The sequence below is a fragment of the Nostoc sp. FACHB-280 genome, assembly GCF_014697615.1.
In the GTDB taxonomy this organism is placed as follows: Bacteria; Cyanobacteriota; Cyanobacteriia; order Cyanobacteriales; family Nostocaceae; genus Nostoc_B.
Map to the genome: position 1 here is coordinate 1 of NZ_JACJSD010000006.1, position 57,671 is coordinate 57,671.

The 57,671-nt window shown below is 39.8% G+C and carries 36 protein-coding genes and 1 pseudogene (1 of these 37 running past the window's edge); 25 read left to right on the top strand and 12 right to left on the bottom strand.

From position 1 onward, the window contains the following. Positions 1-227 precede the first annotated feature (227 nt). Positions 228-4,319, top strand: coding sequence for a PAS domain S-box protein (locus H6G75_RS05975; RefSeq protein ID WP_190979043.1), 4,092 nt, complete (start codon positions 228-230; stop codon positions 4,317-4,319). Between the two features lie 97 nt (positions 4,320-4,416). Here the strand turns inward: H6G75_RS05975 and cysW are convergent, their stop codons facing one another. The 3 genes from cysW to H6G75_RS05990 all read right to left on the bottom strand — a co-directional run bounded on the left by cysW (position 4,417) and on the right by H6G75_RS05990 (position 7,409). Continuing rightward, a complete protein-coding gene (gene cysW / locus H6G75_RS05980) occupies positions 4,417-5,292 on the bottom strand; it encodes a sulfate ABC transporter permease subunit CysW (protein ID WP_190979044.1) in 876 nt (291 codons plus the stop codon). Then, on the bottom strand, positions 5,279-6,157 hold the full coding sequence (gene cysT, locus H6G75_RS05985; RefSeq protein WP_190979045.1) for a sulfate ABC transporter permease subunit CysT: 879 nt from the start codon (positions 6,155-6,157) through the stop codon (positions 5,279-5,281). Before cysT ends, cysW begins: the two co-directional genes overlap by 14 nt. 112 nt (positions 6,158-6,269) lie before the next feature. Next, on the bottom strand, positions 6,270-7,409 hold the full coding sequence (locus tag H6G75_RS05990) for a sulfate ABC transporter substrate-binding protein (protein ID WP_190979046.1): 1,140 nt from the start codon (positions 7,407-7,409) through the stop codon (positions 6,270-6,272). A 575-nt stretch (positions 7,410-7,984) separates the two neighbouring features. On the opposite strand from H6G75_RS05990, the gene H6G75_RS05995 reads away from it, so the two are divergent. Both H6G75_RS05995 and H6G75_RS06000 read left to right on the top strand, forming a co-directional pair. Next, on the top strand, positions 7,985-8,845 hold the full coding sequence (locus H6G75_RS05995; RefSeq protein ID WP_190979047.1) for an N-acetylmuramoyl-L-alanine amidase: 861 nt from the start codon (positions 7,985-7,987) through the stop codon (positions 8,843-8,845). Between the two features lie 854 nt (positions 8,846-9,699). Beyond that, complete coding sequence (locus H6G75_RS06000; protein ID WP_190979048.1) at positions 9,700-10,092, top strand: hypothetical protein; 393 nt, start codon at positions 9,700-9,702, stop codon at positions 10,090-10,092. A 263-nt stretch (positions 10,093-10,355) separates the two neighbouring features. Here H6G75_RS06000 and H6G75_RS06005 read toward each other — a convergent pair whose 3' ends face one another. Next, complete coding sequence (locus H6G75_RS06005) at positions 10,356-11,063, bottom strand: ROK family protein (protein WP_190979049.1); 708 nt, start codon at positions 11,061-11,063, stop codon at positions 10,356-10,358. Between the two features lie 118 nt (positions 11,064-11,181). Here H6G75_RS06005 and H6G75_RS06010 point away from each other — a divergent pair, with 118 nt between their 5' ends. The 7 genes from H6G75_RS06010 (at position 11,182) to rlmN (ending at position 20,959) form a co-directional block, all read left to right on the top strand. Further along, positions 11,182-12,003, top strand: a complete 822-nt coding sequence (locus H6G75_RS06010; protein WP_190979050.1) for a creatininase family protein — start codon at positions 11,182-11,184, stop codon at positions 12,001-12,003. Between the two features lie 222 nt (positions 12,004-12,225). Beyond that, the gene (locus H6G75_RS06015) at positions 12,226-12,753 is read left to right on the top strand and encodes a 2TM domain-containing protein (protein ID WP_190979051.1); all 528 of its coding nucleotides are present in this window, start codon (positions 12,226-12,228) and stop codon (positions 12,751-12,753) included. A 115-nt stretch (positions 12,754-12,868) separates the two neighbouring features. Next, complete coding sequence (locus H6G75_RS06020; RefSeq protein ID WP_190979052.1) at positions 12,869-13,165, top strand: hypothetical protein; 297 nt, start codon at positions 12,869-12,871, stop codon at positions 13,163-13,165. A gap of 292 nt (positions 13,166-13,457) precedes the next feature. Next, positions 13,458-13,811: a phenylpyruvate tautomerase MIF-related protein gene (locus tag H6G75_RS06025; protein WP_190979053.1), complete on the top strand. Its 354-nt coding sequence runs from the start codon at positions 13,458-13,460 to the stop codon at positions 13,809-13,811. 97 nt (positions 13,812-13,908) lie between these two features. Next, positions 13,909-19,278 (top strand): ATP-binding sensor histidine kinase, encoded by a 5,370-nt coding sequence (locus tag H6G75_RS06030; protein WP_190979054.1) that lies wholly within the window; start codon positions 13,909-13,911, stop codon positions 19,276-19,278. Between the two features lie 94 nt (positions 19,279-19,372). After that, complete coding sequence (locus H6G75_RS06035) at positions 19,373-19,819, top strand: hypothetical protein (protein ID WP_190979055.1); 447 nt, start codon at positions 19,373-19,375, stop codon at positions 19,817-19,819. Between the two features lie 72 nt (positions 19,820-19,891). After that, positions 19,892-20,959 carry a 23S rRNA (adenine(2503)-C(2))-methyltransferase RlmN gene (gene rlmN, locus H6G75_RS06040; protein WP_190979056.1) on the top strand — a complete coding sequence of 356 codons (1,068 nt, stop codon included), beginning with the start codon at positions 19,892-19,894 and terminating at the stop codon, positions 20,957-20,959. Positions 20,960-21,034: 75 nt separating this feature from the next. On the opposite strand, the gene H6G75_RS32885 is transcribed toward rlmN, so the two are convergent. Together H6G75_RS32885 and H6G75_RS06045 are read right to left on the bottom strand one after the other, a co-directional pair. Next, entirely contained in the window at positions 21,035-21,217 is a 183-nt protein-coding gene (locus H6G75_RS32885) for a replication restart DNA helicase PriA (protein ID WP_242051467.1), read from the bottom strand. 484 nt (positions 21,218-21,701) lie between these two features. Then, complete coding sequence (locus H6G75_RS06045; RefSeq protein WP_190979057.1) at positions 21,702-23,633, bottom strand: ATP-binding protein; 1,932 nt, start codon at positions 23,631-23,633, stop codon at positions 21,702-21,704. Positions 23,634-24,604: 971 nt separating this feature from the next. Between H6G75_RS06045 and H6G75_RS06050 the strand changes: the two genes are divergently transcribed. Next, the gene (locus H6G75_RS06050) at positions 24,605-25,012 is read left to right on the top strand and encodes a response regulator (RefSeq protein WP_190979058.1); all 408 of its coding nucleotides are present in this window, start codon (positions 24,605-24,607) and stop codon (positions 25,010-25,012) included. A gap of 119 nt (positions 25,013-25,131) precedes the next feature. Here H6G75_RS06050 and H6G75_RS06055 read toward each other — a convergent pair whose 3' ends face one another. Both H6G75_RS06055 and H6G75_RS06060 read right to left on the bottom strand, forming a co-directional pair. Further along, positions 25,132-26,022, bottom strand: coding sequence for a cation diffusion facilitator family transporter (locus H6G75_RS06055; RefSeq protein WP_190979059.1), 891 nt, complete (start codon positions 26,020-26,022; stop codon positions 25,132-25,134). 239 nt (positions 26,023-26,261) lie between these two features. Continuing rightward, positions 26,262-27,011, bottom strand: coding sequence for an ATP-grasp domain-containing protein (locus H6G75_RS06060; protein WP_190979060.1), 750 nt, complete (start codon positions 27,009-27,011; stop codon positions 26,262-26,264). An 83-nt stretch (positions 27,012-27,094) separates the two neighbouring features. Here H6G75_RS06060 and H6G75_RS06065 point away from each other — a divergent pair, with 83 nt between their 5' ends. Then, positions 27,095-27,445, top strand: a complete 351-nt coding sequence (locus H6G75_RS06065) for a hypothetical protein (protein ID WP_190979061.1) — start codon at positions 27,095-27,097, stop codon at positions 27,443-27,445. A gap of 97 nt (positions 27,446-27,542) precedes the next feature. Here the strand turns inward: H6G75_RS06065 and H6G75_RS06070 are convergent, their stop codons facing one another. Then, positions 27,543-28,541, bottom strand: a complete 999-nt coding sequence (locus H6G75_RS06070) for an RNA polymerase sigma factor, RpoD/SigA family (RefSeq protein WP_190979062.1) — start codon at positions 28,539-28,541, stop codon at positions 27,543-27,545. Between the two features lie 415 nt (positions 28,542-28,956). Here H6G75_RS06070 and H6G75_RS06075 point away from each other — a divergent pair, with 415 nt between their 5' ends. The 13 genes and pseudogenes from H6G75_RS06075 to H6G75_RS06135 all read left to right on the top strand — a co-directional run bounded on the left by H6G75_RS06075 (position 28,957) and on the right by H6G75_RS06135 (position 55,608). After that, positions 28,957-30,447, top strand: coding sequence for an AMP-binding protein (locus H6G75_RS06075; protein ID WP_190979063.1), 1,491 nt, complete (start codon positions 28,957-28,959; stop codon positions 30,445-30,447). Positions 30,448-30,487: 40 nt separating this feature from the next. After that, positions 30,488-30,919, top strand: a pseudogene (locus H6G75_RS06080) (filamentous hemagglutinin); the annotation flags it as partial. 60 nt (positions 30,920-30,979) lie between these two features. After that, positions 30,980-33,466, top strand: a complete 2,487-nt coding sequence (locus H6G75_RS06085; RefSeq protein ID WP_190979064.1) for an S-layer family protein — start codon at positions 30,980-30,982, stop codon at positions 33,464-33,466. A 91-nt stretch (positions 33,467-33,557) separates the two neighbouring features. Further along, positions 33,558-36,035 (top strand): S-layer family protein, encoded by a 2,478-nt coding sequence (locus tag H6G75_RS06090; protein WP_190979065.1) that lies wholly within the window; start codon positions 33,558-33,560, stop codon positions 36,033-36,035. A gap of 60 nt (positions 36,036-36,095) precedes the next feature. Beyond that, complete coding sequence (locus H6G75_RS06095; RefSeq protein ID WP_190979066.1) at positions 36,096-38,540, top strand: S-layer family protein; 2,445 nt, start codon at positions 36,096-36,098, stop codon at positions 38,538-38,540. Positions 38,541-38,582: 42 nt separating this feature from the next. Continuing rightward, on the top strand, positions 38,583-41,024 hold the full coding sequence (locus H6G75_RS06100; RefSeq protein WP_190979067.1) for a hypothetical protein: 2,442 nt from the start codon (positions 38,583-38,585) through the stop codon (positions 41,022-41,024). Between the two features lie 88 nt (positions 41,025-41,112). Continuing rightward, on the top strand, positions 41,113-43,782 hold the full coding sequence (locus H6G75_RS06105) for an S-layer family protein (protein ID WP_190979068.1): 2,670 nt from the start codon (positions 41,113-41,115) through the stop codon (positions 43,780-43,782). A 645-nt stretch (positions 43,783-44,427) separates the two neighbouring features. Next, entirely contained in the window at positions 44,428-46,809 is a 2,382-nt protein-coding gene (locus H6G75_RS06110; protein ID WP_190979069.1) for a type IV pilin-like G/H family protein, read from the top strand. Positions 46,810-47,000: 191 nt separating this feature from the next. Further along, entirely contained in the window at positions 47,001-47,414 is a 414-nt protein-coding gene (locus tag H6G75_RS06115; protein WP_206757369.1) for a hypothetical protein, read from the top strand. A 34-nt stretch (positions 47,415-47,448) separates the two neighbouring features. Next, entirely contained in the window at positions 47,449-50,010 is a 2,562-nt protein-coding gene (locus H6G75_RS06120) for a CHAT domain-containing protein (protein WP_190979071.1), read from the top strand. Between the two features lie 187 nt (positions 50,011-50,197). Next, a complete protein-coding gene (locus tag H6G75_RS06125) occupies positions 50,198-51,187 on the top strand; it encodes a DUF928 domain-containing protein (protein ID WP_190979072.1) in 990 nt (329 codons plus the stop codon). A gap of 330 nt (positions 51,188-51,517) precedes the next feature. Beyond that, a complete protein-coding gene (locus tag H6G75_RS06130; RefSeq protein ID WP_190979212.1) occupies positions 51,518-54,313 on the top strand; it encodes a CHASE2 domain-containing protein in 2,796 nt (931 codons plus the stop codon). Continuing rightward, positions 54,310-55,608 carry a response regulator gene (locus tag H6G75_RS06135; protein ID WP_190979073.1) on the top strand — a complete coding sequence of 433 codons (1,299 nt, stop codon included), beginning with the start codon at positions 54,310-54,312 and terminating at the stop codon, positions 55,606-55,608. The genes H6G75_RS06130 and H6G75_RS06135 overlap by 4 nt, the downstream gene beginning before the upstream one ends. A gap of 332 nt (positions 55,609-55,940) precedes the next feature. Here the strand turns inward: H6G75_RS06135 and H6G75_RS06140 are convergent, their stop codons facing one another. From H6G75_RS06140 to H6G75_RS06150, 3 genes are all read right to left on the bottom strand, one after another. Further along, on the bottom strand, positions 55,941-56,414 hold the full coding sequence (locus H6G75_RS06140; RefSeq protein WP_190979074.1) for a hypothetical protein: 474 nt from the start codon (positions 56,412-56,414) through the stop codon (positions 55,941-55,943). A 296-nt stretch (positions 56,415-56,710) separates the two neighbouring features. Continuing rightward, positions 56,711-57,034, bottom strand: a complete 324-nt coding sequence (locus H6G75_RS06145; RefSeq protein ID WP_190979075.1) for a helix-turn-helix transcriptional regulator — start codon at positions 57,032-57,034, stop codon at positions 56,711-56,713. A gap of 127 nt (positions 57,035-57,161) precedes the next feature. Then, positions 57,162-57,671, bottom strand: the 3' portion of a protein-coding gene (locus H6G75_RS06150; protein ID WP_190979076.1) for a PAP/fibrillin family protein. Its footprint extends 243 nt past the window's final position; only the last 510 of its 753 coding nucleotides appear in the window; its start codon lies beyond the right edge, outside the window; it ends in the stop codon at positions 57,162-57,164.

Genomic DNA, 57,671 nt, shown 5'->3' on the forward strand with positions numbered 1-57,671 from the left:
TTGGTAGAATTTAGGTAACATTATCATTTGATAGGTCTTGTTGACAATACCTGACCTATCTTTTTTTACCCCAAAACGGTCACAATCTTTTATTTCCTCGGCTTCAGCCGCTTTGTCACCCCTTCAGCTCTAATCCCTAATCAAAACCTCAATCTCCAGGTAGATACTAATCAGGAGTCACTTCGGATTGAATAGAAGAACCGTGTACGCATACGGAACAATCTAGAATGAAGCGCGACTCAACGGGTAAATTTGTTAGCAACTGGGACTCAGAAAACAAACAACGAGTTAGTATATCTTTAACCAGTACAGCATGGCGATCGCTTGATGAAGAAGCGCACAAGCAAGGAATTTCGCGTTCAGAATTGATTGAATATTTTGCCCGCAGCTTGGGAAATGATTCACATCCTGACTTTCAGGAAATACGGAAAAATGCTGAATATGCTTTATTACAAGAACGAATAGCCACCTTAGAGCGTGAGAAACAAGAGTTAGAAGCTTTACTAGAAAATGCCCCAGATGCAAAATTCATCACCAGCCAAGCATCTGAACGTAAGGTAATCACTATCTTAGAAAGCATTACAGATGCCTTCGTGGCTTTTGATTGTGATTGGCGCTACACATATATCAATCAGGCAGCAGCGCAAATTTTACACAAAACACCAGCAGAACTTATTGGTAAAAATGTTTGGCAAGAGGTGTTTCCAGAACTTGTTGGTGGTATAGCCTATCAATCTATGTATCAGGCTGTAACGGAACAAGTAGCTGTTGCGTGGGAAGAATATGGGGAGCCTATTGGTTGTTGGTTAGAAGTCAAAGCTTATCCCTCGGCTGGGGGTTTGGCAGTGTATTTTCATGATATTACAGCTCGCAAACAAGTTGAAGCAGAAAAAGAATGCTTGTTGCAAGCACTGGAAATAGAACATACCCGCTTTACTGCTGTTTTACAGCAGTTACCAGCCGGTGTATTAATTGCCGATGCGGCAACGGGTAAATTAGTGCTGGCTAATGAACAAGCTAAACAAATTATTGGTTACGACTATGAACAGTCTTTGGAATTAGAAGAATACGTACCAATTACCCCCTTTGTCGCCTTTCGGACTGATGGACAAATGTATGAACCTTATGATTATCCATTAGCGCGATCGCTGCAAACAGGTGAAGTTATCTCTAACGAAGAATTGCGGCTAGAAAGTGATGGTCGCCAAACTTTTATTAGTGTCAATTCTGCACCAATACTCAATAGCCAAAATCAAATTGTGGCAGCGGTAGTTGTCCTGCAAGATATAACTGAGCGCAAACAACTGTGGGAACAGGTGCAACATAAAGACAGACAACAGAAATTTTTAATTCAATTAAATGATGCGATTCGCCCAATTCCAGACTCGAAAGAAATTATGTGGCACGCACTACTTGCCACAGGTCAGTATTTTCAAGTGAGTAGGTGTACTTATGGGGAAATTGATCCTACCCAAGAATATGTAATTGTTGAGCGTGATTATTGCAATGGTGTGAGTAGTGTGGTTGGGACTCATCACATGAATTCTTTTGGCCGGGAAATCATTGCTGAACTCAAGCAGGGCAGAACAATTATTGTGGATGATGTGGATGCTGATCCTCGGACTACAGGAACAGGCGCAACTGCTTTTGATGTGATCCAAACTAAGTCTTTGTTATGTGTGCCGTTGGTGAAACAAGGAAAGTTTATAGCGTTACTTGTGTTACACCATATTGCGCCGCGCCACTGGCAACAGGAAGAAGTGACACTGATAGAGCAAATTGCCGAACAAACTTGGTTAGCTGTAGAGCGATCGCGTGCGGAAGCGGAATTACGAGAAAGTGAGGCACACTTGCAACTGGCGCTGAATGTTGGACGAATGGGATCATGGGATTGGGATGTCCAAACTGGCACATTACATTGGTCAGAAGGACACTTCACAGTGTTAGGTCTGCAACCATATCAATGTCAACCCAGTTATGAAGTTTGGCAGAGTCGGGTGCATCCAAATGATTTAGCACAAGCTGAAGCAAAATTTCAGGAAGCTATGCAGGCCAAGCAAGAGTATCATCATGAATATCGCCTGCGTTGGTTAGATGGCTCAATTCATTGGGTAGAAGCCAGAGGAAAGTTTACTTACGATTTGAAGGGAAATCCGAAAAACTCGATTGGCGTTGTCATTGATATTACAGAACGCAAGCAAATAGAACAAGAACGAGAAAGATTACTAGAACGTGAGTGCATTGCTCGAATGCGAGCAGAAACCGCACAACGCCAACTGGCAACTATATTTGAAACTTCACCAGTGGGAATTGCTCTATTAGATCGCCAACAGCGATATATTGCGATTAACGAAGCATTAGCCAAAATCAACGGATTAACTCGTGAACAACATTTAGGACATTCAATTAAGGAACTTTTTGGTCAAGTTGATCCGGGCATAGTTGCCATCTTTGATGAAATTTACAATACCGGAGATCAATTTATTTCCCTTAGCTTGGCGATCAATCCTCCTGGTCGGAGCGATCGCTGTCCTGGATACTACAATGTTTACTATCTGCCCACCACTAACTCTAACCATCAAATAGAAGAGGTTTTAGCCTATGTGGTCGATGTAACTGAACAAGTCAGGTTAGAGCGGAACCAACGCTTTCTGGCAGAGGCGAGCGCAGTTTTAGCATCTTCTCTCGATTACCAAACTACCCTAGAACGAGTTGCCCAACTGGCAGTACCGGAGTTAGCAGATTGGTGTACAGTCCACATCGTCAAAGAAGATGGTGTTATTGAACAGATTGCTGTAGCTCATCTTGACCCAGCTAAACAGCAATGGGCTGACCAAACGCGACAGAAATATCCTCTCAATCCAGATGATCCCAGAGGCGCTGCCTGGACATTACGCACAGGTAAATCCGATTTCTTACCCGATATCTCTGATGAATTGATAGTCCAAGCCGCCCAAAACCCAGAACATTTAGAAATTTTGCGTTCTGTTGGTTTTAAATCTGTGATGACAGTGCCATTAAAAACTCAAGATAAAATTTTGGGGGTCATGTCTTTTGTTTCAGCGGAGTCGGGAAAACGCTATGACCAAAGCAATTTACAATTAGCCGAGGAACTAGCTCGCCGTGCTTCTTTAGCCATTGATAACGCCCAATTGTACCGCCTTGCCCAACGCGATCGCGCCAAAGCCGAAGCCGCTAATAGAATTAAAGATGAATTTCTTGCCGTACTGTCTCACGAATTGCGATCGCCCCTAAATCCGATTTTAGGTTGGTCAAGGCTGCTGCGGAGTCAACGGCTAGACCCTAAAAAAGCTGACCAAGCATTAGAAACCATTGAACGTAATGCCAAGTTACAAGCGCAATTAATCGAAGATTTATTAGATGTCTCGCGCATTCTCCAAGGCAAAATGTCGTTAAACGTTGCACCTGTGAATTTGGCTGCAACCATCGAAGCCGCCTTAGAAACAGTCCGACTCGCAGCAGAAGCCAAAAATATTCAAATCCAAACTACTCTTAACTCGCTTTCTGGTACAGTTTCCGGTGATACCAACCGCTTACAACAAGTTATCTGGAACCTGATTTCTAACGCTGTCAAATTTACCCCCTCTGGAGGACGAATAGAAGTGCAGCTAGAGCAAATGGGAATGTATGCTCAAATTAAAGTTCAAGATAACGGAATTGGCATTACTCCAGAGTTTTTACCATTCGTATTTGAATATTTCCGTCAGCAAGATGGCGCAACAACAAGAAAATTTGGTGGATTGGGCTTAGGGCTGGCGATTGTCCGTCATTTAACCGAACTGCATGGTGGTACAGTGCAAGCCGATAGTCCAGGACAGAATTTAGGTGCAATCTTCACTGTGAGATTGCCATTAAACATTGTTGACCAAGCATTATCCTTAGCTCGTAGCAATTTGGCAGATAGAGTTGATCTCACGGGTATGCAGATATTAATTGTAGATGATGATGCAGATATGCGTAACTTAGCAGAATTTATCCTCACCCAAGTTGGCGCAAAAGTTACTACAGCTGATTCAGCTTTACAAGCATTGACTTACTTCAATCAATCTATGCCGGATTTACTAATTTCTGATATTGGGATGCCTGAATTGGATGGCTATTCCTTGATTCGGAACATTAGACAATGCCCACCCGAACAAGGCGGAACTATACCTGCGATCGCACTTTCGGCTTATGCAGGCGAAATCAACCAACAACAAGCACTACAAGCCGGATTTCAACAGCATATAGCAAAACCTATCGAACCAGAAGAGTTAGTTAGAACAATTGCAATATTGATGGGGAGTAGAAGGAGCTAGTTACGTGGTCAGGACTTATATCATGTCCGGTTAAATCATTTATGCTCCCTCTGCTCCCTCTGCGGTCTTAATGATAAGTATTTAGTCGGACACGATATCATTCAACATCTTTGATGCGCGTTTTCCGTTCTAAAATTTCCTTCAGTACTAATGTGACAACTGCTAACAGGGCTAATAGCACAGCAGCAGAAAAGGCGGCTTCGGTTTCATACTGTTTGTAAGCATCTTCCACAAACAATGGTAAACTTTGTGTTTTGTCAGCAATATTACCCGAAACTACCGAAACAGCACCGAATTCGCCCATTGCTCTAGCATTGGTTAAAATTAAGCCGTAAAGTAATCCCCAACGAATGCTGGGTAAGGTGACGCGCCAAAATATGTCCCAATCTTTTGCACCCAAAGTTTTAGCGGCTTCTTCTTGGTCGCTACCAAATTCCTCTAACACAGGAATGACTTCTCTGGCGACAAAGGGCATACTGACAAATGCTGTCGCCAATACCATCCCCGGAAAGGCAAAGATAATTTTAATATCGTGGGCTTGCAGAAAAGGGCCAAACCAGCCATTTCTGCCATAGAGTAAGACAATCATCAACCCGGCAACTACGGGAGAGATGGAAAAGGGTAGGTCGATGATACTTAAAACTATGGCACGACCGGGAAATTTATGTCGCGCGATCGCCCAAGCTGCACACAAGCCAAATACGGTATTTAATGGCACCGCAATTAAAGCCAATATTAACGTTAGCCAAGCTGCATGAAGAAAGGCTGGGTGGTTTAAGTTGGCAAAAAACGGGGTGATTCCTTTTTTAAAGGCTTGGACAAAAACGTTAATTGCTGGGATATATTGAATTAAAGCTAAATAACCAATTGCGATCGCAATTAAAATTGTCGGCACCCAACTTTTTTTCTGTTGAGTCCTGCCTGTGCTGATATTAGACTCAGATGAGTGAAATTTTGGCTCATTTACTGTCATATCTTCTAGCCCACGCTTGTAAGAAATTAATTGCCAACAGCAGTATTAACGAAATTGTCAACAAAACCACACCAATCACAGTCGCGCCAGAATAGTCATACTGCTCTAATCTCTGGAAAATCAACACCGGCGCAATTAAATCTTGAAAGGGTGTATTAGAAGAAATAATTACTGTTGAGCCATATTCACCAACTGCACGGGAAAAACCCAAAGCAATACCCGTCAAAATTGTCGGAAATAAAGGCGGTAAAATGACTTTCCAAAAGGTTTGCCATTGGGAAGCACCCAAACACCAAGCCGCTTCCTCAATATCATGTTCCATTTCTTGCAATACAGGTTGCACAGTCCTCACCACAAAAGGTAAGGAAATAAATATCATAGCTACGCCTACACCTAAGCGAGTGAATGATACTTTAATTCCCAGGGGTGCTAACAGTGAACCAATCCAGCCATTATCGCTGTAAACTGTTGCCAATGTTAAACCTGCTACAGAAGTTGGCAGGGCAAAGGGTAAATCTACTGTGGCATCAACTATCCTTTTTAAAGGAAAGTCGTAACGCACTAAAACCCAAGCAATTAAAGTCCCAAATACACCATTGAGTAAGGCTGCCCCTATAGATGTCACAAAAGTTACGTTGTAAGTTGCCAAAGCAACATCGCTAGTGGCAATTTCCCAAAACCTAGCAGGTGGTTCGGTACTGGCTTTTAAGAACATAGCTGCTATTGGCAAAAACAACATTACTGTTAGGTATGCCAATGTAATGCGCCATGTCCAAGGCAAATTAATCAACTGATGCAGAAATTTCTTCCAGACAGGAGTTTCGGCAACAATATTTTGAGGTGAGGATGGGGAAGATACAGCCATAAAAAATATCAATTTATCCTGTGTGATTGGTCATTGGTCATTTGTCGTTGAAAAATAAAGCCTTGATGTTGGTTTATTGTTCATTGACTCTTGACCATTGACTCTTGACTAGTTACTTTTTCTTTTGGGCTTGAATCTTGTCAAAAACACCGCCCTCAGCAAAGAATTTCTTGTCAATTTCACTCCAACCACCGTAATCTTTGACTGTGCCTAATGTTTTAACGCTGGGGAATTTGTCTTTGACTTCTTTTGTTTGGGCTACAGTTTCATCAACTGGACGGAATCCCAATTTGGCAAACTCTTGTTGTGCTTCTGGAGTGTAGAGATATTTCACAAAAGCTTCTGCTACTTCGCGGGTACCATGTTTATCAACGTTTTTATCTACCACAGCAACTGGGTTATCGATAGAAATATTGACATCAGGAACGATGTAATTGACTTTCTCGCCCTTTTGTTGTGCTAACACAATTTCATTTTCGTAGTTGATTAAGGCATCACCTTGACCTTGTTTAAAAAATGCGTCAGTTGCTTCGCGGGCATCTTTAGTCAAAAGTGGTACGTTATTATACACTTTTGTGATAAATTCTGTGGCTTTAGCCTCATCTCCGCCAGTTTTAATGACTGCGTTCCACAGTGCTAGGAAGTTCCATTTGGCTACACCAGATGTTTTTGGGTCGGCGGTAATTAATTTTACGCCTTCTTTTGATAAATCTGTCCAAGTTTTGATGTTTTTCGGATTACCTTCACGAGTAACGATCGCCGCAACAGACTTCGATACAATACCGTTATTGGGAACTTCAGTTTCCCATCCTGCCTCAATTAGTCCCGCTTTCTGAATCTTTTCTGTATCTCCAGCTAATGCTAGGTGAACTACATCTGCTTCTAAACCATCGATGACGGCGCGAGTTTGAGAACCAGAACCACCATAACTTTGCTTGAAGGTGACAGTTTGGTTATGCTCTTGTTTCCACTTCTCTACAAACTTGGGAATAATTGCTTCGTGAGCAGCTTTAGTCACCGCAAAGGAAACTAAGGTGATTTCTACATTGGATTTATTAGCTGCAACAGGACTAGCAGCTGGTGTACTACCATCACCAGAATTACTGCTGCTATTTCCACCAGAGCAGGCGGCCAGCGCCACACTCAAAATAGCCCCTACCAAGGTGAGTGATACAAAACCTTTGAGCGAATTGAGTCTGAACCGATATGGTCTATTCTGAATTTGCTTCAGGGGATGCTGCCAAAATTTCATTCCGTGTTTCCTCTCAATCTACGGTAAACTGATGTATATATAGTTATATACGATTTATGGTACTGGATGATTGCACGTATTAGTAATGTTTAATTGCAAACTCAACAAAAAATTCATATTCTCTATCGGCAATAGGGAGATTGTAGCAGTTTTGTTGGCAATTAAAAATAACTAGGTAGTTTGGAGGGGGCAAAGGGAGACAAGGGGGACAAGGAAGACAAGGGAGACAAGGAGATAAGAAAAGATATAAGTGTGACGAAGAGAATTGAGGGCGATAAAAGCAAAGTCCGCACTTCGCAAACGAGAGTGTTCACCTAAGCAGAATTACGCAAAATCAAGGTTTCATAACACCGGAAGCTTGTTTCCTATTTACGGGTAATTCACAAAATAAATTATCTAATTTGTCCACTCAACAAGACCTCTATCTCCCTTGTCCTCCTTGTCTCCCTCATCCCCCTTGTCTCCCTTTCTGTCAGTACTCCCTGAAACAAGTTGCATTGAGGCTGTCTGGCAGATGAATTGGTATTGTTGTTTCGATTAAGATGTTTCTAGCTGTATTCTGAAAATCTGCCAACATGAGTTTTAGAGAATGGGCAACCAGGGTGCTATTAATTTCTCTAGTGTTTACTGCTTTGAGTGTGGCACTGTTGATTGGCAAAATTAACCAAGCAAAAATTCCTCAAACCACCTCATCAAATCAAGAGATGACGACAGCTTGGAGTGAATATCCTCAAGTAAAGTTGCAATCTTCTAAAAATCAATCAGCCAAGTCTCCAGTCATTCCCAGGCAAAATGTTGGCAGATATCGAACTACAGAGGCTTTTGCTAAATATCAACCAAGATATGAGATTGCGAGAGTAGACCCTAGTAATTATGGCGATCGCTACACTCAAGACATTTACGGTGTCACACTCACCAATCCAGCTATTATCGTACTCCATGAAACTGGTTATTCTGCCGACAGTGCGGTTAATTTTTTTCAAACACCCCACGAAGATGAAAGTGTGCAAGCAAGTTATCATTCCCTGATTAAATTAGATGGCACAGTTGTTTATTTAGTCCCGCCAGAAAAACGCGCTTTTGGGGCGGCTAACTCAGTGTTTGAAAGCTTTAATGGTGTTGAAACTGTCCAGACTAATCCTAATTTAGCACCATCTGTAAATAATTTTGCTTATCATGTTTCTTTAGAAACACCACCCGATGGCCGGGGAGATAATTATATTAAAGCTCATAGCGGCTATACCGAAGCCCAATATCATTCTTTAGCTTGGTTAATTGCCCAAAGTCAGGTTCCTGAAGACCGCATTACTACCCATCAACAAGTTGACCGTTCTGGCCAGAAAGTTGATCCAGTAAGTTTTGATTTTGATAAATTCTTGGTTTTACTCAATACTTATCGTCAAATTAGCCCAGTGTATCGAGCGCAGAGTAATTAATACCAATTAAATGTGAAGTTGCACATATCTTGATCCCCCTAAATCCCCCTTAAAAAAGGGGGACTTAAAGAAAAATTCCCCCCTTTTTAAGGGGGGTTAGGGGGGATCGAAATGCTACTATACAACCTGAGTAAGACTTGTGTGTACACCGTAGCTTTCCAAGGGGAGGGTTAGGGTGGGGTAAAACCTTGTTAATCAGCTATTTTAGATTTGTGTGTACACCATAGCTTTAGCAAGAGGTGGGCTTCTTTGGGTTAAATAAATAATCAAGTGGACAAGCTTATTCGTTCACAACACAAGTCTATTCGTTCAGAATACAAGTCTATTTATTCAAAACACAAGTCTATTCATTCACAACACAAGTCTATTTATTCAAAACACAAGTCTATTCGTTCACAACACAAGTCTATTTATTCACAACATAAGTCTATTCGTTCACAACACAAGTCTGTTCTCAACAATTTCAGGACTTATACCAATTCTTTATAAGGCTGCATAGAATTCGATCCCCCCTAACCCCCCTTGAAAAAAGGGGGAAACCAGAAAAAATCTATCAAAGTCCCCCTTTTTAAGGGGGATTTAGGGGGATCAAGATATGTGCAACTTCATATCGATTTGGTATTACGCAAAAATTCCCAAAAAGCTTAATTTATCGAACCGCCAAGTCGCCAAGAACGCCAAGAAATCCTAGAGTCTGCGTCAGTCCTAAATTTATTATCTTTTGTCGTAAAATTACTGAAATAGTTATCAAACCTTATTACAAAAAACATCTGATTTTGTAAGTTTTACTGAGCCAATAAATTGCCCTATTGAGACACTCTAGAAAGATGAAGTTTCGTAAAGGGTATTCATTGATGCCACGCAAACAAAAAGGCTCTCCGGTGCTAGAAAAAACAGAACAGAGGTTAATTGGATTTAAATCAATTGATTCCAGCTTGGACTTTGGTGATTCTATCAGTTTAAATCATTTAAGTGAGTTAACAGAGCAACTCCGCCAGGAGCTTGACCAGTATAATATGATGCTAACTGCCCTTGACACAGCCAAAGCAAACATACAAACCCTTGAAAAAACCATTCGTGAAACTTCGGAACGCTTGGTTAGTGGTGTAGTGTTGAAGTATGGCAAAGACAGCCGAGAATACGAAATGACAGGCGGAGTCCGTAAAAGCGATCGCATTCGTAAAGCCACCATTACCCGGTTAAAATCGACCGCAGACTCAAAATTAGCTTCTATACAGACGGCGTAACGAGCAACAAATAGGCATTATTCATACTAAAAGATGCCCATTGCTTTGCGATCGGCATCAATAAAAAATCTAAAAAAACTGCTAAAAATGGGGTGCTGCATATAGCAATCTTACATGAGATGTAAAAATTGAGAGGCTCAGATCCCCGACTTCTTTGAGAAGTCGGGGATCTTGTTCTTCACAAATGATTTAGGACTGCTATATTTGTGGGATGAATTATGTGGTGAGTCTAAATCCTCCACTAATTAATTTCAGACTTTAGACTAATCGCGCCACAAGGCAATTCCGCCTAACAAACCCGTAACATTAGGTATGAGTTTAACATTTAAAGGTAGTTGTAAATTTACTTTTACAGCTTCACCACCACCGATATAAAGACAATCATAATTAAATAAATGCTGCAAAGAAGCGATCGCTTTTTCTAAGCGCCTGTTCCATTTCTTCTCGCCATACTTTTGTAACGCTGCACGTCCTAATTGTTCTTCGTAAGTCTGGCCTTTGCGAAACTGATGGTGTCCCATTTCCATATTAGGCACAAGTTTACCATCGACAAATAAAGCCGAACCAAAGCCAGTCCCCAAGGTAATTACTAACTCTACACCTTTGCCTGCGATCGCGCCTAAACCTTGCATGTCTGCATCATTAATTACTCGGACTGGCTTATTCAAACGTTGGGATAATGCTGTACCAAAATCAAACCCAATCCAATCAGAATGTAAATTAACTGCTGTTTCTGTAACTCCGCAGCGCACTACACCCGGAAAACCCACCGAAACCCGATGAAAATCACCTTGAGAATCGGCTAAAAGTGCGATCGCATTAATTACAACATCTGGTTTAGCTGGGGATGGTGTATCTACCCGCGCCCTTTCTGTAACGGGAGTTCCGGTAATATCCAAAACTATTGCCTTCACACCGCTACCACCAATATCAACTGATAAAGTGCGAATTGAGCCATTGTCATCAACCATTGATTCTTCCTTGTTACTACTTGTTCTTTGGCTATTATGCTTCTTTAGTTCTGGTAATATCCTGATGTGTTGGGACTCTTCACAACGCCTAAAATTAAAATGACGCGATCGCAGTGATATGCACAGCTTTATTCCCCCAGAACGCTTTTTTCCTTACCTAACTTGGACTGATATCCAAGATATGCCCAATAAAGAAAATGTGGTAATTATTCAACCAGTAGGGGCAATTGAACAACATGGCCCCCATCTACCATTGATTGTAGATGCGGCGATTGGTGTTGGTGTTTTGGGAAAAGCCTTGAGTAAGTTAGATGCAAATCTTCCCGCGTATGCCTTGCCAACTCTGTATTATGGGAAATCTAACGAACACTGGCACTTTCCTGGCACAATTACCCTAAGTTCCGAAACCCTGACAGCCACAATTATGGAAGTGGGGGAAAGTCTTTACCGCGCTGGGTTTAGAAAATTGGTGTTGATGAACTCCCACGGTGGACAACCCCAAATTATGCAAATGGCGGCGCGAGATTTACACGTTAAGTATGATGACTTTTTAATATTTCCGTTGTTTACTTGGCGTGCGCCCAATATTACCAAAGAATTGCTCACACCCAAAGAAGCCAAACTTGGTATGCACGCTGGTGATGCGGAAACTAGCATTATGTTGGCAATATTACCAGAACAGGTGAAACTTGAAAAAGCTGTAGCTGAATACCCACCAGAACAGCCAAACAGTACTTTAATTAGTTGGGAAGGACAGTTACCAGTATCTTGGACAACAAAAGATATCAGTAAAAGTGGCGTGATTGGTGATCCAACAACCGCAACTAAAGAAAAAGGCGATCGCATCTTGGAATCTGTCTCTGACGGTTGGGTGCAAGTCATCCAAGATATTTATGCTTTTAGGCTACCAAAAAACGGGAACCATAGCTTTGATATGTGAGCAAAAGAGACAAGGTGGACAAGGTAGACAAGGTAGACAAGGTAGAGATGTTGGTAATTCATTTAGGACTGCTATATGTGAGGAAATTTAAAAAGCACAAATACCACGCCTAGTAAAACTTTCACCTCCTGCCTTCTGCCTCCTGCCTCCTGCCTTCTGCTCTAGATTTGCTAGTCTAGAAATAGTAACCCCACGTTAAAAAATATATTAATAGTCAAGACTATGGCAGGATTTGAAAGTAATAGCCATCATTCTTATAGTCAAGAAGATGTACAGCGTATTCTTCAGTTAGCGATCGCGCGTCAAGCTGATAACCAAGAAAAAGAGTTTTCTTATGACTTACTCGTAGAAATTGCGAGTGAGTTAGACATATCACCAGATTCTTTACAATTAGCAGAACAAGACTGGCGATCGCAACAAAATGAAATTCAACAGCGTCAAGCTTTTGATGCTTACCGTCTTGCAAAATTTAAAAAACGGTTAGGAAATTTTGCAATTGTCAATAGTTTTTTAATATTAGCTAATTATTTGATTATTTTGCCGAATATTCATTGGTCACTGGGTATTTTGCTATTCTGGGGTTTAACAGTTGGGCTAGATTTTTGGAATAACTTTTACGCCAGAGGTGAAGCCTATGAAATCGCCTTTCAGAAATGGTATCGCCAGCATCAGCTAAAACAAAATTTCAATACAGTCATGAAAACTGCCAATACATTAGTAAATAAATGGCTGAAGTCATTGCAGACTTAAAGCATAGTTATAGCAGTAGCCAAGTTGGTTAGGACATCGATAAATAATAAAACTTGTCTGCAATAAGAGTCAGCTTACAAATTGTTGAAGCTCTAATAGCTTAGGAGTTGCACCCATGAGGTCTGCCAATAATCTCAGAAGCTTCGAGTTCAAACGCCGAATTGACGATACCGTATATCGCTTTCATCCTTGTGAACCACTCCACGGTCAGTCAGCTTGGAAGCGCGAAGACCTCGACGTGTGGATAACTTTAGTGAATGGGCATGGTTGGGTATGTGTGAATGCGGAGTTTGAAATTCTTGGAGTTCCCTGGGCAGTTGCCTTGGCAACACAGGGTTCCATGCCACCTGCTGGTATATGGGTCAGCCGAAAGGGAGACAAATCGTATGTTTATGAATTAGTCTACCTGTAGCTCCGCGAGGGGGCGATCGCAGGCAAACGTTGTCCTAAGCCCTAGCCCACATCACAGAATCAAGTATTCTCCCTTCTCTCTGCGTTCTCCCGAAGTTTGCTCAACGCGGGGAACCCGCGCACGCAACTTCTCTCTGCGCCTCTGTGGTTCGTTCATAAAAATTAGGTGGAGAAACGACCAAACATTATCAAGACTCTAAGACGACATTATAAAAAGCACGAATGCCAAGCTCCTAGCTCCTGCCATACCCGTCTACGATAAACTGAACAATGTAAATCTCTAGTTCAGTGCTATGCCATTAATCAAAGTACAAACTTCTGTATCTGCACCTGCAAAACCTGAAGTTGAGACAATGCTCAAGAGTTTATCAGGGAAGTTAGCCAAGCATTTAGGTAAACCAGAATCTTATGTAATGACGGCTTTTGAAGCAGATGTCCCCATGACTTTTGCGGGGACTACAGACCCGGTTTGTTACATTGAGATTAAAAGTATTGGTTCTATGAAGTCAGACCAAACCCAAGCGATGAGTCAGGATTTTTGCCAGCAAATTAATCAAGCTTTAGGTGTACCCCAAAATCGCATTTATATAGAGTTTGCAGATGCTAAAGGTGCGATGTGGGGTTGGAATAGTACAACTTTTGGCTAGTTTTTAAGAAATTTATATAGCTGTAGTTACTTACGGATGTGAGATTACAGATGCCCACGGGAATACTACTTATAATGTATCTCCTGTGGTTGTCTTTATGGTAAGTACTTTGATTCCTGGCTATGAGATTTTTGAAAAAATTCATGACAGTCCTAGAACCAGGGTTTACCGTGCTGAACAGAAAGAAACCCACACCCCGGTTGCTATTAAAGTTCTCAGTACTGAATATCCCCAATTTCAAGATTTAATTTTATTTAGAAATCAGTATTCAATTACTCGTCATCTCGAACATCCAAATATCGTTAAATGCTATAGCTTAGAAACTTATGGCAATAGTTATGCACTGATTTTAGAAGACTTTGGGGGGATTTCTCTAAGTCAATATACTCAAGGTCACATTTTAAGTTTAGATGAGTTTTTTCAAGTTGCGATCGCAGTTACCCAAGCACTAGAATTTTTATATCAAAATCGCATTATTCATAAAGATATTAATCCCAATAATATTTTAATTAACCCCGCAACTAAAGAAGTTAAAATTATAGACTTTAGTATTTCTTCTTTATTACCCAAAGAAAACTCCGAAATTAAAAGCCCGAATATTTTAGAAGGAACCCTGGCTTATATCTCTCCAGAACAAACAGGGAGAATGAATCGCGGAATTGATTATCGCACTGATTTTTATTCTTTGGGTGTGACTTTTTACCAATTACTCACAGGTAAATTACCTTTTAATAGTCAAAATCCTTTAGAACTCATACATTGTCATCTAGCTAAGGAAGCAATTAACCCAAAAAATATCAATTCTGAATTACCATCTTCCCTGGCTGAGATGATTATGAAATTAATAGCAAAGACGGCAGAGGAACGTTATCAAACTGCCAGAGGTATTCGCCATGATTTAGAAGTTTGTCAAGATTATTTACGCAATCAAGGTGAAATTATACCATTTCAATTAGGACAGCGAGATAGGAGCGATCGCTTTCTAATTCCCGAAAAACTTTATGGCAGAGAAACAGAAGTTACAACTTTATTAGATGCTTTTGAGAGAGTTAGCCTTGGCAACATTGAATTAATGTTAGTTGCAGGTTTTTCTGGTATTGGTAAAACTGCTGTAGTTAATGAAGTTCATAAACCCATTGTCCGCCAACAAGGTTATTTCATCGCTGGTAAATTTGACCAATTTCAGCGAGATATTCCTTTTTCGGCATTAGTCCAAGCTTTCCGCAGTTTGATGCGGCAATTACTCACAGAAACTAAAGCTCAATTACAAACATGGAAAAGCAAAATATTATTAGCCTTGGGAACCCAAGGACAAGTAATTATTGATGTCATTCCCGAATTAGAAAAAATTATCGGTCAACAACCACAAGTCACTGAATTAAGTGGTAATGCTTGTCAAAATCGCTTTAATTTACTTTTTAGTAACTTCATTCAAGTTTTAGCCACACAAGAACACCCCCTAGTAATTTTTTTAGATGATTTACAATGGGCAGATGCAGCATCATTAAAATTAATTCAACTACTATTAAGTGGTACAGAGACAAAATACTTATTAGTCATTGCAGCATATCGAGATAACGAAGTCTATCCCGGACATCCATTTATGATGGTTTTAGATGATATTTATCAGGCTAAAGCCATTGTTCATCAAATTCATCTCAAACCTCTAGACGAAACACAACTTAACTACTTAATTGCTGATGCCCTTAATTGTTTAGAAACACAAGCTATACAATTGACCCAATTAGTATTAGCTAAAACCAAAGGTAATCCATTTTTTACAACTCAATTACTCAAATCATTACATGAAGATAAAGTAATTACATTTAACTTTCATACTGCTAATTGGCAATATGATATTACTGAAGCTCAAGCTTTATACTTGCAGGATGATGTGGTTGAATTTGTTGCAAAACAGTTGTGTAAGCTACCCCAAGCTACGCAAGAAATCATGAAAATAGCAGCTTGTATTGGCAATAAATTTGATTTAGCTACTTTATCTATAGTTTCGCAAAAATCCTTAGTTGAGGCCTCTGCTGATTTGTGGAAAGCACTAAAAGAAGGATTGATTTTACCAACTAATGAAATTTATAAATTGTTTACTGATGATGAATTAACGGCAGACCAAACACCAGCAATTATTAATCAAGATAATATCAATGTTACCTATAAATTTCTCCATGATAGAGTACAGCAAGCAGCTTATTATTTAATTCCAGAAGCTGATAAAAAGATAACGCATGTAAGCATTGGTAAACTACTTCTCAAGAACACGGAACTTGAAAAATTAGAAGCAAATATCTTTGAGATAGTTAATCAATTAAATGTCGGTATTGATTTAATTCATCCCCAAGTGGAAAAAGATGAACTAGCGCAACTAAATTTACTTGCAGTTCGGAAAGCAAAATCAGCCACAGCTTACGAAGCGGCTAAAAAGTATTTAGCTGTTGGCTTAGGATTGCTATCTTTAGACAGTTGGCAAACGCAGTATCAATTAACACTGAATTTGTATACAGAAGCTGTAGAAATCGAATATTTAAATATCAATTTTGACCAAGTAGAATTTTACGCCAACATAGTTCGTCAGCAAGCTGCTAATTTACTCGACCAAGTGAAGGTATATGAAATTCTCATGCAGATGTATACCTCCAAAGTCCAGATGCAGTTAGCCATAGATACAGGCTTGCAGTTATTAGATTTGTTAGGAATTAGTTTAGAGTCAGCACCACCACAAAATTTAGATGTGACTCACTTAATTAATTTACCATTGATGACTGCTCCCGATAAACTTGCCGCTATGCGAATTTTAACTAATATGATTTCTGCGGCTTATTTCACAAATCCTGGATTATTACCAGCAATTATATTTACAATTATTACTCTTGCTGTCAACTATGGAAATTCTATGTTTGCTGCTTATGGGTATGTTTTATATGGCTTGTTAATCAGTGCATTATATCTAGAAATTGAAGCAGGTTATCGCTATGGCGAAGCTGCATTAAATTTACTCGATCAAGTCGATTCGAGAGAAATTAAATGTCGAGTTTTATTGATGTACAATAGCAACATAAAATTCTGGAAATCTCATTTACAAGAAACAATTACTCCCCTAGAAGAATGTTTACAACTGGGTATGGAAGTAGGAGATATAGAATATGCACTTTATTCTGCTTCTAATAATTACTCACATTTAATTTATGTCGGTGAAGAACTACCAACTGTATTTAACCAGTTAGAAAAATATTATTTATGGATGTGTCAGTTTGAGCAGTACGGAGCAGTAATTATGCTGCGAGGCTGGCAACAATTTGCATTAAACTTAATGGATATGAATGCTAGTAGAGAACAATTAGATGGTAGTTTATTTAATCACGCTGAAAATTTAGCTTATTGTCTCGATAAAAAAACAGAAACTTCTTTATTTAATATATTTTTAATTAAAACCTTACTATTTTATCTATTTAAACAGCCACACAATGCTGTAGAAAATGCTGTAATTGGTCTGCAATATATCCAAGCTGCTGTCGGACAATATGGTACTGCTAAACATAATCTTTACTATTCTTTGGCTTTGTTAGCAGATTATCATAATCAGCCTGATAGCAAAAAAGCAGAATATATGCAGCATGTGTTAGCTAATCAGCAAAAAATGAAAGTTTGGGCTGAAAATGCACCAATGAATTTTCAACATCAGTATGATTTAGTTGCGGCAGAAATAGCTAGAATTTTAGGCAATAATTGGCAAGCTGTAGAGCTTTATGAAAGTGCAGTTCAAGGGGCTAAAATTAATGGATATGTCCAAGAAGAAGCCATAGCAAATGAATTAGCTGCGGAATTTTATCTGGCTTGTGGTAAAGAAAAAATTGCTCAACCTTACTTAGTTGATGCTTACTACTGTTATACTCGTTGGGGTGCTAAAGTCAAAGTTGCTGACTTAGAAAAACGCCATCATCAGCTACTAGCTAAGGTGATTAACAATCAAATCAAAAATACACAAATTAACTCTTTTACCAGCCCAATCACGGTTGATGCTAATACCACAAATGTCTCAGATGTTTTAGATTTAGAAACTGTCACTCAAGCATCTCTAGCAATTGCTTCAGAAATTCATTTAGACAAGCTATTGCAGAAATTAATGCAGGTAATTATCGAAAATGTTGGTGCAGATAAATCTGCATTAATGTTGCAAGAGGATGATGAATTGAGAATTGTGGTGCAATGTCACAATCATCTATCATGCGAGATAAAATCAACATTAGCAACAGAAAGTAAAAATATTCCCTTGAGTTTGATTAATTATGTTTTACATACCAGAGAAAATGTATTAATCAACGATGCGAGTACTGACAGACATTTTGCGGCTGATTCATATATCTTGCAAAATAAACCAAAGTCCATATTGTGTACGCCTATCTTGAATCAAGGTCAACTCATTGGTATTATTTATTTAGAAAATACTTTAACTGTAGGTGTATTCACCCCCGATAGACTGCAAATCTTAAAGCTGTTAGTTTCTCAGGCTGCGATTTCTTTAGAAATTGCCCAACTATATGCAAAATTAGAAGAAAAAGTCGCCGCTAGGACTCAAGATTTAAATGAAAAAAATCTGCGCTTAGAACAAACTTTGTATGAACTAAAATGTACTCAATCGCAACTAATCCAAACAGAAAAGATGTCGGGTTTAGGGCAGATGGTAGCTGGTGTCGCCCATGAAATTAATAATCCGGTGAATTTTATTTATGCGAATATTGAACCGGCTAGTGATTATGTTGATTTGTTACTGCAATTAATTGAGGCTTATCAGCAAGAATATCCTAATGTGACACCGAATCTAGAACAAATTATTGCTGAGGTTGATTTAGACTTCTTAATTGAAGATTTGCAAAAAATTCTCTCTTCAATGAAGGTAGGTGCAGACCGGATTCGGAAGATTGTACTGGGTTTAAGAAATTTCTCGCGCTTGGATGAGGCTGATATGAAGCCTGTAGATATTCATGAGGGAATTGATAATAGTTTAATGTTGCTGCAACCCAGGTTTAAGGGTAAGACTGAAACTAATGTAATTCAAGTTATTAAAAATTATGGTCAGTTGCCTTTAGTTAACTGCTATGCTTCACAAATAAATCAAGTATTTATGAATATTCTCAGTAATGCGATTGATGCGTTACATGAGATGATGAAGGAGCGATCGCAACTTCCAACTGCACCTCAAATTACCATTACCACTCAAGCTATCAATCACGATTGGGTGCGAATCTCTATTTATGATAATGGCATAGGTATCAGCGAAGCAGTTAAACCACGGATATTTGATCCATTCTTCACTACTAAACCTGTCGGTGGAGGTACTGGTATTGGCTTAACTACCAGCTATCAAATTGTTGTGGAACAGCATAAAGGTAAAATCGAGTGTATTTCGGAATTAGGAAAGGGTGCAGAGTTCATCCTAGAAATTCCTGTGGGATAAGAATTTATGTAAATTTCAGTGTTTTTTCTCTGAAAAATCCGAAAAACTATCAGTTAGATTTGAAGCGAATAGTAATCAAACTTCAGGACTGATTATGAACAGCTTTTATCAAGTACAAAATAAGTCTTTTGCTTTCATTTTAGCCACAGCTTCACTACTGTCTGGAATCGTTGGTATATCTTCATCTGCGAGTGCTGCACAATTAGAATCTACTCCAGTTTCAGCAGTTAATAATCAGACGATTGCCCAAGCATCTAATTGTCCTAGTTCTACAGGTGGTGGTAGATTAGAAGCTTATTTTGAAACTAAGAATTTTCATATCTATATTTGTAAGAGAAGAGGCAACCTGTTTTACACTGGAATTGCTAAATCAACTGGTAAAGCTATCCGTTCCCTACCTACTTATTCCGAAGAAGGTGTAGGATATGTAGCTCGGAATAATAACTATGAATATGCAGTTAATGGTGCATCCCTGGAGATTCTCAAAAATAATCGGGTGATTCAATCAGAACGAGTTATTAGATATGTAAGCGGATACTAAAAGTTAATATGCAAATTCCTGGCGTGACAGCTTAGGATAGAGATCCAAGTTTAAACTCGTAAGTCTCTTCCTATGTCTGTTACGCCATCCGTTTCTCAAGTTGACTCACCCACCACGGAAAAATTAGCAATTCCTCCCTTACTCGGTGCTTCGGTTAGCGAGTTAACTGCTTGGGTACAGCAGCAGGGACAGCCGGCTTACCGAGGTAAACAGTTACATGATTGGATTTATCATCAGCAAGTGCGATCGCTTGCTGATATTTCCGTTTTTCCGAAACAATGGCGTACAGAAATTGCAGATATCCCTATTGGTCGTTCTACCATCCATTACCGTAAAGTTGCACCAGATGGTACAGTCAAATATCTGCTGCAACTAGCTGATGGACAAATTATCGAAACTGTAGGTATTCCCGCCGATAAGCGATTAACTGTCTGTGTTTCTACCCAAGTGGGTTGTCCGATGGCTTGTGATTTTTGTGCGACTGGTAAAGGCGGCTATAAACGCAACCTCGCCCGTCACGAAATTGTTGATCAGGTGTTAACTGTCCAAGAGGATTTTCAAGAACGAGTTAGCAATGTGGTGTTCATGGGTATGGGTGAACCGTTGCTAAATACAGATAATGTCTTAGCCGCCCTGACATCCTTAAATCAAGATGTGGGTATTGGACAGCGAATGCTAACTGTTTCGACAGTGGGAATCCGCGATCGCATTCGTCAATTCGCCCAACATCATTTGCAAGTTACCTTAGCGGTAAGTCTCCACGCCCCTAACCAAGCCCTCAGAGAACAACTCATTCCCAGCGCCCGCCCCTATCCTTTAGCAGATTTATTGGCGGAATGTCGGGAATATGTCGCCATTACAGGCCGCCGTGTGACTTTTGAATATATCTTGCTGGCTGGTGTCAACGATTTACCAGAACAGGCCTTAGAACTAGCACAACGTCTGCGGGGCTTCCAAAGTCATGTTAACTTGATTCCCTACAACCCAATTCAAGAAGTGGATTATCAACGCCCTAGCCGCGATCGCATTCAAGCTTTTGTTAACGTTCTTCAACAACAAAAAATTGCTGTGAGTGTACGGTATTCTCGTGGTTTAGAAGCCGATGCTGCTTGTGGACAGTTGAGAATGAGTAAAAAGTAAATTGCAGTGTGAAGTTATGAATTTTGAAGTATGAAATTAACTTACTCATACTTCATTTTTTTGCCTTTTTACTTTTTATCTTTTACTTAGTTGAATTCCAGGGGCGTACGCTTCAATGACTTTACCTGTACGGGTACAACTAATCATCAAGTAATCACAACTTGAGCATTGTGTCCGTGTTAATTCACTATCTAAAATATAATAACGCTCCGCTTTACTGCCACAATTTGGGCAGTAAATATGGTGTACTGTCTGCATTTTTTAACCCCTGGAGATAACTATTTTTTGTTTTAGAACTGTTAGTTTAAACTTCGGTCTTAGTTTTAACCAACCTAACAAACAGTCATAAGTTTGACTGATAATCTTAAGAAAAATTTTAGCTAGGAAACTTTTGCAGTGGCTCTATTTATTATCTTAATATTTAGGTGCTTTTACCATCTCACTTTAGATATATAAATTTACTGTTAAGTGGTTTGTACTTAGAAATGAAATGATCCCTATGATTAAAACTTTGAGAGAGCCTTATTTTTACTCATTCCAAATTTATTACAAAGTTATTTATGTATTCAAAAGTTAATCACCAAGGATTACTGTATATTTGGTAACAAAATCCCGATTTTAAACTTTACTTAATTTTTATGAATACGATAGATGCCGGAATAATATGGAATTTTTCAACTTGTAGGGGCAAATGGCCGTTCATCCCTACTGATGCTGATATTTTTGATTTTGACTAAAAAATTTACTGCAAAGGTAGTCTAATACTGAAAGTAGAACCTTGTCCTTCTCCCAGACTGACAGCTTGGATGGTACCACCATGAAGTTCTATTAAATGACGAGCGATCGCTAAACCCAAGCCTAAACCACCTTGTTTGTGAGTGCGATCATCTTGGCGGTAGCGTTCAAATACATAAGGCAAAAATTCTGGGCTAATGCCAATACCTGTATCAGTGACAGTTATTTCAGCATCAGATTCTTGACGCAATAGTTTTACATTTATCCGTCCGCCGTTTGGGGTGAATTTAATAGCGTTGGAGAGTAAATTACCTAAAACTTGCAGCAAGCGATCGCCATCTCCAGTTATGGTTGCTATAGAATGATCAATCACAGATTCTAGATGAATGTTTTTCGCCTGGGCGCTGGGGTAAGCAGCCTGAACAGCTTGACTGACAATCGCCCCTAAATAAACTTGTCTCAATTCTAGTTGTAACTTACCTTGCAGAATCCGAGACATATTCAGCAAGTCTTCTAAAAGTTTTGCTTGCGATTGGGCATTACGTTCAATTGTTTCGAGGGCTTGGTTGATATTTTCGGGACTCAACTCCCTAGTCCGGAGTAATTGTGTCCAACCTAAAATGGCATTTAAAGGCGATCGTAAATCATGAGATACCATCGCCACAAACTCATCTTTAGCGCGGTTAGCAGCTTCCGCTTCCGCACGGGCAGCTTGTTCTAATTGCAATAACCTCTGGCGTTCTGCTTCTACAAGTTTGCGTTGGGTGAGATCCAGCACAAAGCAAGCACTATCACCTCTGTAATCTGTATCATCAATTCGCGCAATTCCAATCAGCACCGGCACACGCTTACCATCTTTGCGAAAATATTCCTTCTCAAAAGGATTACAAACTCCAGAAGTCTTCAATTCTTCAACTTTTTGCTGATCAAGCAAATAATATTCTGGTGGAGTTAAAGTATCCCAACGCAGATTTCCTGTTTTTAATTCTGCACGACTGTAGCCTAACAATTCTAAAAAAGCATCATTAGCTTCATAGATCAGACCGCTAAAATCACCAAAATAAATGCCAATCACATTCGATTCGACAATTCTGCGAAATTTGGTTTCACTTTCCCGCAGTGCCACTTCATGATGTTTGCGAGTAGTAATATCATAAGCTGTACCAACAATTTGACGTGGCGAACCATCTTCATTTCTGGTAAATACAGTGTCTCGACTGTAAAACCAACACCATTGGCCATTAGCATGGCGCATCCGGTATTCAAATTCCAAAATCTCGTTATCTTGAATTACAGCGACTTTTTGCAGATGTAGAAAAAACAAAGGCAAATCTTCGGGATACATTAACTGTATCAAGAATTCCTTCCCCAAATCTTGAACCTGCTGGGAAGTATAACCAAGCAATCTATTAACTTGACCATTAAGATACAGATTGCGTTGTTCTAGCAAATCATAAACATACAAAATTCCTGGTGTTGTTTCAGCAATGCGTTCGATAAACTGCTGACTTTCACGTAAGCGTGCTTCACTTTGCTGTAATTCTTGCCGCAATTTGACTTGTGCTACTGCTGAGTGAATAGTTGAATGCAAACGCCCCGCTGTTGTTTGCCCTTTAACCAAATAATCATGAACACCACTTTTCATCGCTTGAACAGCAATGGCTTCATTACCATACCCAGTTAACATTACTACGGCTGGAACTGGTTTTGCTAGTTTCAGCAATTCTGCCAAAAATTCTAGCCCATCCATATCTGGTAATAAAAAATCTAATAAAATACAGTCTGTTGGAAATTGGCGATATAGTTCTAAGGCTTTCTCTCCTGATGCTGATTCGAGAATAGTGTAATTATATTCCTGGTCTTGCAGCAGATAGCGACGATAAGCCTCACGGTCTTCAGGGGAATCATCAATAATTAAAACGGTCAGCAATTGCACCATGACTAGTTGCTTGCAGCATCAGGGAAAATTAAAATATCTAACCAACGAGTTATAAAAATTTCAAATCTTTATACCTATTGGTGGATATCAATTGGCAAAAAATATAGTTATTCACACAATATCGATAGCATATTTTATCTCTTTTGGATAAGAAACAACAGTCAAGATAATTTAGACCTTACGCACAAAAGCTGTCTGTGGAGATTGGCTGTAGGAGTTTTGGATACATACACCCCTATATCTCTATACCCCTCCTCTTCTATAATTGTTGCATCGGTATTATTTTGAGAATTTTAATTAATTTAAGCGAATTATAGCAGTAAAAAGTATTATTTTTTACATAAGTCTAAGTCTTATTGGAAGATCAGTGATAAGTCATAACATAAAAATTTAAAATCATTTGTTTCATTGAATGTGTGAAAAAATTGTCTACTCCCTCCCTTTATAGATAATTTCAAAAATTAACTCAGTTTACTATTCTCCACCAAATTGGTTTTGACAGGTTGCGGGTGTTCAAATCCCCGAATTTTTGCACAAGTTGGGGATTTATGACCTATCATAATTTTCGTGCCAGAATACGATAGTAGTCCTCAATTAATTAAAAACCAATCTGCTCCCTATTCTCTGTCTACAAAAGTAGAGTCAGAAATCAAATCTGATTTCTATATATCTTAAGAGATAAGACTTAAGTTAGAGGATGAGTCAGCTTAATCATCTGTTATATTAAACAGAATATTAATTAGAGTATTATTTATTTTGTCTGTAAATAATTATTTACAAAAATTAATTGATATAGTAAATGGAAGTGCCAGCAAGTAAAAAGTATTAAATACAAATTACCCTGGATAAAACAATATTTTTTATGTAAAATTTGCTGTAAAAGCATTAAAATTATTAATAGTATGATAGCTGAGGAAAAACAAAAATTTCACTTGGAAAAATCAGCATTTTTCAATCTTAACGGAGATTGTATGGAAGCTCCTCTACCGCTTGCTGGCTTAAATGTTTTGGTAGTTGATGATGATGATGATAGCCGCTTTTACGTCACTACAGTGTTAGAAACTGATGGAGCCAATGTTGTTGCAGTAGCATCAGCCGCAGCTGCACTAGAAGCATTAATGACGTTACAGCCAGAAGTTTTGGTATGTGATATTGCTATGCCAGAGGAAGATGGTTATACACTGATCCGTAAAGTCCGATCGCTCAAACCAGATCAAGGAGGAGGAATCCCAGCGATCGCTTTAACCGCCTATGGTGATACAGAAGATCGTATCCGCGCCTTAGAAGCCGGTTTTCAAACTCATGTTGCCAAGCCAGTTGACCCAAATGAACTAGTAGCGATCGTCGTTAAGTCGGTAACTAAGTGTGAAAATTATTAGGTTACAGGTTACAGGTTACAGGTGATAGGTGATAGGTGATAGGTAATATATCTCTCCCTTGTCCCCCTTGTCTACCACGTCTCCCTTGTCCCCATATCTCCCACATCCCCCACATCTCCCTAACTAAAACTAATCTGTTCAGATTTATACTCTGGTGGTTCAACGTGAATTAATATCCTCACAGGGTGAAAGCGTTCTTCTAAACGTCTTTCCACATTTTCGGTGACGCGGTGTGCAGTTGCTACATCTGGTGCATCTACAATCAAGTGCATTTCGATGAAAACTTGCCTACCTAAAACGCCTCTTGAAGCAATATCGTGACAGTTTAGTACTCCCGGTACAGAAGTTGCAATTTCATGGATTGCTTCTGGTGCGATCGCCATTTGATCTACCAGCCAAGGTAAATTAGCTTGTAAAACTGACCAGCCACTCCAAAACACCAGCAAAGCTACAGGAAACGCCAACACTATATCTAACCATTGAAAACCTAGCCAAACCCCGATTAAACCAAAAATTACCGAAATCGTCACCCAAATATCACTCATCGTGTGCATCGCATCGGCAATTAAAATTGGGCTACCTACACGCTGACCAACTCTCCGTTCGTAAAACGCCACAAAAATATTTACACCCAAAACTATTAGTAATAACCACAACTCAGGCGGTGCAATTCTCACAGGTTCACCACCTTTTATCATCCTCTCAATTGCTCCTTGAAGAATTTCAAAGCAAGCTATCCCTAAAAATGCTGCAATTCCTAAAGCTCCCACCGCTTCAAATTTTTGGTGTCCGTAAGGATGTTCCCGGTCAGGATGTGGCGAAGAAAATTTACTAGCAAATAATCCTAAAACATTATTGGCACTGTCTGTCACACTATGCAAAGCATCAGCTAACAAGCTTAAAGAACCAGTCCAATAACCCACCACTGCCTTTAACCCCATCACCAATAAATTCAGCAGCAGGGTGATTATTAAAACCTTTCTAACAGTCCCCCGATTATCGTAAGTCATAGATATTTTTTAACAGCAAGTTCTATGACTTATAAGTGTAAAACTCAAAATGTTAATTAGGTATAATGACTTTTTGCTTATTTATAATAATTGTCTATATAGACTCTAATGTTTTGTTGAATCTGTTGCAATTTATTTTAATTAATTTCAGACATAAGCTTAGTATTATTCATGCCTCCAGTTTTATCATCAGCGACTTATTATCATTAATTTCTGCAAAAAAATCATTAATTTTCTTTTTAAATGAGTAATCCAGTCAATTCACACCATCGGGTCAAAATTAAATCTGTATACAAAGACTTATCCAAACCATAGCTACCTAAAGAAAAACCATCGTTCCACTCAATCAGCGCAGTTACACCATCTGACAAAACACCAAAATCAACTCCGTAAGCCGCAGTTCCTTCACCAGAAACGTTTAACAACTGGACTGCTTCTGTAATTACGCTGAAATCAACTGCTACAGATGAATTCCCCCAGTAATGTTTAATTCCCACAATCTCACCGCGAATCACAAAGACTCGATACTCTGACAGCCACTCAACAACCTCAGAACAATAAACAGGTGTACGGTGAGATGTTCCTTGCAAATACATTAAATCGCTGGGCGAGGCAAATACATGACCTGTAAATTGCTTTTTGCGATTTTGAGGTTTAGCAAATATGGGTGCATGATCATCATAAATTCGCTGAATAATCTGCCCAACTGTACTTTGCCAAATTTGCCGATGTAGAAATGCTTGCAAACACTGGGGATAGTCAGTGAGATTTGGCAAGTCTACACCTAGCTGTCGCAATGCGCCCAACACTACTGGGATATAACCAGCAACTAATGTGTCAGTAGCCAATGGTAGCTGTCGCCTGTGTAGACGTTTTTCGGTAAAAGTTTCAACCGGAACTCCTCGGTGATTTAACTCCGCCAATAAATCAGCCATTTCCGGTTCCATTCGTCCATTACCCTTTTCTTGGATAAATGCTTTCTGAATCATCTTGACCTTTGGTAGAGATGCCCCAGTCTAGACGAACTCTTCCGGTAACATTAGGTAAGTATCAAACAAATTTAATCAAGCTTATGTCTTCAACTCCTTTAACATTAAACTTAGTTGAAGGTTCTGTATCCTTCAGTTTTTCACCCCAAGCCGCAAGAGAGTTAAAGGCGGCGATTGATCAATTAATGGAACGGCTGAAAGCTGTTGCGGCTAAACCTGCGGCTGGTGGTAAAGTCACACCCCAACCGCCTTTGGAATATCGTTACACTGGTGAGGTATTTTTAGAAATTTTCTGTAATCCTAATATCTGGCCGACTCCCTTTGCTGCTAAAGTTTTGTTGACAGTGCGAGATGTCACTATCCGCTTAACTACGGAAGCTGAACTCACTCGCCTCATTGAAGACATTAACCAATATTTAGAACAAGTTGGGTAAACGAGTAATGAATTGAAAGTGCTGAGTGCTGAGTAAACATACTAATGACCAGCAGAATGGGTGCATCAACTCAAATCAAACATTTTTGCGGGAGGTATCAACTAGCTAAGTAGCCGCTAATTTTATCTTTGTGTCGGCGAAGAGTGCTTAAAGCTTGCAGTTCTATTTGTCGTACTCGTTCTCGACTAATACCCAGTTGTTCGCCAATTTCAGATAAAGATAAGGTATTTCCGCCTGTCAAGCCAAATCTTAAGGTTAATATTTCGCGTTGCTGAGGAGTTAATTTTAATAATAAATCTTGGATATTTTGTTTGAGAAAACTTTGGTCGGCGTATGATTCAGGAGAGATGCCTTCATCTTCTAGCATACTAGATAATTCTGTATCTCTTTCGGGGCCGACTCGTAATTCTAAAGACAAAGGTTGGCGTGCTAACAGTAGATAATCTCTAACTTGTTGCGGTTCTAGAGATAATTCTTGCGCGATGTCAACGGTGGAAGGAGTACGACCTAATTTTTGTGCTAGTTCCCGTTGAGTGCGTTTAATTTTATTGAGTTTTTCCGTAATATGAATAGGTAGACGGATAGTGCGTGCTTGTTCTGCGATCGCTCTTGTGATTGCCTGACGAATCCACCAATAAGCGTAAGTGGAGAATTTGTATCCCCTTTGAGGTTCAAACTTCTCAACACCTCTTTCTAAACCTAAGCTTCCCTCTTGAATTAAGTCCAAAAAATCTAAATTGCGTTTTTGATATTTCTTAGCGATCGAAACAACCAGCCGCAGATTAGCCCTAATCATTTCTTCCTTGGCTTGATAACCTTGCTGTAGTTGTTGCAATAGTTCTGCTTCACTAAGCTGGACATATTCTGCCCATTCTGATTGTGTTGGTTGCTGTTGTAACTGCACAGTTAGTTTTTCTTTGGCAGCCAGTAAATTCATCATTTGTTGGACTTGCTGCCCAAGCTTGATTTCTTGTTCATGACTTAATAAAGGGATGCGCCCAATTTCATGCAGATAACTACGCACTAAATCAGCCTGAGATAATGATTTTCTGGTTGTGTTGCTGACTTCAATCGATTTATCAGATAGGTATTTCATTTTTTTATCATCCCGATAATAATTTCTGGATTGAGCAGAAAATGATTAGCGTTCTAAATATCTAAGGTTAAGTATTCGCTAAAATTTAGCCCGCGATAACTAGATACACTTTTATATTTGAGAATTAACTTTTCTTAATGTAAGAGCTTGATATGACAGAGACTTGTCGAAGATTTGAAAAAATTATGTCTATGGGAAAATGATATCAGGTTTATTTGAGATATGAATAAAAGAGACAAGGGGGACAAGGGAGACAAGGGGGACAAGGTAGAGAGATGTTTATAAATTATTTAGGATTACTACTTAACTAAAAAATAATCAGTATAAATGAAGTTTAAAAAGTTCAGAAAAGTATTTAAAAGTGCTATATGCTTTCAGTAATTAGACTGAATTAAGTATAAATTGGTAAACGAAAGTGAATCTCCCTTTAATTACTCGTGCTGAAGCACATAACAAGAAAACAGCGATTATTGCAGATACAGGCTTATTTACATATCAGGATTTGCTGCAAGCTTCGGGTCAAATAGCGGCAAATTTATTACAAAATACAGTAGATTTACAAGAACAGCGAGTAGCTTTTTTGATTCCGCCTGGGTTTGAGTATGTAGCGACACAGTGGGGAATTTGGCGGGCTGGTGGGATAGCTGTACCACTGTGTATTTCGCATCCAAAACCAGAATTAGAATACGTAATTATCCATTCAGGCGCATCGATTATTATTGCCCATCCGCAGTATGAGGATATCATGCGATCGCTCGCAACAGAACACAATCTCAGATTTATCCTGACTTCGGACACACCACCACATAATATTGTTAATCTGCCAGAAATAGATATTACTCGACGTGCGTTAATTCTCTACACCAGTGGTACAACAGGCAAACCAAAGGGTGTGGTGACAACTCATGAAAATATTCAAGCGCAAGTTACCAGTTTAATTACAGCTTGGGAATGGACATCAAGCGATCGCATTTTACACGTACTCCCATTACATCATATTCATGGCATTATCAACGTCCTCACCTGTGCTTTGTGGGCTGGGGCGGAATGCTATATGTTAAGCAAATTCGATGCAGAAGCTGTCTGGAATCACATTTGTCAGGGTGACTTAACTTTATTTATGGCAGTCCCAACAATTTATGTAAAATTAATCGCCGCTTGGGAAAGCACCACAGTTGAACGCCAACAAAGTATGACCGCAGAATGTAAAAAGATGCGTCTGATGGTTTCTGGTTCCGCCGCTTTACCAGTGCAAGTTTTAGAAAAATGGCAAAATATTAGCAGTCATTTTCTTCTAGAACGCTATGGAATGACCGAAATTGGGATGGCGTTGTCAAATTCTTTACACGGTCAACGTCACGCAGGTTATGTTGGTCAGCCTTTACCGCAAGTAGAAGTAAGATTAGTTGATGAAAGTGGAGAAATAGTACCACCAGAAACACCAGGCGAAATTCAAGTTAAAAGTCCTGGCGTATTTTTAGAATACTGGCAAAATCCCCAAGCAACCGCCAAAACCTTTAAAGACGGCTGGTTCTGCACAGGAGATTTAGCAGTAGTGGAGAACGGAAATTACCGTATTCTCGGTAGAATGAGTGTAGATATCATCAAAACTGGTGGCTATAAAGTATCTGCGTTAGAAATTGAAGAAGTATTAAGAACTCATCCAGATATCCAAGAATGTGCCGTCGTGGGAGTTGCTGATTCTGAGTGGGGTGAGAGAGTATGTGCAGCGTTAGTACTGCATCCCCAATGCCAGTTAACATTAGAATCGTTTCGGAATTGGGCAAAAGAGCAATTAGCAGTTTATAAAGTCCCAACCAAAATACTCACAGTTGCAGAGTTACCCCGCAACGCAATGGGGAAAGTAACTAAGCCAGCAGTTGTTGAGTTATTTCGTGCAGATTAATTAGACATCTCCAAAATATACTATTTTGGAGATGTCTAAATTAACACCAGAAAATTGTATTACTGTCAGTTCGCAGTTTGGGGTGGATGGGACAGTGCAAGTCAATAACGTTGGTGTTGACCCCAATTCCGGTTTAGTCAAACTACCAGAAAATGTCACTGATCCATCGCAGCAAATAGCGAGTGGTTGTGCTGATAATACAGGTAGTAGTTTTGTCGCCACAGGACGGGGTGGTGTACCGCAAAATCCCACGCAGGAAATTAGGAGCGATCGCACTTGGTCAGACACTCGTGATATCTCTGCATTCCACACTACACAACCAGCACCAGCCCAAATACCAAAATCTCCAGAAACAATTTTGCAAGCTACCTCTTGGCGACGTAACGCCCAAGGCAAAATTGAATTAATTGCAAATCAATCTTCTAGTCAGGCACAACAAGCATTAACCTGTTCTGCGTTATCCAAAAAATAATGTTATAAAAAATACTGATTTGGGAATTATGAATACGGAAGAAAAATCAGAAATCCGTTCATGAAATTAACTTTTACTGGGTTTGGCTTTCTTGGTGCAATCTGCATCTGGGCTGTTTGTAACAATAGTGTTCACGCACAAGTAACTCCTGATAGCACTCTCGGTACAGATGTGGATGTTAGTAGTAATAGTTACACAATTAAAAATGGCACTCGTGTTGGCAACAATTTATTTCATAGCTTTAGTCACTTTTCCATCTCTACAGGTGGTTCTGCTTTATTCAACAATGCCACTAGCGTCGAAAACATCTTCGCCCGTGTCACAGGTGGTAGTTTATCAGATATAGATGGCACAATCAGCGCCCAAGGTAGCGCCAATTTATTTCTACTGAATCCTGCCGGGATTTTGTTTAAGGCTAACGCTAAATTGAACATTGGTGGTTCGTTTGTCGGCACAACCGCAGATAGCATTATATTTGCCGATGGGTTAAAGTTTAGCGCCACCAACACCACATCACCAGCCTTATTAACTATGAATGTCCCCGTTGGTTTGCAACTTGGCAGCAATCCAGAGGCAATTACTATTCAAGGAGCCGGACACAATGGCCGTGTGAGTACAATCTTTCAAGTATCGGGACTCAACAGAGGATTAGAGCTACAATCTGGCAAAACCTTAGCATTAGTGGGTGGAAATATTGCCTTGGATGGCGGTTTACTCTCTGCACCAGGAGGGCAAATAGAATTGGGTAGCATCAATAATGCTAATGTTATGCTCAATTCCACTTCCAAAGGGTTTACCCTGAGTTATCCCAACACTGGGAATTTTGGTAATATTACCCTGAGCAAATTAGCTTTAGTATCTACAGACGATATCAATTTAGTAAATCAAGGAAATAGCGGAGCAATCAAAATTCAAGGAAAGCAAGTCAGTATCCGTGATGGTTCTTTGATATTAGTCCAAAATCGGAGTAACCAAGCTGCTGGTGATATTGTTGTTAATGCTACAGAATCATTGAATATTATTGGTAAATCACCTGATTTTAAAAGTTCTAGCAGTTTAGTCAATGACACAGTATCTTCTGCGGCAGCAGGAGATATCATCGTTAATACCCCGAAGTTAAATATTGCTCAAGCTGGTTACATCATCAACCGCACATTTAGCGACGCTTCTGGGGGCAACATTATTATTAATAGCGACACAATAAATGTCAGTGGGTTTGCACTCAATGTCAATGAGTTTGCACCAAACGATTTTGCTCGTTTTGGATCTGTTAGTCAGATAACAGCTAGTTCTTTTAGCGCAGGACAGGGCGGAAATATTTCCATTACTACGCAAGATTTATCTGTTTCAGCCGGAGGCAACATAACAACTAGACTTCATTCTTCAGGTAAAGGCGGCAATGTTAATATCAAAGCAGATACAATTCAGGTATTAGGTGCAGATGCGCCAAGAGGTCTGTACCATAGCGTAATTTCGGCTTCCTCATTCGGGACTGGGGATGCTGGCATTTTGAATATTGACACCCGTACACTGTCTGTTCAAGGCGGTGGTAGAGTATCAACTTCTAGCTTAGTTTTAGGTAATGCAGGTTCATTAACTATCAATGCCTCAGAATCGATTAATGTGAGTGGTATGAAACCTGGAGATTCTGCCAGCTTCATTGGTAGTGCGGTTATTCCTCTGGCTCCGTATGAAAAGATTTCCCGTGCTAATGCAGGGAACACTATAATTAACGCACCCATTGTGAACGTTTCTGATGGGGCGATGATTCTTGTCAAAAATACGGGTTCTGGCACAGCTGGTAATCTGCTCATTAATGCCAATGCCCTCACACTCAAAAATGGTGGAAACATTTTAGCCTCCACAAAAGCAGGTGAAGGCGGTAACATCAACCTGCAACTGCGAGATTTATTACTTATGCGTTATGGTGGCTTTATTAGTGCAGAAGCAGGTGGTACTGGCAATGGTGGCAATATTAGTATTAATGCTCCAGTTATAGTTGGACTAGAAAATAGTGACATTATTGCCAATGCCGTAGAAGGAAAGGGTGGGAATATTAGCATTACAACTCAAGGCATTATTGGTTTAAAATTCCGCGATACCCTGACACCCAGAAAAGACTTAACCAACGATATTACAGCCAGTTCCGCATTTAATGTCAATGGTACAGTAGCGATTAACAATGTTGGTGTTGACCCCAATTCAGGTTTAGTCGAATTACCTGCCAATGTCAGTGATCCATCGCAGCAAATAGCAAGTGGTTGTGCTGCGAATACAGGTAGTAGTTTTGTGGCCATTGGTCGGGGTGGTGTACCACAAAATCCGACGCAGGAAATTAGGAGCGATCGCACTTGGGCAGACATTCGTGATATCTCTGCGTTCCACACCACAAAACCAGCACAAACCCAAATCTCTAAATCACCAGAAACACTTGTGCAAGCAACTAGCTGGCGACGTAACGACCAAGGCAAAATTGAATTAATTGCCGATAAATCTTCTGTAAATTTAGCACCATCATTAACTTGTGCTGCTGTTCATAAAAGCTGAAAAAAACTCACCATAACATTACACAGATACCTTAATAGCAAAATTTACCTTGGGAAAAATAGACACCAAGTAGATAATTTCAAATAAGTTGATGAAAGTAACTTTTGCTAACTTAAGCTTAATTGGTGCAGTCTATATCTTGGCTATTGGTAACAGCCATGTTCAGGCAGAAGTCAAACCTGATGGTACTCTCGGCACTGCTGTGGCTCCTGGGTCTGTAAGTAATAGTTACAACATCACTGGCGGTACTGCTGTTGGCAATAATTTATTTCACAGCTTTAGCCAATTCTCTATTCCTGCTGGTGGTTCTGCCACCTTCAGCAGTAATTCTAGTATCCAAAACATTTTTAGTCGGGTGACTGGTGGTGATGTTTCCGACATTAACGGTTCCATCACAACTAATAGTGGTGTGAATTTGTTTTTGCTCAACCCGGCGGGGATTATTTTTGGGAAACATGCAAGCTTAAACGTTGGTGGTTCTTTTGTGGGAACAACAGCAAATAGCATCAAATTTGCTGATGGCAAAGAGTTCAGCACCAACATAACTCAATCCCCATTGTTAAGTATGAATGTGCCTGTAGGGTTACAACTTGGGGGCAATCCGGGAACTATTTCCGTGCAAGGAATGGGAAATAATAGTAAATTAGACCCCACATCTCCTGTTTCTGGATTAACTAGTACAAATGGCTTACAGGTTAAACCTGGAAAAACACTAGCTTTAATAGGTGGTAATCTCGTTCTCGATAGTAGCTTTCTTTCTGCACCGAGTGGACGAATTGAACTAGGCAGCATAACTCAAGGCAGTGCAAATATTAATCTTACGCCACAAGCATTAACATTTAGCTATCCCAGTAATGGTTCTAGCTTTGGGAATATCCAAATGAGTCAACGTGCTGTTGTATCTGTACGCGGAACAAATCCAGGTTCGATTCAACTTCAAGGTAAACAGATCGATCTTCGGGATGGTTCTTTGCTGGTGGTTCAAAATTTAGGCAACAGTCAAGCAGGAGATATTACTGTTAATGCTACAGAGTCGCTACAGGTAATTGGTAGATCCTCAGATTTTCGCAGTTCCAGTGGCATAGTCAATGAAGCTCTAGTATCAGGAACCGCAGGAAATATTGTGATTACAACTCCAACATTAACAATTGATCGTGGGGCAATTGTTATGAGCCGTAGCTACCGTTCGGCCCGTGGTGGTAACATCACAGTCAATGCTAATGCAGTTTCTGTGGGAGGGGTTGATCCGCAAGATCCATCTACCGTGCCGATATTTGGTGTGCTTGTTGCTGCTGCTTTTGGAAATAAGCCAGGTGGAGATTTATCGATTTCTACTAATAGCCTTTCAATTTTGGGCGGTGCTAATGTTGGTACGAGGAGCTTTTCTAGCGGGAAGGGAGGCAATGTTCAAGTTACTGCTGATACGGTGAATGTCTCAAGTTTGGGTTCTCCTCCTGGATCACTCTTTATCAGTTTGCTATCAGCGAATACTTTTGGCCCTGGAGATGCAGGCGACTTACATTTAGATACTCGGAAATTGTCAATAGAAAATGGGGGTTTAGTCTCAGTTTCGAGTGTAAGTAGAGGGGATGCTGGCAATCTCACCATTAATGCCACTGAGTCAGTTGATGTGAGCGGGATGAAAGACGCAGCAAATCCTAGTTATATTGGAGCGATCGCTCGTTTATTCATCCTGAGAACTCCTACAACAATTATTAGTGACAATACTACCGCTAAAGCAAATGCAGGTAGTGTCACAATTAATACTCCTAAGTTAAGCATTCGTGATGGGGCAAGAGTGTTTGTTGAAAATGAAGTTCAAGGTGATGCAGGTACTTTAAACGTTAATGCCAATACCTTATATCTCAACAATGGTAGTAGTCTTTCTGCATCCACAAAAGTTGGTCAAGGGGGCAATATCAATCTCCAACTCCGCGATTATTTACTCATGCGTAATGGTAGCCTCATTAATGCTGAAGCTGGTGCTGCTGGCAATGGTGGTAACATTACCATTAATTCACCTGTCATTCTCGGCTTAGAAAACAGCGATATTATTGCCAATGCTTTCCAAGGTAAAGGCGGAAATATTGACATTACAACTCAGGGGATTTTTGGGTTAGAATATCGTCCGCAACTGACACCAGAAAACGATATTACTGCTAGTTCGCAATTTGGGGTGAATGGTACAGTCGAAGTGAATAATGTTGGTGTTGATCCCAATTCAGGTTTAGTAGAACTACCAGCAAATGTTACTGATCAATCACAGCAAATAGCAAGTGGTTGTTCTAATACCAATGGCAGTAGTTTTGTGGCCACAGGACGAGGTGGCATACCGCAAAATCCCACACAGGACATGAGGAGCGATCGCACCTGGTCTGATGTGCGCGATATCTCTGCATTCCATAAAACACAATCAGTACAAGCCCAAATACCAAAATCACCAGAAATACTGGTGCAAGCAACTGGCTGGCGACGTAACGCAAGCGGAAAAATAGAGTTAATTGCAGAGAAATCCGTTGTGCGATCGCAACAGTTATTAACCTGTACGGCTAAACCCAAAATTGAATAACGTTATAAAAGCTACCAAAATGGGAATGCTATATACGTAATCAAAACCAGAACTGGACTAATGAAATTTGCTTTTGTTGGGTTTGTTGTGCTGAGTGCAATTTGTTTATCTGCTGTTGACAATAATGGTGTTTATGCACAAGTAACTGCCGACAACACCCTGAATACAGATGTGAGTAGTAGTAACAGCATTACAAAAGGCACTCGCGTTGGCAACAATTTATTTCATAGCTTTAGTCAATTCTCTATTCCTCAAAGTGGTGAAGCATCATTTGAAAATGCTACTGATATTCAAAATATTTTTAGCCGAGTAACTGGTGGTCAAGTTTCTGATATTAATGGCAAAATCAGTGCCAAGGGTGATGCCAACTTATTTTTAATCAACCCAGCCGGGATTATTTTTGGTAAAAATGCCAGGTTAAATATTGGTGGTTCCTTTATCGGTACAACTGCCAACAGTATAAAATTTGCCGATGGTACAGAATTTAGTGCAACCAACCTCAATCAGTCGCCATTGTTAAAGATGAGTGTACCGATAGGCTTACAGTTTGGTCAAAACTCAGGAAAAATTGCCTTACAAGGAACTGGACATCATCTCACCTCTAAAAATCCACTGATTACACCCTATGTTCCTACAATATTGGAGGCTAATTTGGCTGTGAAATCGGGACATACATTAGCACTTTTGGGTTCTTCGATTGACCTAAATGGTGGGATTTTGCTTGCTCCCCAGGGACGAGTTGAACTCGGTAGTGTAGCTGAAGGTGAAGTTAAACTCAATAGATTCAGTCAAGGGTTTAACCTGGATTATCAAAAGATTTCTAAATTTGGTGATATTAATCTTGCAGGGCGATCGCTTGTGAATGTTAATGGTATAAATGCGGGTTCTATTCAAGTACAAGGTCGCACAGTTAGCCTCACAGATGGCTCTGTATTATGGGTGCAGAACCGAGGAATTCAAAAGGCTGGAGATATTTATGTTTTCGCCTCTGATACTCTGAAATTGTCTGGTGCGACTACTGACCTGAAAATTCGTACCAGTATAATCAACGAAACTGTAAGCAGTGGTAGGAGTGGTAGTATTAGCGTTGTCACACCAAATTTAAGCGTTAACAACGGTGCAATAGTTGCGAACCGTAATTATAAATCTGCCGATAGTGGTTATATCAACATTACAACCTCTAATTTGAATGTTAATGGTTACATTTCGACCGACCCTTCAGCCTATGCAGCAATTGGAACACTCACATTCTCTACAGGAAAAGCTGGTGATGTGAAAGTCACAACACAGAATTTATCTGTGTTAGACGGTGGTTATCTCGGCTCCACAACCTTTGGACTTGGTACGAGTGGTGCAGTTACAATTGATGCCGATCACGTAAATGTCATTGGAGCAACGCCCATCAGTATTCCTAGTGCCATTGCTAACACGAGTATTGGCCGTGGTGGTAATGCTGGGAAACTGAGACTAAATACTCGCACACTCACAATCAAGGAAAGTGGTAGTGTAACAACTGCGAGTCTTGGGGTAGGTAATGCAGGTGATTTGACTGTTAATGCCACGGAATCGATTAACATAAGTGGCCGATCGCCAAGTGTTCCCTATGGTAGTAATATTTCATCAACTGTTGGCTCTTTGACGGCTAATTATTATACCCAATTATCAAATGTGAGCGAAATTCCTAGAGGCTCTTCAGGACAAGTGAGTGTCAATACTCATATCCTCAAAATTAGTGATGAAGCCAGAATTAATACTGGTAACTATGGGATTGGGAATGCAGGCGCACTGAACATCAATACTGAAATGCTGGAGTTAAATAAGGGCTTTTTAGCGAGTTTTACAGCTTCAGGACAAGGCGGTGATATCAATATCCACACAAACGCGCTCATTCTTCGAGATCAGAGTTTGATTATAGGAACTGCTTTAGGTTCAGGAGATGGCGGCAATATTATGATTAATTCGCCAGTTATTGTCGGCTTTAACAATAGTGACATTATGGCTAACGCGGTCACAGGTCGCGGTGGTAATATTCAAATCACAACTCAAGGTATTTTTGGATTGAAGTTTCGCCCCCAACTGACACCAGGAAACGATATTACTGCCAGTTCACAGTTTGGGGTGAATGGCACAGTACAAGTTAATAACGTTGGTGTTGACCCCAATTCAGGTTTAGTGGAATTACCAGGAAATGTCAGTAATCCATCTCAACAACTTGCTAGTGGATGTGCAAATGCCAACGGTAGTAGTTTTATCGCCACAGGACGAGGTGGCATACCGCAAAATCCCACAAAGGACATGAGGAGCGATCACACCTGGTCAGATGTGCGCGATATATCTGCATTCCACACCACAAAACCAGCACAAGCACAAATCTCTAAATCACCAGAAACACTTGTCCAAGCAACAGGTGTACATCGTCGGACTGATGGTACAATTGAACTAGTTGCTAATAAATCTTCTATTTCCGTACCAACACAATTAACCTGTAAAGCCGTTTCTCAATAGTGAACACGATATTAGTCTATCAAAGGACGAGTGGTGGAATTGATGCAAATCAGTGATCAATCAGAAATTGCTGTTGCCAAAAGTCTTAATACTGCACCAGAATTATTAGCAGAATTGGCAAGACATAAAGATATAAAAGTCCGTCAAGCTGTAGCCAGAAATCCCCATACTCCAACTTATACTTTATTTCTCTTGGCAGAAGAATTTCCCCAAGATTTTCTGCACAATCCTATTTTTCCGACACTAGATTTAGAAAATCCAGAATCAGTAATTCCCGGTTCATCCCTACAGACAATTTTAGCTTGTGACGATGCTCCTCAAGAATGGTTACACAGATTCGCCATTTCTGGATATCATTATCATTTAGTGGGAATTGTGCAGAATCCTCAAGTTAGTAAACAAGTATTAGAATTAGCCGTAGAAAATCCTTCTGGCGATGCGTTTATTCATGAATTAATCAAAATGCACGTCAATATTGCCGGAGAAATGGATTCATGCTGGCAAGAATATGCAGAAAATAAATTACCACAGATTATCGCAGCGAGCTTTTCTGACTTTGCAGCAGTGGGATGTTACTCCCGCAATCATTCTCAAGGACATTATTATCAATTTATTTTGTGGCAATTAGGAATTACACCTGATTTGCAACTCAAGCAAACTTCAGAATATGTGCAAACAGCCATTGCTAAATCTAGCGAGACTCCACCAGCATATTTACGGCAATTCTTAAATACAAAATTTAAAATTACCACCCTGATTGAAGTTGCTAAAAATAAAAACACACCTCTTGAATGTTTAATTGAACTTGCTGATCATCGTAGTCGGTTAATCAGGGAAGCTACTATGCTAAATCCTAGTTTACCAAGGTCAATCGTTAATGATTTTTTTCAAGAAAGATTTTTAGCCACCCATCCCCATACACAAGTAGAAAAATTACGGGAACTTTGTCAAAGTAAATGGTCATTTATTAGATGGCAAGTTGCGAAACATCCTAATTTAGAATTAAGTGACTTAAAAACGTTAGCGCAATCCTCTGATTGGAGAGTCAGAGAATGTGTTGCTGGTCATCCTGGTGCTGATTTAGATATACTTCAAAAGCTAACCCAAGATAAGAGCGTTCGTGTTCGTCAAGCAGTGGCATTAAATAGCCAAACACCGCCAGAATGTTTGGAGAGATTATCAGGCGATCGCAATATATCTGTTCAAGCTAATGTAGCTAAAAATCCTCATACTCCATTAGATATTTTACTACTGCTTTATCAAAACCAAGATAGACGTATACTGCAAAAGCTTGCCTATAATCCTGGTCTTCCACAAGAATTACAACAGCAATTACAGTTACACTTTCCTCAGACAAAACCTCATAATATTTATCTACACTGGAGACTTTTCAGCGAACCATATAGCTATGAAGGAACTCAAATTGAAGAAATACATCAACAAGAACAACATGCACTAGCCACAAGTGCAATGACTCCAATTCCTCAATTATTAGAAATACTGAGAATTACACCAGTTGATATTTATTGGGAAGCAGTACGTAATATTTGTCAACAGGTGGTTTGTAATCCTGAGCTATCTTCAGAAATTTTATTAGAAATTTTAGATATTCGTAGTGTAGATGTATATGCAGCAGTAGCTTCTCATCCCCATATCTCTGATGCAGTGTGCGAGAGAATAGCCAAATTTAAAGAATATCGATTACGCTTATTGATGTTACAAAATCCCAATATATCGCCAGCATTTATCGAGAAATCTTTGTACGATAAACGTGCAGAAGTTCGTCAATATGCTTTAAAAATCTACCAAGAAAAGTTTGCAAATACAAGTAATTTTATCCTTCAATACAACGAGGCTATTGATGAGAATACACCACTGCCGAAATTAGCTGAACTAGCCAATCATAAATCAGTACTGATCCGCGAAGCTGTTGCCAAAAATCCTCGAATAATAGAAGCGTATAGTAGTCCCAAAAGTAAGAGCTGCTTAGAAAAACTCGCCCAAGACAAAAATCAACTTGTACAACTAGCTATTACTAATAATATCAATGCTCCAATTCATATACTAGAAAAATTGGCTAATAATCATCAATATGACCATTATGAATATATTGTTTATTCGCGTGGTCATAAGCGTAAAGAACATAAAGTTTTCATAGCGGCAGTCAAAAGATTAATTCAAATCGCGCCTACAATTGCGAGTAAATATCTAGCTAATTTTATTGAACCAAGGTTTTATAGCCTGGATACAATACCATTTCGTTTAGCACTTCTCCAACATCCCGCCGCACCTATTGAATATTTAGCTCAAAATTTACAAAAATTACGTTCGTTTCCTTGGTATGAACGTTATGTTATTAGCCAACATCCGCAAATAACTACAGAAATTCTCCAATTTCTCTTGCAAGATGCAAATCGAGTTGTACGAGCAGCAGCCAAAGCAAGATTGAATCAAAAACTTCAACAACACGTAAAGATTAAGTAAAAATCACAATAAAATTACAAAAGTACTGAAATAACAAAATCAGAAGCTGGGAAAACTAAATGCACAGTTGAATATTACAGATAAGTTGATGAAAATAACTTTGGCTGGCTTAAGTTTCATTGGTGCAATTTTCCTCTCTACTATTTGTAACAGCCGTGTTGACGCGCAAGTCATCCCTGATAATACCCTCAGCACCACAGTGTCTGGAAGTGGTACATATACTGTCACAGGTGGTACAGCGGTTGGTAATAATTTATTTCATAGCTTCAGTCAATTTGATGTTCCTAGTCCGGGTTCTGTCACTTTCAGCCACAGTACTAATATTCAAAATATTTTTAGTCGTGTCACAGGTGGTAAAGCTTCTTACATTGATGGTGCTATCAACGCCAATGCCAATTTATTTTTACTCAACCCCGCAGGCATTATTTTTGGTAAAGATGCCCGTTTGAATATTAATGGTTCCTTTGTAGGGGCAACTGCCAATGGTATTAGATTTGATGATGGGAAGGTGTTTAGCACCGACATCACTAAACCTCCTGTGCTAACTATGAGTGTACCGATTGGTTTGCAATTAGGAGCTAATGCAGGGGCAATTCGCACTCAAGGAACCCCAGCCGATAACTTTCTGTTTGGCTCCTGGCAAAGTTTTAAAGCTACAACAATGGCGTTGGTGGGAAGTGAAATTGATATGAATCAAAGTCGTCTGACTAATCCAGACGGCAGATTTGAATTATGGGCATTAAAAAATGCTGAAGTTGGCTTGAATCATCAAGATGGCTTGCAATTAATTAGTCCGACAACAGCTGATTGGGGAAATATTTCTCTTAGACAATCCTCAGTTATTGATACTAGTGGGGTGAATGGTGGAGCTATTAATATTCGGGGACGAGGTTTGACAGTTCAAGAAGGTTCTGGAATTGGTTCTATCACTAGGTCATTAGGGCAGGGGCAGGGTATAAATATCAAAACTACAGAATTTGTAGATTTCTTAGGAGTATCTACCGCAACACAGTACTCTACCCCTGGTGTATACACTAGTGTAATTGGTAATCAAGGTAGAGCAGGGGATATTACAGTCGAAACCCAGCGTTTACACATAGCAAACGGCGGATGGATTCAGTCTACAGTTAGTCCTGACTTTAATTTTTTTACACGTCAGTTTATCCCTAGCAATGACTCCAGAACTGGAGAGATTACTATTAAAGCTGCTGATGTAGAACTTAGTGGATACAATCCATTTGCTGTGAATTCTTTCCGTCCGAGTGCTATTACTACTTTAATTAGCAGTGGCAGCAACAATGAAAGTGGCAAGATCACTGTTAATGCTCAACGTGTACGTTTACGGGATGGTAGTCGCATTAGCACAGATATTCTGGGTTTTTATATTCCTGGTTTTTATGAGTTGATTACTACTGGTAAGTCTGGAGATATTACAATTGAGGCTGCTGAGAGTCTCGAAATTTCTGGAGTGACACCTGGTGGATTGACGGGTGCTGTGATTAGTTCAATTCAACCTTATGCTGAGGGTCAAGGTGGCAATATCACAATTGAGACTGGAAACTTGGCAATTTCAAAGGGTGGGACGATTTCTAGTGCTGTCGCCGGAAGTGGTCTAGCTGGAAATATAGATATTTCTGCCAAAGCTGTAGAAGTCAGTGATCCTGTGATTGATAGTTTTAGCGATACAGTTAGCGGTATTACAGTGGCTTTGGGCAAAAATGCCGTTGGTCAAGGTGGAACAATTAGCCTTACAGCAGATAGCTTGCGTGTGTTTAATGGTGGGCAAATTACCTCTTCTAGTGCGGGACAGGGAAGAGCTGGTAGTATTGACTTGAAAGTCAAAAATGTTGATGTCCAAGGAACTTCCCAAAACTTAGTTAAGGGTAGTTACTTGCCTAGTGCGATCGCAGCTTCTTCTGCTAGTAGTTTTGCTGCGGGTTCTGTCATTATCAAATCAGATTTTGTCCAGGTCAGAGATAGTGCCGAAATCACTGTTAGTAATACAGGTAGCGGCGATGCTGGCAATTTGGATATAACAGCTAATAATCTCTTCCTCAAACATGGTGCAAGTCTGCGTTCGGAGGTGAATGGCGGTAGTCAAGGAAATATTCTTCTTGAGGTCAATGAGGTATTGCTATTACGTCATGGCAGTAGAATTGTTACCAATGCCCTTGGTGCTTCCACAGGGGGTAATATTAATATTAATGCCGGGTTTATTGTGGGTGTAGCAAAAGAAAACAGCGACATTTCTGCAAATGCTGTCTTGGGAAGTGGTGGTAATATCCAAATTACAACTCAAGGTATTTATGGATTAAAATTCCGTGACCAACTCACGCCCCAAAGTGATATTACAGCTAGTTCGCAATTTGGGGTAAATGGTACAGTGCAAGTCAATACTGTCAAAGTTGATCCTAATTCGGGTTTAGTTGCATTACCAGCAAATGTCACAGATCCATCTCAACAAATTGCTAGTGGTTGTGCAGGAAATAGTGACAGCAGTTTTGTTGCGACAGGAAGAGGTGGTGTCCCACAAAATCCCACACAAGAACTGAGGAGCGATCGCATTTGGTCTGATGTGCGTGATATCTCTGCATTCCACAGCAAACAACAAGTACATACACAAATCCCAAAACCCCAAGCAGTGCTTGTCCACGCAACTAGCTGGCGACGTAATACCCAAGGCAAAGTTGAACTTGTTGCAGATCACTCTCCCAATCAAATGCAACCATCTTTAACTTGTGCTGGCATCTCTCAATAATATCGTGTCCGGTAAAAGACTTATGATTAAGACCCCAGAGGAAGCAGCACCTCGGCTTCTCCTGTCGGAGACGCTGCGCGAACGCTCGGCGACCGGAAGTTGGGGAGAGGGTTTTGGTGTATCTGCACAGATTGACCGAATCATAACTGATTACCCGGACATTACATAACATAATTGATGTGTTCAATTAAAAATTTTGGACGCTGAAAGATAGCTTTATATCCTACAGCGAGTTTCATCTAGCTAAAGTTAAACAAACTTTTGGCTTAACCACATCAGAAAAACGCGATATTGTCGCTGATATTTCCGAACCAACTACCAGCAATTTACTCACAGAGACTCTTAATTATAATTTAGCGATCGCTTTAGGTATTCCTTACAGGCTCACACCCTTACTCCCACATTTTAAGTAATGCTAGGGATGTAGTTTGTCGTTGAACCAATTTATAACAGGTAATAATACTAAGTTATACCGTTTCTTGATGAAGAGGCTGTTGTATACAAAATCTCTACAGGATTTATAAAGTGCAGCTTCTCCTAGAATTGGTATGAGAATTTTAGATTTTGAAGTTCAACCACAGACCATCTATATTCAATTTAGTATTAACAATTAATTATTGTTAACTAAATAAACACATAGCACCAATGAAATTATCCTTACTTGGTTTATTATCCAGTCTTAGCTTCATTTGTTGTTTAACTACGTCATCAAATGTTACGGCAAATACTGTTACTAAACAGCAAACCCAGCAAATTTCTGCCCAAGAATTAGATTTAAAAAAGAAAATATTATTCCGTTTAGGTTCAGTAGGTCGCGCCCAACAAGCATATTTTCTAGAACAGCAAGTTTTTGCTACTCAAATTAAACAATTAGGACTAGATGAGAATTTAGAAAATAGCGTCCCAGGTTATAAATGGCAAATATTTACAGATAAAAAAGCCAAAAAAATTGCCATGACTGTATTATCACCACAGCAAAATAATTCTCGCACTTATGTTAATTTTGTTATTTTTACCATAACAGATACAAATGAGTATCTTACACTTTCAACTCTGTGTGAAAGTGAGCAAAATCAATTAATTATTCCTAAATTACCAACAAAATTTCCTAAGAATAAAGGCATTGAATGTCCATCGGGGTTTAGAACATTAGAACTGAGTGATAGGGAAAATCAAACATCTGAACAGCTAGAAAAGGAAAAAGAGCAGAGATTCATCGTTAGTCTGCTGAATTCTCTACAACAGCAATATTATTCTCAGAATCAAGCCTTTACAGATGATATTGATCAGCTTTTTGGTTTTTCTATAAATAAATTTATCTCAAATCAAGACTTAAAAATTAAATTATTGCCAATCAATAATCTCCAAAATGGAATTATTAGTGTTGCATTGCTTCCTAGTCAAGCACAAAAAAGTTATCTTGGGATAGTGAGACGTAATCAATCTCCAATAGAAAAGCCAAAAGTAATTATTTGTGAATTACCGGAAAAGGTATCTCTAAATTTAGAAAAATTAAGAAATTTGCCCCTTAATAATTTCATAGATTGTCCCCAAAGTTTTACCTTAGTAAGTCTGAGTTCTGAAGAAACTATAACTCTTAACCAGGAACTAGAAAACTTTAAAACTTATCAGGCTAAAATTATCGAAATTAATCAGCCTCAAAAGACACAGATTTTACAAACTGCTGATCAACTAGCTAAAGAAGGTAAATATGTCGACGCTCTAAAAAAATATTATTTAGCATTAGGAGCTTTGGAGATTAATGAATATGATATTTTGTCAGTGATGACTGAAGAAGTTAGCTTTAATCCAATTGTAGATAGTTTTTTTAAGAAAATAACACCTGTTTTACAAGCAGCTAAACCTTCTTTGTTGGCAGAAAAAAAAGCTATCAAATCAGAGATATCTGATTTATTTGGTAATTTTTCTTTAGAAGCTAACAGCCCCGCCAGAAAAATTCAAGAGGTAGCAGCTTTACAATTAGGATTCAATCTTTTAACTGTACCCAGCCAAGAATTTAAAATCCCTGAAAATAAGGTTTTAGATTTTGTTGATATTGCGAACTTATTAGGAGAACAGTTCAATGATAAATCACAAACATTTAATCATAATTTAGACAAGAGATTACGTAATTACATCAATAAAAATAAAACTGCGATCGCTACTATTAGTAACTTGCTATTGAATAATGAAACACCAAGTTGGGGTATAGATTATAAGTGGGTTAAAGAGGGAGATTTTCAGGCTCCTAGTCCTAGCTATATCGGGGTAGTAAATTTACAACGTTTATTAATAATTGATATTTTAGACAAGCAACAACAAGGAAATACTCAAGAGATGCTGAAATCTCTAGAAGCATCTTGGAAGCTCAGTGAATCATTACAAGATGAACCGTCTTTGATTGGTCAACTGGTGAATATAATTATTAGGCGATCGCAACTCCGCGTGCTGAGTAAAATTGATAATCTACCTGTAGTGTGGCAACAGCGATTGCTAGAAAAAGACTATACCCAAGCCATGATTCAGGCACTAAATGTAGAAGCTTTCTCCCAGTTGCAAGGGTTAGATAAAATCATTCCTCCAGAAAAAAATACACCGTTATCTCAGTTGTATCGTGATTGGTATGGAATTAATACATTTAAACTCAATAAAGAATTTTATCAAGCACTAGCACAAAAGAAAGATAATCTTTGTTCTTTAAATGTGCAAGCTTTAGAAAAACAGTATTTCCCTCAAAACGCCACGATTAGTCCCAGCTATGTTAAGCAGGTGTTGAAGGCTAATTATGTGATGTTGGAATCAGAAATGCTGCAAAAGGTCTTACAAGTAAAAGCAGCTATTCATCAAGGAAAAACCTTACCCAGTAAGCTATCGGAAATGCCATCAAATATCTGCTTAGGAAATAAATGGTTATATAAGTCTACCGCTGATGGCAAATGGTTGATTTATCTGGATAAACAACCAATTTGGCAATCTGAAATTGAGCGACCATCATTAACTTACACAGGGAAATTTAATAGTAGATGATAGATTACAAATTATAGGTTTTGGGAAGGGCGTAGAGGTAGGTATATATATCTAAAATCCTTACATTCCAAATCAATCACCTGTCAGCACGCCCAACTCCCTACTCACTATTCGCTTTTTTATACTCTTAGAGTTAAAAACTAGGTCATTGTGGGAATACTAGACATTAGGGTACAGACGGCGGCTAGTTTATGAAGGGAGTCTTAATGGGTTTGGTGAATCAAATACTGTTGAATTCGACGTTCTTGCCATTAAGAGTGAGCAATCCTATTCAGATTACCAATAACACTGTTGTTGGGCATAATTTATTTTATAGCTTCAGCCAATTATCGTTTCCCAGCAACGACTCTGTAACCTTCAGTCATAATTCACATATCCAAAATATTGTTAGGTGTAAGAGCGATCGCACCTGGTCTGATGTCCACAACATCTCTGCATTTCGCAAATCGGGCAGTATCAATGCACAAGCACCTCCTCCAAAAGTGCTGGTGCAAGCGACTTCTTGGCGACGTAATGCCCAAGGCCAAGTTGAGTTAATCGCAGCGACATTCCCCACACATACACAGCCGCAATTAAGCTGTCGTGCGCTTTCAAGAGTTCAATAAATTTCTTTTCTCTACCTTTAACCTATAACTACCTATGAATTTCCTCATCAAACAACGCCGTTGGTTATATATCAGTCTGAGTATTATGAGTTTGTGTTTGGCAGTAACAATCACACCGGCTCAAGCATCTCGCCCAGTATCGACTGTTGCTAGTCTCAATCTCAATGTATCTGCTACAGAATCTACAAATTGGCTAGAACAAGGACGACAACTTTACCAATCTGGTAGTTTTGCAGAAGCAGTGAACGCGTGGCAAATGGCAGTACAAAATTACCATAACCAAGGCGATCGCCCCAACGAAGCCTTAAGTTTGAGTTACTTGTCCTTAGCACAACAAGAACTCAATCAATGGGAAGCAGCAGAAAAATCTATCGCCCAAAGTGTCAAAATTCTGCAAACTGCACAACCAACAGCCGATGCTATTGTTTGGGCGCAAATACTGAATACTCAGGCCAATTTACAACTCCGCACTGGGAAAGCGGAAACTGCGCTAGATATTTGGCAACAAGCTCAAAAATATTATGAGCAAGCGGGGGATAAAATTGGCAGTTTAGGTAGTCAAATTAACCAAGCCCAAGCCTTACAAAGTTTAGGATTTTACCGTCGTTCTAAGCAACAGTTAGAGGCTTTAGCGCAAAAGTTGGCAGCTATGCCCGATTCTGAAATTAAAGTCAGTGGGTTGCGATCGCTGGGTTTAGCTTTACACGCCATCGGCGATCGTAATAGCCAATCAGTATTAGAACAAAGTTTAGCCACAGCCAAGCAAATTGCAGCTAAGAACCAGTTAAGTTCTATTTTTGTGAGCTTGGGAAAAGTGGCTGCTGATTTCCAAGATCCAGAAGCCGCCTTAAATTACTTTGAAGATGCAGAAACAGCAGCTACTAACCCAAATGAAGCTTTACAGGCGCGGTTAGCTCGGTTCAAACTCTTGGTAGAGTACAACAAACTAGAATACGCCATTCCCCTTGCACCACAATTACGTCAACAGTTGGCTGAGTTGCCACCTAGTCATAGTTCTTTAGGTGCAGCAATCAATTTTGTTGCCACCATGAATCGCGTAGAAAATTCAGAGCGAATTCTACCTAGTCAAGAGTTGGCTAAACTATTAGTAGATACTGTTAAATCTGCCCAAAAAATTCAGGATAGTAACGCCCAAGCTTATGCACTACATGAATGGGCAGAACTCTACAGCCGCAAAAAACAGTGGTCTCAGGCACAAGAATTAGCCGAGAAATCCCTGAAGATTGCCCGTGAAATTCAAGCGGATGATTTGATTGCTCAATCAGCTTGGCAAGTTGGCAAGTTATATAGACAACAAGGCAACCGCCCCCAAGCAATTACAGCTTATACCGAAGCTGTGAAGTCATTAAAAGCATTACGTGGGGATATGGTTGCGGTAAATCCTGATGTGCAATTTTCCTTCCGGGAAAGTGTTGAACCTGTTTATCGGCAACTAGTGAGTTTACTGCTAGATGATCAACCTACCCAGACAGCATTAACCCAAGCGCGAGAACTGATTGAATCATTACAAGTTGCAGAACTGGATAACTTTTTCCGGGAAGCTTGTTTGGATAAAGCCCAGCAAATTGATAAAGTTGACCCCACAGCAACAGTAGTTTATCCGATTATTTTAAGCGATCGCCTAGGTGTAATTTTCTCCCAAGCGGGAAAACCACTACGTTATTATGCCACTCCCAAATCTCAATCAGACATTGACAAAACTCTAGAGAATTTCCTGGTGGCTCTCAACCCAGTTTCTGATTCCAGTGAGCGGGAGAAATTATCCCAACAGATTTATGACTGGCTGATTCGTCCCGCAGAAGCAGATCAGACCTTTAAAGATACCAAAACATTAGTATTTGTCTTAGATGGAAGGTTGCGGAATATTCCGATGGCCGCCTTATACGACGGTAAGCAATATCTGATTGAAAAATATGCCGTGGCACTCTCACCGGGATTACAACTCATGGCTGCTCAATCCCTCCAGCAAAAACGGATTGATGCTGTTGTCGGAGGCATCAGTGAATCTCGTGCTGGTTTTAGTGCTTTACCAGCAGTGGAATCAGAAGTTAAACAAATCTCTCAAAAAGTGCCTTCTTCCACATTGCTTAATCAACAATTCACCAGTGAAGCTCTAGCTGAGTATGTCAAATCTAGTAAGGCGAATGTTGTTCACCTCGCCACCCACGGACAATTTAGTTCTCGTTTGGAAGATACTTTCTTATTGACATGGGATGGCGAAGTCAACGTTAAAGAGTTGTCTGAACTCCTGAAAAATCGTAGTGGTAATTCTACCAAAGCGATCGAATTATTAGTTCTGAGTGCCTGTGATACTGCCAGTGGGGACGATCGCGCGGCTCTGGGATTAGCGGGTTTAGCTGTCAAATCCGGCGCACGTTCCACCATTGCCACACTTTGGCCAGTGAAAGATAAAGCTGCCCAAATGCTCATGACTCGCTTTTATGACCAACTACGGCAACCCAAAGCCACCAAAGCTGAAGCATTAAGGCAAGCCCAAATTAATTTGATTCGCCAAACCGATTTCCGTGATCCGTTCTTTTGGTCTGCCTTTGTTTTGGTAGGGAATTGGTCTTAAATACGTAATATTACTGTATTTATCTGAATCAAGAAAAACATTAGCTTTATGGTTTTTTCATAGATTTTCAGATATAAATGCTAGTAGTGTTCCCGTATTCACTAGATTTTACCAGCAATCCAAAATTTTTTTGGTACAGTGGACTTCAATGTATTTTCCATTACTACATCAATGGATGAGGTCAAAGATGAGAAAACGTCGATATCTAACTAGCACATTGAGCATTATCGCTCTCATTGCTAGCAGCACATGGGCCAGTGCCTATGCTGTAACATTTACCCCACCTGTAAAAAATTCCGCGCCCAGACAAGCAACTGGTGGGGCTTCTCGTGGCAATATCTTTGTACCAAACAAAGGTAATAGTGCGCCCAGACAAGCAACTGGTGGAGCTTCTCGCGGTAATATCTTTACTCCCAAAAAAGGTAACAGCGCCCCCCAACAAGCAACTGGTGGAGCTTCTCGCGGTAATATCTTTACTCCCAAAAAAGGTAACAGCGCCCCCCAACAAGCAACTGGTGGAGCTTCTCGCGGCAATATCTTTACCCCGAAAAAAGATAACAGCGCCCCCCAACAAGCATCAGGCGGAGCTTCTCGTCTAGGTACTTACTATTTGAATCCTGGAACTGTAGCCGCAACCGGGCCAGCAGCGTTAATCGCTCTTCTCCCCCAAAGCTTCTATGGCACAACAACTTCGGCACACCCTACCATTTTGGTTTATCTTCCTACTTCTAATGCCGAAGAAGCCGTATTCAGCCTTAAGGATGAAGCTGGTAATACCCAATATCAAATGACCATTCCAGTTGCTGGGAAAGCTGGAGTTATGGCTATCAAATTACCAGCAGATGCACCTGCTTTAGCTGTTGGTAAAAACTATCAATGGTTCTTGGCGCTGAAAGTGGATGGAACACTTAGCCCCAGTACACCTTATGTTGATGGTTGGATTGAACGTATCCAGCCAACTGCTGAATTGACAACAGCAATGCAGCAGTCGGATGAGCTTCAGCGGGCAGTTGCTTTTGGTAAAAGCGGGGTGTGGTATGACTGTGTAGCAACAATGGCTGCACTACAAAATGCCCAACCCAAAAATCCCACAATTGTTAAGCAATGGCAAGAACTTCTTTCTTCCGTGAGCTTAAAGGATATTGCAACTGCTCCCTTAGTAGCATCAGCTAATTAGGGACTGAGGACTAGTAGTTCACCAACCTAACATGCCAGTAGACTTAGCAGGGGTGAAGAGATTAGGGCGCAAGGGATGAAGAGGAGAAGGCGCGGAGAGCAAGGGGGAGAATATTTCCCCAATTCCCCCTGCACCCCTGCCTCTTTCACACTGCCCCGAAGCCAGCTACCATGCAAAGTTGCCTTGGCAGACGACTAGGGGCTAGGGAATAGGAAGAGTTTTTCTAACACCCAATGCCCCATACCTAAGCCTAATACTCAAATTCAGACAAGTGTTAGTGGAGTCATGGCTGACGAATACTAATCAATGTTATGTGCCTCCGGCGAAATTATGTGGCGTAAATTCCAAGGTTTGATACAACGCTCACGTAGCGTCTTTATTATTACTCCCAGTGTCGCTCTTACAGTTATTGTTGGGCAGTCATTGGGACTTTTTAATTTGCCGGAGTGGAAACTTCGTGATGAATGGATGCGACAACGTTCGCAAAATACCATAGCTGACGAAATCGTGATTGTCACAATTGATGAACAGGACATTCAATCAGTTGGTAAATGGCCAATTCCCGACTGGTCACTAGCGCAATTACTTCAGAAAATTCGATCGCAACAACCCCGCGCCATTGGCTTGGATCTCTACCGAGATTTACCAGAAGGCAAAGGATATGAGCAACTGGTAGAGGTTTTCCGTAGTACACCTAGTTTAATTGGTGTGGAGAAAATCACTGGGGAACGTGTCAATCCTCCACCAGAATTGCAAAAACTGGAACAAGTTGGATTAGCAGATTTGGTATTAGATGGCGATCGCCATGTGCGGCGTGCTTTACTCACAGCTGCTGATGCCAAACAAGCCGGAAAAATTAAAGCGGGATTGGCAACTATGGTTGCACTCAAGTATCTGGAAGCAGAAAAAATTTCTTTAGAACCAGTGAACGAAGAGCAACAGAAATTTCGCTTAAATAATCAAATTTATCTGCCCCTGCAAAACCGAGAAGCAGGTTATTCTGATACTGATGTGGGTGGTTATCAAATTCTGCTCAACTGGCATGGTGCCGAAACGGCGTTTCGCACAGTAGCTATGCGAGATGTATTAGCCGGAAAAATTCCCGCCAATATCATGCGCGATCGGATGGTATTTATCGGCTCAACGGCCTCCAGTACCAATGATTTCTTTAGCACACCCTTTAGTTCCTCTTTGATTGCTGCTCAAAAACCCACAGCTGGAGTTGTAATTCATGCCAATGTTGCCCATCAAATAGTCCAAGGAGCAAAAACAGGTAAAGCGAACCTATATGGTTTTTCTGGCAATGCCACGTCATTTTGGATTATTTTGTGGTCTTTGATTGGTTCTGGTGGTAGCTGGTATTTAGCGAGTTTATGTACAAAACGAAACATTCCCGGTGGCAAAATTCTCTGGGCAACAGTAGGTATAAGTGGTGGTTTTTTCGTGGGTGGCTATGGGATATTTTTACAGGGTTGGGTGATTCCTGTCACACCAGGATTAGCTGCCTTTATTAGTAGTGTGATTGCCACAACCAATGCTTATAAACAACAAAAGTTAGAAGAAGCCAATCAACAGCTAGAAATTGCCAATTCTCAACTTCTAGACTATTCTAAAACTCTTGAGTTTAAAGTCGAAGAGCGTACTCGTGAATTACTGGAAGCCAAACAAGCTGCTGATGCGGCTAACGAAGCTAAGAGTGAGTTTTTAGCCAACATGAGTCATGAATTACGCACACCATTAAATGGGATTTTGGGTTTTGCCCAGGTGCTAGAGTTATCGCCAAACTTAACCGATAAAAATCGAGAAGGAGTCAACATTATCTATCAATGTGGTTCCCATTTACTGATGCTAATTAATGACATTCTCGATCTCTCAAAAATTGAAGCTCGTAAATTAGAATTGGTAACAACCAATGTACATTTACCAACTTTTTTACATGGTGTGACAGAGATTTGCAATATTCGAGCCGAGCAGAAAGGAATTGGATTTAATATCGTAGCTGATGATTCTCTGGCGGCTGTAATTCAAGTAGATGAAAAGCGGCTACGGCAAATTTTGATTAACTTACTAGGTAATGCCATCAAATTTACAGACAGCGGTAGCGTTACATTAAAAATCGATGTGATTGAGCAAGAGTTGTCACCAATCACTAAGGATAATACAGAAATCACTGATCAGAAGATTCGCTTCCAGATAGAAGATACAGGTATTGGGATGTCACCAGACCAGTTAGAGAAAATATTTTTGGCTTTTGAACAAGTAGGTGAAGCAGGTAGGAAATCTGAAGGTACTGGTTTGGGATTAGCCATCAGTCAAAGAATTGCTGGATTGATGGGTAGTCAAATTCAAGTGCAAAGTAACTTGGGTGAGGGCAGTCTATTTTGGTTTGAGATCACAGTGCCAATACCAGTTTCCCATGACTGGAATACTCTGACTGTGAATGCCAGCAATCAGAAAATTATTGGGATTCGTGGTCGTGTACCACAAATTTTGATTGTTGATGACGATCGCAACCACCTTTCGATGTTGAGTAGTCTATTACAAAAAATTGGTTGTCGCACTTTAGAAGCAAGCGATGGTAAACAAGGGCTACAGGTGGCAACTGAACATCAACCGGATATGATTGTGCTGGATTTAGCTATGCCAAATATGGATGGCTTTGAGTTGATGGTGCAATTACAAGAAAATCCCCAAACAAGTTTAATTCCGATTATTGTCTCTAGTGCTAGAGTTTTTGAGGAAAATCAGCAACGAAGTTTAGAGGCTGGCGCAACAGCATTTTTACCCAAACCTTTGCAAGTCGATGAATTATTAAATGCACTGCGATCGCTACTCAATGTGGACTGGATTTATGCCGAATCACCGTCACAGAAATTACCTGCTAAAAATGAGCCAACAGATGATCATGAACTGATTTTGCCATCTCAGGATATTTTGCAACAACTATATCATTTGTCCATGATGGGAGATATTCCCGCGATCGAGGGCATAATTGCTGAGTTAATCAAGCAAGATAGTCAATTTACTGCTTTTGCCACTACCTTGGGTAAAATGACTGCCAATTTCCAAACCACAAAAATCCGTAAGTTCTTGAAAACATTTGTCACCACGGAGTCACATCAATGATCACTGAATCTGTTTTTAAACCAATGCACATTTTATTGGTGGACGATAATCCAAATAATCTCAAGGTGCTATCGGAAGCGATTAAGGGATGTGGCTGGAAAGCACTGATGGCAACTGATGGTGAGTCAGCAATTGAACAAACAGAATACGCCCATCCTGATTTAATCCTCCTCGATGTGATGATGCCGGGTCTGGATGGATTTGAAACTTGTCGCAGACTAAAAGCTAATAATATTACTCAAAATATTCCGGTAATTTTTATGACGGCTTTATCTGATGCTACAGATAAAGTTAAAGGACTGGAAATTGGTGCAGTTGATTATATTACTAAGCCTTTTCAACAAGAAGAAGTGATTGCCCGACTGAAACTACATCTCAAAATCTCCCATCTCACCAGGACTTTAGAACAACGGGTGCAAGAACGTACCGCCGAATTAACTCATTCTCTACAACAGCTACAACAAACTCAACTACAACTTATCCAAAGTGAGAAAATGTCTACTTTAGGACAGCTAGTTGCAGGCATTGGTCATGAGATTAATAACCCAATTGGTTTTATTAGTGGTAACTGCTCTTATATTGAACAATATGTAAATGATTTGTTTCGTTTGGTGGATCTGCAACAGCAAAAGCTACCTGACCCAGATCCAGAACTAGAAGAACTCATCGAAGAAATTGACTTGGAGTATTTATTTGAGGATTTACCGAAACTTCTGTTATCAATGCACCAGGGAATTGAGCGCCTCAAAGACATCAGCCTCTCGTTAAGAACTTTTGCTAGGGCGGATATTTCTTCTAAAGTTAAGTTTCAAATTCATGAAGGACTTGATAGTACTATTATGCTATTAAAACATCGCCTCAAAGACCAAGGCGATCGCCCTAAAATCGAAGTTGCCACCCAATACAGTGAACTACCGCCAATTACTTGCTATCCTGGGCAACTAAATCAAGTTTTTATGAATATTATTGCTAATGCTATTGATGCTTTTGATGATTTACATGAAAACGCTGCCAAACAGGGGATAGTCGGACAATATACCATTACAATTACTACATCTGTTGATAATCAGCAAGAAACTGTCACCATTTGCATTGAAGATAATGCTTTAGGGATGCCGCCAGAAGTACAAGCGAAAATTTTTGAACCATCTTTTACAACTAAACCTGTGGGTAAGGGAACTGGACTAGGATTAGCAATTAGCTATCAAATTATTGTGGATAAACATCATGGAAACATCCACTGCTTGTCCACAGCCGGTCAAGGAACAAAGTTTGTGATTACTCTGCCAATTTAATTTTTAAAATTGCTACTATACATTAACTGGTAATCAAAGCCAATATTTTTTGATTAAGTGCTGAATCTCAACCCAGCCATTAATTTATCCTGATCATATTGCCAATTGATGTAGACGATGTACAGCTTGAAGGTTTATGGATTTAACTAGATCCCGCACATAAATAACTATGGAATCAACTGGGATGTCTGCAATCCTACTAAACTTTACGGCATTGCTGAATGAGGGGATGAATTTGATGTCTTGGAAATTTTTAACTCCTTATTCTCTCTGCGTCTTTGCGCCTCTGCGTGAGATAAATCATCCCGCAATTATGCAACGCCAACTTTACTTTATACTTGTCCTTGAATAATTTTTGTCAATTCAGCACGGCTGCGATTTGCTTCTGACCAAAAAGCTATCCAAAAGATAAGTACTATCAAGATAGGCATACTCACAAATAATGCAGCTACAAGACGAGGTGTATCATCGGTGAAGGTGATGAAACTAACTGTATTAAACCAGATGAATAGCCATAAGCCTAAAAAAGCCATCACAACAGTATGTACGCTGATTTGGATATGCACCAAGGTTTGACGAGGTTGCGCTTCAAATCGCCCGCGAATCATTGGTAGAAACGAATTGCGATAGTGAATAATCCGACTGATTTGAAAACCTTCTTCAGAAATTGTTCCTTGATACAGAGTATGTTGTCTAGAGAATCTAAATGCTTGTTGTGGTTCAATATTGGCACTCAGTCTCTGCAAAACTATGGGCAGTGCTTCTGGTACTGTAATTGTAAAACTATCGTAGGGTAGTATTTTCATCTTGTTGGGACTATTTGGTGATCAGTCTCCCTGGCCATTGCAGTATTGTTTTCAGTTTTCCCCCAACGATGGCTGTTTGAACAACTGATACCATTTTGGATTTGAAAAAGCCTGTATCAAAGTTCCGTTCTAAAAAGCCTCACCACAGAGAAACTGGACAACGAATAGAAGTTCCAAAATTTCACATCACTAATCAGCTTGTTAGCCTTAACTGAACCGTATTGAGTTATAACATTCGTGCAAGAGGTTTAATAAATCGGGCATCTTGCTTCTCTACAAAAATCACAAATGCTGATCTAATCACAACAAGAACGTACAGGTGATATTAAACTATGCTGACGATAAGTGGCTAAATACTGCTCTAAAACACTAAATTGCGGAATATTTAAACTGTAATAAATCCAGCGTCCTTCTTGGCGGGAATTAACTAAACCAGCGTCCTTCAAAGTTTTGAGGTGAAAAGAGAGTTTTGATTGACTGACACTCAAAGCATCGCATAAATCACATACACAAAGTTCTTGCTGTCGCAATAGTTCCAGCACATTAATCCGTAGCGGATCGGAAAGTGCATGAAAGCCAGCAGCAATTAAATGTGGAATAGTAGAAGAGGAAGTTTGCATGAAATGTTGATGGGTGAGAGTTGAAAGTGGGGAATAGGCAGTAGGAATATTATTTTTGAAGCTTAGTATTGTAAATTTCAAATATAGCAGTCATTTTAACTCCTGCCTCCTGCCTTCTTTATGATCACTATTGCCTTTCAGATACTAAAATTGTTCCCTTTTCGCCACAAGTAATTCGCAACTCCTCATCAAGATAGAGAATTTCTAGGCGACCTTTAGGCGATCGCTCCATGATAAACTGAACTTCTCCAGTCTCAGAATTGATTCCTTGTGGTGGAACCAAACCAAACACTAACTTCAAGAAACTAAATATCAAACTGTCTTTAAAACTGCGTTTGACATTTTGACTTTGCTGACCAAAAACTGCACGCCATTCATCCATTTTAGTTGGGTCTTGTGGTGCTAAAGTTCCTCCAGTAAATTTAACTTGTAGCACAGTATCACTAATTGGTTCACACACACCTAAATTCCGCACAACCCCAGATATTTGCGGATAATTTTCATCAGCCGTCGTAAATTCTACAACAATATCGTGACTGCGCTGTTCGCCATTCCCCAATAAAAAAACAGGTTGTGAAACTCGGTCAATTACTAATTTTAGTTTTGTCGGCTGAAACATATTAAAAGCCAGACGACC

Coding starts and splice junctions, on each gene's coding strand:
- H6G75_RS05975 (WP_190979043.1), top strand. CDS start 228: ATGAAGCGCGACTCAACGGGTAAATTTGTTAGCAACTGGGACTCAGAA.
- cysW (WP_190979044.1), bottom strand. CDS start 5,292: ATGACAGTAAATGAGCCAAAATTTCACTCATCTGAGTCTAATATCAGC.
- cysT (WP_190979045.1), bottom strand. CDS start 6,157: ATGGCTGTATCTTCCCCATCCTCACCTCAAAATATTGTTGCCGAAACT.
- H6G75_RS05990 (WP_190979046.1), bottom strand. CDS start 7,409: ATGAAATTTTGGCAGCATCCCCTGAAGCAAATTCAGAATAGACCATAT.
- H6G75_RS05995 (WP_190979047.1), top strand. CDS start 7,985: ATGAGTTTTAGAGAATGGGCAACCAGGGTGCTATTAATTTCTCTAGTG.
- H6G75_RS06000 (WP_190979048.1), top strand. CDS start 9,700: ATGCCACGCAAACAAAAAGGCTCTCCGGTGCTAGAAAAAACAGAACAG.
- H6G75_RS06005 (WP_190979049.1), bottom strand. CDS start 11,063: ATGGTTGATGACAATGGCTCAATTCGCACTTTATCAGTTGATATTGGT.
- H6G75_RS06010 (WP_190979050.1), top strand. CDS start 11,182: ATGCACAGCTTTATTCCCCCAGAACGCTTTTTTCCTTACCTAACTTGG.
- H6G75_RS06015 (WP_190979051.1), top strand. CDS start 12,226: ATGGCAGGATTTGAAAGTAATAGCCATCATTCTTATAGTCAAGAAGAT.
- H6G75_RS06020 (WP_190979052.1), top strand. CDS start 12,869: ATGAGGTCTGCCAATAATCTCAGAAGCTTCGAGTTCAAACGCCGAATT.
- H6G75_RS06025 (WP_190979053.1), top strand. CDS start 13,458: ATGCCATTAATCAAAGTACAAACTTCTGTATCTGCACCTGCAAAACCT.
- H6G75_RS06030 (WP_190979054.1), top strand. CDS start 13,909: ATGGTAAGTACTTTGATTCCTGGCTATGAGATTTTTGAAAAAATTCAT.
- H6G75_RS06035 (WP_190979055.1), top strand. CDS start 19,373: ATGAACAGCTTTTATCAAGTACAAAATAAGTCTTTTGCTTTCATTTTA.
- rlmN (WP_190979056.1), top strand. CDS start 19,892: ATGTCTGTTACGCCATCCGTTTCTCAAGTTGACTCACCCACCACGGAA.
- H6G75_RS32885 (WP_242051467.1), bottom strand. CDS start 21,217: ATGCAGACAGTACACCATATTTACTGCCCAAATTGTGGCAGTAAAGCG.
- H6G75_RS06045 (WP_190979057.1), bottom strand. CDS start 23,633: ATGGTGCAATTGCTGACCGTTTTAATTATTGATGATTCCCCTGAAGAC.
- H6G75_RS06050 (WP_190979058.1), top strand. CDS start 24,605: ATGGAAGCTCCTCTACCGCTTGCTGGCTTAAATGTTTTGGTAGTTGAT.
- H6G75_RS06055 (WP_190979059.1), bottom strand. CDS start 26,022: ATGACTTACGATAATCGGGGGACTGTTAGAAAGGTTTTAATAATCACC.
- H6G75_RS06060 (WP_190979060.1), bottom strand. CDS start 27,011: ATGATTCAGAAAGCATTTATCCAAGAAAAGGGTAATGGACGAATGGAA.
- H6G75_RS06065 (WP_190979061.1), top strand. CDS start 27,095: ATGTCTTCAACTCCTTTAACATTAAACTTAGTTGAAGGTTCTGTATCC.
- H6G75_RS06070 (WP_190979062.1), bottom strand. CDS start 28,541: ATGAAATACCTATCTGATAAATCGATTGAAGTCAGCAACACAACCAGA.
- H6G75_RS06085 (WP_190979064.1), top strand. CDS start 30,980: ATGAAATTAACTTTTACTGGGTTTGGCTTTCTTGGTGCAATCTGCATC.
- H6G75_RS06090 (WP_190979065.1), top strand. CDS start 33,558: ATGAAAGTAACTTTTGCTAACTTAAGCTTAATTGGTGCAGTCTATATC.
- H6G75_RS06095 (WP_190979066.1), top strand. CDS start 36,096: ATGAAATTTGCTTTTGTTGGGTTTGTTGTGCTGAGTGCAATTTGTTTA.
- H6G75_RS06100 (WP_190979067.1), top strand. CDS start 38,583: ATGCAAATCAGTGATCAATCAGAAATTGCTGTTGCCAAAAGTCTTAAT.
- H6G75_RS06105 (WP_190979068.1), top strand. CDS start 41,113: ATGAAAATAACTTTGGCTGGCTTAAGTTTCATTGGTGCAATTTTCCTC.
- H6G75_RS06110 (WP_190979069.1), top strand. CDS start 44,428: ATGAAATTATCCTTACTTGGTTTATTATCCAGTCTTAGCTTCATTTGT.
- H6G75_RS06115 (WP_206757369.1), top strand. CDS start 47,001: ATGAAGGGAGTCTTAATGGGTTTGGTGAATCAAATACTGTTGAATTCG.
- H6G75_RS06120 (WP_190979071.1), top strand. CDS start 47,449: ATGAATTTCCTCATCAAACAACGCCGTTGGTTATATATCAGTCTGAGT.
- H6G75_RS06125 (WP_190979072.1), top strand. CDS start 50,198: ATGAGAAAACGTCGATATCTAACTAGCACATTGAGCATTATCGCTCTC.
- H6G75_RS06130 (WP_190979212.1), top strand. CDS start 51,518: ATGTGGCGTAAATTCCAAGGTTTGATACAACGCTCACGTAGCGTCTTT.
- H6G75_RS06135 (WP_190979073.1), top strand. CDS start 54,310: ATGATCACTGAATCTGTTTTTAAACCAATGCACATTTTATTGGTGGAC.
- H6G75_RS06140 (WP_190979074.1), bottom strand. CDS start 56,414: ATGAAAATACTACCCTACGATAGTTTTACAATTACAGTACCAGAAGCA.
- H6G75_RS06145 (WP_190979075.1), bottom strand. CDS start 57,034: ATGCAAACTTCCTCTTCTACTATTCCACATTTAATTGCTGCTGGCTTT.